Origin of the sequence: Bifidobacterium sp. MSK.13.1 (genome assembly GCF_019131435.1) — a bacterium.
GTDB classification, from domain to species: domain Bacteria; phylum Actinomycetota; class Actinomycetes; order Actinomycetales; family Bifidobacteriaceae; genus Bifidobacterium; species Bifidobacterium pseudocatenulatum.
Genome location: NZ_JAHOMM010000004.1, coordinates 57672 through 115342 on the forward strand (window position 1 = coordinate 57672; position 57671 = coordinate 115342).

General features: G+C 55.9%; 47 protein-coding genes, 2 pseudogenes and 1 riboswitch (2 of these 50 cut by a window edge). Of the genes and pseudogenes, 17 read left to right on the plus strand and 32 right to left on the minus strand.

The features are described 5' to 3' along the window. A protein-coding gene (lexA, locus tag KSY55_RS05890) for a transcriptional repressor LexA (RefSeq protein WP_004220644.1) crosses the window boundary here: on the plus strand, window positions 1–122 show its 3' portion. The gene continues 595 nt to the left of window position 1, outside the view; the window shows 122 of its 717 coding nt (coding positions 596–717); the start codon falls outside the window, past its left edge; the stop codon is at window positions 120–122. Between the two features lie 116 nt (window positions 123–238). On the opposite strand, the gene KSY55_RS05895 is transcribed toward lexA, so the two are convergent. The 3 genes from KSY55_RS05895 to hflX form a co-directional block, all read right to left on the minus strand. After that, a complete protein-coding gene (locus KSY55_RS05895; protein ID WP_004220645.1) occupies window positions 239–1174 on the minus strand; it encodes a cation diffusion facilitator family transporter in 936 nt (311 codons plus the stop codon). Window positions 1175–1379: 205 nt separating this feature from the next. Further along, complete coding sequence (locus KSY55_RS05900; protein WP_004220646.1) at window positions 1380–2342, minus strand: L-lactate dehydrogenase; 963 nt, start codon at window positions 2340–2342, stop codon at window positions 1380–1382. A gap of 200 nt (window positions 2343–2542) precedes the next feature. Beyond that, window positions 2543–4003, minus strand: coding sequence for a GTPase HflX (gene hflX, locus KSY55_RS05905; RefSeq protein WP_095279809.1), 1461 nt, complete (start codon window positions 4001–4003; stop codon window positions 2543–2545). Between the two features lie 161 nt (window positions 4004–4164). Here hflX and KSY55_RS05910 point away from each other — a divergent pair, with 161 nt between their 5' ends. Beyond that, window positions 4165–4776, plus strand: a complete 612-nt coding sequence (locus tag KSY55_RS05910) for a class I SAM-dependent methyltransferase (RefSeq protein WP_080789447.1) — start codon at window positions 4165–4167, stop codon at window positions 4774–4776. Then, window positions 4773–8873 (plus strand): DUF3418 domain-containing protein, encoded by a 4101-nt coding sequence (locus KSY55_RS05915; protein ID WP_118268996.1) that lies wholly within the window; start codon window positions 4773–4775, stop codon window positions 8871–8873. Before KSY55_RS05910 ends, KSY55_RS05915 begins: the two co-directional genes overlap by 4 nt. Window positions 8874–8982: 109 nt before the next feature. On the opposite strand, the gene KSY55_RS05920 is transcribed toward KSY55_RS05915, so the two are convergent. The 3 genes from KSY55_RS05920 to KSY55_RS05930 form a co-directional block, all read right to left on the minus strand. Continuing rightward, window positions 8983–10059 carry a hypothetical protein gene (locus KSY55_RS05920; RefSeq protein WP_217749607.1) on the minus strand — a complete coding sequence of 359 codons (1077 nt, stop codon included), beginning with the start codon at window positions 10057–10059 and terminating at the stop codon, window positions 8983–8985. Between the two features lie 6 nt (window positions 10060–10065). After that, complete coding sequence (locus KSY55_RS05925) at window positions 10066–11094, minus strand: hypothetical protein (RefSeq protein ID WP_259318757.1); 1029 nt, start codon at window positions 11092–11094, stop codon at window positions 10066–10068. Between the two features lie 143 nt (window positions 11095–11237). Further along, window positions 11238–11774, minus strand: coding sequence for a hypothetical protein (locus KSY55_RS05930; RefSeq protein ID WP_033524074.1), 537 nt, complete (start codon window positions 11772–11774; stop codon window positions 11238–11240). 904 nt (window positions 11775–12678) lie between these two features. On the opposite strand from KSY55_RS05930, the gene KSY55_RS05935 reads away from it, so the two are divergent. From KSY55_RS05935 to KSY55_RS05945, 3 genes are all read left to right on the plus strand, one after another. Continuing rightward, window positions 12679–13326 (plus strand): response regulator transcription factor, encoded by a 648-nt coding sequence (locus KSY55_RS05935; protein WP_065439108.1) that lies wholly within the window; start codon window positions 12679–12681, stop codon window positions 13324–13326. Then, window positions 13319–14497 (plus strand): hypothetical protein, encoded by a 1179-nt coding sequence (locus tag KSY55_RS05940; RefSeq protein ID WP_117501676.1) that lies wholly within the window; start codon window positions 13319–13321, stop codon window positions 14495–14497. Before KSY55_RS05935 ends, KSY55_RS05940 begins: the two co-directional genes overlap by 8 nt. 178 nt (window positions 14498–14675) lie before the next feature. Further along, entirely contained in the window at window positions 14676–15326 is a 651-nt protein-coding gene (locus KSY55_RS05945; RefSeq protein WP_095279814.1) for an ABC transporter ATP-binding protein, read from the plus strand. A 90-nt stretch (window positions 15327–15416) separates the two neighbouring features. Here KSY55_RS05945 and KSY55_RS05950 read toward each other — a convergent pair whose 3' ends face one another. Next, window positions 15417–16643 (minus strand): MFS transporter, encoded by a 1227-nt coding sequence (locus KSY55_RS05950; protein WP_118249886.1) that lies wholly within the window; start codon window positions 16641–16643, stop codon window positions 15417–15419. Between the two features lie 135 nt (window positions 16644–16778). Here KSY55_RS05950 and KSY55_RS05955 point away from each other — a divergent pair, with 135 nt between their 5' ends. From KSY55_RS05955 to KSY55_RS09260, 3 genes and pseudogenes are all read left to right on the plus strand, one after another. Then, window positions 16779–17708, plus strand: coding sequence for a hypothetical protein (locus KSY55_RS05955; RefSeq protein WP_004220668.1), 930 nt, complete (start codon window positions 16779–16781; stop codon window positions 17706–17708). 49 nt (window positions 17709–17757) lie between these two features. Next, window positions 17758–18963 (plus strand): DUF5067 domain-containing protein, encoded by a 1206-nt coding sequence (locus KSY55_RS05960; RefSeq protein ID WP_217749606.1) that lies wholly within the window; start codon window positions 17758–17760, stop codon window positions 18961–18963. A 21-nt stretch (window positions 18964–18984) separates the two neighbouring features. Next, a pseudogene (locus KSY55_RS09260) lies at window positions 18985–19230 on the plus strand (DUF5067 domain-containing protein); the annotation flags it as partial. A 123-nt stretch (window positions 19231–19353) separates the two neighbouring features. On the opposite strand, the gene glnA reads toward KSY55_RS09260, so the two are convergent. The 25 genes from glnA to KSY55_RS06090 all read right to left on the minus strand — a co-directional run bounded on the left by glnA (window position 19354) and on the right by KSY55_RS06090 (window position 48312). Next, the gene (glnA, locus tag KSY55_RS05970; protein ID WP_022244698.1) at window positions 19354–20691 is read right to left on the minus strand and encodes a type I glutamate--ammonia ligase; all 1338 of its coding nucleotides are present in this window, start codon (window positions 20689–20691) and stop codon (window positions 19354–19356) included. A 110-nt stretch (window positions 20692–20801) separates the two neighbouring features. Then, window positions 20802–21527, minus strand: coding sequence for a bifunctional 1-(5-phosphoribosyl)-5-((5-phosphoribosylamino)methylideneamino)imidazole-4-carboxamide isomerase/phosphoribosylanthranilate isomerase PriA (gene priA, locus KSY55_RS05975; protein WP_117612136.1), 726 nt, complete (start codon window positions 21525–21527; stop codon window positions 20802–20804). Window positions 21528–21653: 126 nt separating this feature from the next. After that, window positions 21654–22301, minus strand: a complete 648-nt coding sequence (gene hisH / locus KSY55_RS05980) for an imidazole glycerol phosphate synthase subunit HisH (protein WP_004220674.1) — start codon at window positions 22299–22301, stop codon at window positions 21654–21656. 96 nt (window positions 22302–22397) lie between these two features. Further along, window positions 22398–23096 (minus strand): hypothetical protein, encoded by a 699-nt coding sequence (locus KSY55_RS05985; RefSeq protein ID WP_162012986.1) that lies wholly within the window; start codon window positions 23094–23096, stop codon window positions 22398–22400. Window positions 23097–23179: 83 nt separating this feature from the next. Further along, window positions 23180–23779, minus strand: coding sequence for an imidazoleglycerol-phosphate dehydratase HisB (hisB, locus tag KSY55_RS05990; RefSeq protein ID WP_004220679.1), 600 nt, complete (start codon window positions 23777–23779; stop codon window positions 23180–23182). Window positions 23780–23838: 59 nt separating this feature from the next. After that, on the minus strand, window positions 23839–25014 hold the full coding sequence (locus KSY55_RS05995) for a histidinol-phosphate transaminase (RefSeq protein WP_004220680.1): 1176 nt from the start codon (window positions 25012–25014) through the stop codon (window positions 23839–23841). Then, window positions 25011–26411, minus strand: a complete 1401-nt coding sequence (gene hisD, locus KSY55_RS06000; protein WP_004220682.1) for a histidinol dehydrogenase — start codon at window positions 26409–26411, stop codon at window positions 25011–25013. The genes KSY55_RS05995 and hisD overlap by 4 nt, the downstream gene beginning before the upstream one ends. Window positions 26412–26517: 106 nt before the next feature. Continuing rightward, complete coding sequence (gene dnaE / locus KSY55_RS06005) at window positions 26518–30108, minus strand: DNA polymerase III subunit alpha (protein ID WP_065435191.1); 3591 nt, start codon at window positions 30106–30108, stop codon at window positions 26518–26520. Window positions 30109–30142: 34 nt separating this feature from the next. After that, the gene (locus KSY55_RS06010; RefSeq protein WP_004220686.1) at window positions 30143–31081 is read right to left on the minus strand and encodes an RluA family pseudouridine synthase; all 939 of its coding nucleotides are present in this window, start codon (window positions 31079–31081) and stop codon (window positions 30143–30145) included. Continuing rightward, the gene (locus KSY55_RS06015) at window positions 31078–31626 is read right to left on the minus strand and encodes a signal peptidase II (protein WP_004220687.1); all 549 of its coding nucleotides are present in this window, start codon (window positions 31624–31626) and stop codon (window positions 31078–31080) included. Before KSY55_RS06015 ends, KSY55_RS06010 begins: the two co-directional genes overlap by 4 nt. Before the next feature lie 21 nt (window positions 31627–31647). After that, window positions 31648–33306, minus strand: coding sequence for a DivIVA domain-containing protein (locus tag KSY55_RS06020; protein WP_118268993.1), 1659 nt, complete (start codon window positions 33304–33306; stop codon window positions 31648–31650). Between the two features lie 108 nt (window positions 33307–33414). After that, the gene (locus tag KSY55_RS06025) at window positions 33415–33696 is read right to left on the minus strand and encodes a YggT family protein (RefSeq protein WP_004220689.1); all 282 of its coding nucleotides are present in this window, start codon (window positions 33694–33696) and stop codon (window positions 33415–33417) included. Between the two features lie 93 nt (window positions 33697–33789). Then, window positions 33790–34269: a cell division protein SepF gene (locus KSY55_RS06030; protein ID WP_004220690.1), complete on the minus strand. Its 480-nt coding sequence runs from the start codon at window positions 34267–34269 to the stop codon at window positions 33790–33792. 30 nt (window positions 34270–34299) lie between these two features. Then, window positions 34300–35544 carry a cell division protein FtsZ gene (gene ftsZ / locus KSY55_RS06035; RefSeq protein WP_004220691.1) on the minus strand — a complete coding sequence of 415 codons (1245 nt, stop codon included), beginning with the start codon at window positions 35542–35544 and terminating at the stop codon, window positions 34300–34302. A 177-nt stretch (window positions 35545–35721) separates the two neighbouring features. Continuing rightward, window positions 35722–36951: a tRNA dihydrouridine synthase DusB gene (dusB, locus tag KSY55_RS06040; RefSeq protein ID WP_081019094.1), complete on the minus strand. Its 1230-nt coding sequence runs from the start codon at window positions 36949–36951 to the stop codon at window positions 35722–35724. Window positions 36952–36980: 29 nt separating this feature from the next. After that, the gene (locus KSY55_RS06045; RefSeq protein WP_004220693.1) at window positions 36981–38456 is read right to left on the minus strand and encodes a glycine--tRNA ligase; all 1476 of its coding nucleotides are present in this window, start codon (window positions 38454–38456) and stop codon (window positions 36981–36983) included. A gap of 81 nt (window positions 38457–38537) precedes the next feature. Next, window positions 38538–39149, minus strand: a complete 612-nt coding sequence (pilO, locus tag KSY55_RS06050) for a type 4a pilus biogenesis protein PilO (protein WP_004220695.1) — start codon at window positions 39147–39149, stop codon at window positions 38538–38540. 12 nt (window positions 39150–39161) lie between these two features. Then, on the minus strand, window positions 39162–40130 hold the full coding sequence (locus KSY55_RS06055) for a hypothetical protein (protein ID WP_004220697.1): 969 nt from the start codon (window positions 40128–40130) through the stop codon (window positions 39162–39164). 7 nt (window positions 40131–40137) lie between these two features. Beyond that, window positions 40138–41184: a type IV pilus assembly protein PilM gene (pilM, locus tag KSY55_RS06060; protein WP_117675392.1), complete on the minus strand. Its 1047-nt coding sequence runs from the start codon at window positions 41182–41184 to the stop codon at window positions 40138–40140. A gap of 46 nt (window positions 41185–41230) precedes the next feature. Continuing rightward, window positions 41231–42055, minus strand: a complete 825-nt coding sequence (locus KSY55_RS06065; protein WP_022244702.1) for an A24 family peptidase — start codon at window positions 42053–42055, stop codon at window positions 41231–41233. A 24-nt stretch (window positions 42056–42079) separates the two neighbouring features. Continuing rightward, window positions 42080–44455 (minus strand): hypothetical protein, encoded by a 2376-nt coding sequence (locus KSY55_RS06070; protein WP_254881863.1) that lies wholly within the window; start codon window positions 44453–44455, stop codon window positions 42080–42082. Between the two features lie 21 nt (window positions 44456–44476). After that, complete coding sequence (locus KSY55_RS06075; RefSeq protein ID WP_117501669.1) at window positions 44477–45751, minus strand: type II secretion system F family protein; 1275 nt, start codon at window positions 45749–45751, stop codon at window positions 44477–44479. A gap of 114 nt (window positions 45752–45865) precedes the next feature. Next, window positions 45866–46336, minus strand: coding sequence for a type IV pilin protein (locus KSY55_RS06080; protein ID WP_065441165.1), 471 nt, complete (start codon window positions 46334–46336; stop codon window positions 45866–45868). A gap of 515 nt (window positions 46337–46851) precedes the next feature. After that, complete coding sequence (locus tag KSY55_RS06085) at window positions 46852–47514, minus strand: type II secretion system protein J (RefSeq protein WP_226565329.1); 663 nt, start codon at window positions 47512–47514, stop codon at window positions 46852–46854. 12 nt (window positions 47515–47526) lie between these two features. Continuing rightward, window positions 47527–48312: a prepilin-type N-terminal cleavage/methylation domain-containing protein gene (locus KSY55_RS06090; protein WP_022244707.1), complete on the minus strand. Its 786-nt coding sequence runs from the start codon at window positions 48310–48312 to the stop codon at window positions 47527–47529. 336 nt (window positions 48313–48648) lie between these two features. Between KSY55_RS06090 and KSY55_RS06095 the strand changes: the two genes are divergently transcribed. The 8 genes and pseudogenes from KSY55_RS06095 to KSY55_RS06130 form a co-directional block, all read left to right on the plus strand. Beyond that, the gene (locus KSY55_RS06095) at window positions 48649–50406 is read left to right on the plus strand and encodes a GspE/PulE family protein (protein ID WP_254881862.1); all 1758 of its coding nucleotides are present in this window, start codon (window positions 48649–48651) and stop codon (window positions 50404–50406) included. 46 nt (window positions 50407–50452) lie between these two features. Beyond that, entirely contained in the window at window positions 50453–52393 is a 1941-nt protein-coding gene (locus tag KSY55_RS06100) for a PilT/PilU family type 4a pilus ATPase (RefSeq protein ID WP_229087060.1), read from the plus strand. 35 nt (window positions 52394–52428) lie between these two features. After that, entirely contained in the window at window positions 52429–54243 is a 1815-nt protein-coding gene (locus KSY55_RS06105; protein WP_118268991.1) for a hypothetical protein, read from the plus strand. A gap of 90 nt (window positions 54244–54333) precedes the next feature. Then, window positions 54334–54442: riboswitch (TPP riboswitch) on the plus strand. Next, window positions 54433–55302: a hydroxyethylthiazole kinase gene (locus tag KSY55_RS06110; RefSeq protein WP_004220724.1), complete on the plus strand. Its 870-nt coding sequence runs from the start codon at window positions 54433–54435 to the stop codon at window positions 55300–55302. (Overlaps the previous riboswitch by 10 nt.) 129 nt (window positions 55303–55431) lie before the next feature. Further along, window positions 55432–56169 (plus strand): annotated as a pseudogene (locus KSY55_RS06115) (thiamine phosphate synthase); the annotation flags it as partial. Window positions 56170–56252: 83 nt separating this feature from the next. Further along, entirely contained in the window at window positions 56253–57095 is an 843-nt protein-coding gene (thiD, locus tag KSY55_RS06120; protein ID WP_065441169.1) for a bifunctional hydroxymethylpyrimidine kinase/phosphomethylpyrimidine kinase, read from the plus strand. A 67-nt stretch (window positions 57096–57162) separates the two neighbouring features. Next, window positions 57163–57528, plus strand: coding sequence for a thiamine-binding protein (locus KSY55_RS06125; RefSeq protein WP_004220731.1), 366 nt, complete (start codon window positions 57163–57165; stop codon window positions 57526–57528). A gap of 100 nt (window positions 57529–57628) precedes the next feature. After that, on the plus strand, window positions 57629–57671 hold the 5' end (the start) of the coding sequence (locus KSY55_RS06130) for a LacI family DNA-binding transcriptional regulator (protein ID WP_217749604.1). The gene runs 1001 nt beyond the window's last position; the window shows 43 of its 1044 coding nt (coding positions 1–43); it begins with the start codon at window positions 57629–57631; its stop codon lies beyond the right edge, outside the window.

Consider the following 57671-nt stretch of genomic DNA (forward strand, 5'->3'; position numbering starts at 1 on the left):
AAACGTTCCGCAAGGATCATGGCCATGTCTGGCTCATTCCGCACAATCCCGCCTACTCCCCTATCGATGGCACGCATGCTGAGATCATGGGCAAGGTGGTCACCGTGCTCCGCAAAATCTGACGTTAGACTATTCAACGCCATTGAAATCGCGCCCACAAAGATGAAGCCATAAACAAAGACTCCATCTTTGTGGGCGCGATTCTTTTCCGGTAAACGCACCGGTCATTTAAGAATGTTTAGGAATGCATTTCGGATTTGCTGGTCGAACTGTATCCTTCCGGTTCGAGTTGGAAGGTGGTATGAGGTACGGATACGGGGAAATGTTCGCGCAGGCAATCTTGTAGTTGTGCGAGTATTTCCGCCGCTTCTTTCATGGTGAGTCCTTGTTCGACCACAACATGCGCCATGAAGATCGGCATGCCTGTGGATACGATGCTCGCGTGGATGTCGTGTACCGCCACAACATGCGGCACTTGTTCCAAGTGGGAACGCACTTCATCGAGATCAAGACCGTTGGGGGTTTCTTCGAGAAGCACGCGAACCGCGTTGCGCAACAGTTTGATGGCTCGCGGGATCATCATGAGTGCGATGATGCCGCCTGCCACAGCGTCGAATCCGGCCCAGCCGGTGCAGATGAGCACGCTTGCCGATACGATTACGGCAACGGACCCTAAAGCGTCATTCATGACTTCAAGGAATGCCGCTTTCATGTTCATGTTGTCTTCGCTTTGCGATGCGAGGATAAAGATTGATCCGATATTGGCCGCGAGGCCGAGTATGCCCATGAAGAGCAGCAATCGCACGTCGTTTACTTCGTCGGCAGATCCGCCGAAAAGTCTCATGCCGGCTTCCACAAGCGCATAGATACCTACGATGAGGAGGATGAGGGCTCCGACTGCCGCTGTTAGCACTTCGAGCCTTGCCCAGCCCCAGGTGCGTTTGTTGCTGGGCTTGCGTTGCATCAGTATTGCGGTGACGGTTGATGCGATGAGTACGGACATGTCGGTGAGCATGTGTCCGGCATCAACGAGCAGCGCCAACGATTCTGTGATGACCGCGCTGATGACTTCCGCTATGAATACCGTCGAGGTGAGACCGAGCGACATCATGAGCCGTTTTTGATGTTCCGCTCCTGTGTTCGCTATCGATCCGTGTGCGTGGTCATGTGCCATATGCTTAATCTTTCAGCCCGATTAAGAAACTTATTGAAATTGTTTCTCAATACCATTTTCATTGCTCTCAAAACGCAAGAAACCCCAGCCATAGGCCGGGGTTTCCTTTATTTCTTTTTGCAGTCTAACGACTGATCAATCGCCTGTCAATACCCAAGCAACCAAAAGCGGTAACGCAGCTGGCACTCCGTTACCGCGTTTTTTATCAGAAGCCGAACTGGGCAGCGGTTTCCTTCAGCGTCTCTGCGGAACGCGTAAGGGCTGCAAGCTCGCGGTCGGACACCGGGGTGTTGATGGCGGTGTTGACGCCGGAACGGTTGAGGAGGGTCGGCACGGACATGCAGACGTCGGAGATGCCGTGGAAGTCGTGGAGCATGGAGCTCACCGGCAGGATGCGGTTGGAGTCGCGCATGACGGCTTCGATGATGTCAACGCCGGACATGCCGATGGCGTAGTTGGTTGCGCCCTTGCCGTTGATGATCTTGTAGGCGGCGTTCTTGACGTCCTGGTGAATCTGCTCACGAACTTCGGCGTCGAGCGGAGCGTGACCCGGCAGCGGGGTCCAGTCGCACATCGGGACGCCACCGATGGTGGCGGAGGCCCACAGCGGCACTTCGGAGTCGCCGTGTTCGCCAGCAATGTAGGCGTGCACGTTCTTGACGTTGACGCCGGTCTGCTGGGCGATCAGGAAGCGCAGACGTGCGGAGTCAAGGTTGGTACCGGAGCCGAAGACCTGGTTTGCCGGCAGGCCGGAGATCTTCTGGGCAACATGGGTTGCGATATCAACCGGGTTGGTGATGAGCATGTAGATGGCGTTCGGAGCGACCTTCACGAGGCCAGGAATGATGGCCTTGAGAATGTTGATGGTGGCACCGACCAGTTCGAGACGGGACTGACCCGGCTTCTGACGCGGACCTGCGGTGATGACGATCATGTCGGCGTCGCGGCAGATTTCCGGATCATCGGAGCCTGCGATGGACACGGTCGGGAAGAAGCTGGAGCCGTGCTGCATGTCGAGTACTTCGGCTTCGACGCGTTCCTTGGCAATGTCTTCGAGCACGATCTCACGTGCGACGCCACGCTGAGCGGCAGCGAAAGCGAGAGTGGAGCCGACTGCACCGGCACCGATGATAGCGAGCTTTGTGGGCTTGATTGGTGAATCCACCATGTGCTTACCTCTCTTATAAGAAAGAATGTCCCGCTGGTAGCAGGTTTTCTCTTAGAATTTCATCTTTACTTTATCCACACAGCATGACGTTTCAAGGCGTTATAACACGACTTGCAAATAATGAAAAGTGATATGCATCACAAAAGATGTGAGCGCTCACAAACGCTGTGTCCGTTGCGTTGCACTGCTTTGCAAGGTTTTCAGCCGATTGACTGTTCCACGATTTGCGCAGCCAAATGATCGTCCACTTCCGCTTCGAGCATCATACCGTCGTCACGGTATTCGACGTTGATCACTTTGCCGTATTCACGTACGCGCGACACCAGCGAACCGGCAGTGTATGGCAGCAACGCCTCGACATGCACGTTCGGCGTCGGCAGCATGGATTCCACCTGCATACGCAGCTCGTCGACGCCTTCGCCGGAAAACGCCGATACGATGTACGCTTCCGGCATCAACGCCTCGATACGCTCGCGTGTGGCCTCATCCATACGGTCGGCCTTGTTGAACACGATAATCGTGGGAATGGTTTCGACGCCGTCGATGTCGGAAAGCACATCGTCGACCGCGTCGATTTGCGAGAACGGGTCCGGATGCGATCCGTCCACCACATGCACGATCAGATCGGCTTCGGAAACCTCCTCCAGCGTGGATTTGAACGCTTCAATCAGCTGCGTAGGCAGTCGACGCACGAACCCGACGGTATCGACGTACGCATATTGACGTCCATCTTTGGCACGCGCCCTGCGCACTGCGGTGTCCAATGTGGCGAATAGCGCGTTCTCCACCAATTCCGCTGATCCGGTCAACCGATTCGTCAACGACGATTTGCCCGCGTTCGTATATCCAACCACAGCAACGGTCGGCAATCCGAAACGACGGCGAGCGCCACGTTTGACGTCACGCGCGGGAGCCATCTGTTCGATCTGTTTGCGGAGTTTGGCGATGCGGCTTCGGATCACACGGCGGTCCATTTCGATTTTCGTTTCGCCAGGTCCTCGCGAGCCGATGCCCGCGTCTCCTGCGGCGCGGCCACCTGCCTGTCGCGACAGTGATCCGCCCCAGCCTCGCAGTCGTGGCAGCATGTACTGGAGTTGTGCCAGTTCCACTTGGGCTTTGCCTTCGCGTGAGGTCGCATGTTGGGCGAAAATGTCGAGGATCACGGCAGTGCGATCCACGACCTTCACTTTGGTGGCGTCTTCCAAGGCGCGGCGTTGGCTTGGCGGCAGGTCGTCGTCCACAACGATGGTGTCGGCTTCCTCTTGCGCCACGATTCCGGCGAGTTCGCGGGCTTTGCCGGAGCCAACGTATGTAGCTGCGTCCGGCTTGATACGATGCTGCAGCAGGCCGTCGCATACCACGGCGCCGGCGGTTTCGGCAAGCGCGGCAAGTTCTCTCAATGATTCTTCGGCCTGTGCCTGTGTGGTTTCACGGCTGGACCACACGCCGACGAGCACAACGCGTTCGAGGCGGACTTTTCGGTATTCGACTTCGGTGACGTCTTGCATTTCGCCGAGTCCGGACACATGCTTCAACGCATTGCGGGATTCGCGTTCCTGCCATTGTTCGTCATGGGATTCGTTGAAATGGTTCTCGCCGTTGGTATCAAGCAGCACCTCGGACTGGTCGGCGAGCACGCCTGACACGTCGTTGGCGCTCATGCTATGCTCGATGTCGTTTTCTTGGCTCAATGGCACCTCTCACGGTTAAACTATGGTGTCTTTATTATCATCATTCTCTAGAGACATGGGTATCGGGCATTCGCCACGTGGATGAGCGTGGCTTGCGTGATGCCGGAGGCGAGCGTTTGCAAGGAGTGGGTATGGCACAGGCCGAACAGTATTTCGCGGCTGATCCGCAGTCGAAGGATGTACGTAAGAGGCTGCATGTTGTGTTGCGAGGCAATGAGGCCGATGTTGAGGTTTCCAATGGCGTGTTTTCCGGCAATCGCGTGGATTTGGGAACGTCCGTGCTGCTTCGTCAGGCTCCGGAGCCTCCTGAGGAGGGTACGTTCCTTGATCTGGGTTGCGGTTGGGGTCCGATTGCGTTGACACTTGGTTTTGCTTCGCCGAAGGCTGATATTTGGGCGTTGGACGTGAATGAACGCGCGTTGGATCTGACGCGTCGCAATGCCGAGCTCAATGGTGTGAGGAACGTTCATGCGGTCACCGCCGATGAGATCCCTTCGGATGTGACGTTTGATCTGATTTGGTCGAATCCGCCGATTCGTGTTGGCAAGGATGTGCTGCATGAGTTGTTGATGACGTGGCTGCCGCGTTTGAATGCGGGTGGTACCGCCTATTTGGTGGTGCAGAAGAATCTGGGGTCGGATTCGTTGATTCCGTGGCTTGCCACGCAGCTTGGCGATGGTTATGAGGTAAGTAAGTACGCGAGTTCGAAGGGCTTCCGCGTTATCGAGGTTATGAAGGCATGAAATTCGAATATCCTTCCCAACTGCCGGTTTCCGCTGCACGTAGCGATATTGCCGAGGCGGTGAAGTCGAGCCAAGTGGTGATTGTGTCTGGTCAGACGGGTTCCGGTAAGACCACGCAGCTGCCGAAGATTCTGTTGGAATTGGGCCGTGGATCGCATGGCAGGCAGATTGTGCACACGCAGCCGCGTAGGCTGGCCGCTCGTACCGTGGCCGAACGTATCGCCGCGGAGATGGGCGTGCGTTTGGGCGACGAGGTCGGCTATCAGGTGCGTTTCACCGATGAGAGCTCACCGAAGACCCGTCTCCGCGTGGTGACCGACGGTATTCTGTTGGCGCAGATTCAACGCGATCCGAAACTGATGCAATACGATACGATCGTTATCGACGAGGCGCACGAACGTAGTCTCAATATTGACTTTCTGCTCGGTTATTTGACTGCGCTATTGCCGAAACGACGTGACCTGAAATTGGTAATCACGTCGGCGACGATTGATTCGGTGAAGTTCCAGGAGCATTTCGAGCACGCTTTGCATACGAAAGTGCCGGTTATCGAGGTTTCGGGACGAACCTACCCCGTGCAGGTCGTGTATGAGCCGCTGGGCACCGCTCCGGCGTTGATGCGTTCCGTACCCGGTTTTGAAACGGGCGCGATGCCGGGCGATGCCGACTATGAAACGTTGTCGGCCGCTCCCGACGCGAAGGATTCCCATGAGCCGAACGTTGACATGCCGACGGCGGTGGCGCGCGCCTGTGCCGAGTTGGTGATTCATTCGAGTCATGACCGTGGCCCGCGCGATATTCTCGTGTTCGCTTCGGGCGAGCGCGACATTCATGATTTTGAGAATGCGCTGCGCCATCATTATGGTCCGCGTGCCATTGATATGCGTCGTCCTGATGCGATTGAGATCGTGCCGTTGTTCGCGCGGTTGTCCTCCAAGGAGCAGCATCGCGTGTTTGAGCCGCATGACCATCAGCGTATTGTGATCGCTACGAATGTGGCCGAAACGTCGTTGACGGTGCCGGGCATTCGTTATGTGGTCGACCCTGGCACCGCTCGTATTTCACGTTATTCGAAGAGCGCGAAAGTGCAACGGCTTCCGATTGAACCGATCAGTCAGGCGAGCGCGAACCAACGTTCGGGTCGTTGCGGCCGTATTGCCGATGGTATTGCGATTCGCTTGTATTCTCGCGAGGATTTCGAGACGCGCCCGGAATTCACGGAGCCTGAGATTCTGCGCACGTCGTTGGGTGCGGTCGTATTGCATATGCTGTCGGTGGGTGTGGCTCGTACCGCGCAGGATGTTACGGATTTCGGCTTTATCGATCCGCCTGATATGAAGGCGGTGTCTGATGGTTTCAATGAGTTGACCGAGTTGAAGGCCGTGGCGCGCAAGCATGGCGAGGTTGTGCTGACGCATACAGGTCGCATGCTTGCACGCATTCCGATCGACGTGCGTTTGGGCCGTATGATCATCGAGGCTGCGAAGTCGACCACGCCGAACACGTTGGCCGCAGTGCTGGTGGTGGTCGCGTTCCTAAGTTTGCAGGATCCCCGCGAACGTCCGGATGAGAATCGTGAGGAGGCCGACCGCATTCATAACCGGTATGCCGATCCGTCCAGTGATTTTCTGACCGCGTTGAACTTGTGGGATCGCGTGTTCCAAGCTGATGGCGAGCCGAGCAATTCCGCGCTTCGTAGGATTTGCAAGACTGAGTATTTGAGTTGGCTGCGCATCCGTCAGTGGAAGGATCTGGTCACGCAGTTGCGTGAGATGTGCAAGGAATTCAAGTTCAAGGTTGGCGATCCGATTCCGGCTTCGCGTCCGCCGCTTGAGATTCGTCAGCTTCCGTCGAATCAGCAGGCTGCGCATTCGTTGTGTTGTTCGTGGGATGCGCAGGGTATTCATACGTCGATGCTTTCGGGCTTGTTGTCGATGATGGGCATGCAGATCGTGCGTGAACCGAAGGCATCTGATTTCGCTGGCTTGAAGGGCGCTGCCCGTGCGCGTGCCATGAAGCGTGCGCAGAAGATGGCGAAGAATGATTATCAGGGTGCGCGTGGCACGCATTTCGCATTGTTCCCGGCTTCCGCGGTTGCCAAGTCGACACCGCAATGGGTGATGAGCACGGAGTTGGTGGAAACGAGCCGCTTGTGGGCGCGATATTCCGCCCAGATCGATCCTGCTTGGGCTGAACCGTTGGCGGGTTCGTTGACGCGAACCACGTATGCGGATCCGCATTGGTCTGGTTCGCGTGGCTCCGCGGTGGCGAGCGCGAAGGTACTGTTGTATGGTTTGCCAATCGTACAGGATCGTACGGTGCAGTGGGGTCGTATCAATCCGCTGGAGGCCCGTGATTTTCTGATTCGTCAGGGTTTGGTCGAGGGTGATATTCAGCAGCGGTTCTCGTATGACGATTTCATTGCGAAGAATCGCGATGTGTTGGAGGATGCCGCCGACGATGCGAGTCGCACACGTCAGATGGCGCAGGCGGTCAGTGATGAGGATCTGTTCGATTTTTATAATTCGGTGATTCCCAATACTGTCACGTCGGTTGCGGATCTTGCGAAATGGTGGAAGTCAAAGCATGATGAGCAGCCGGATTTGTTGGATTTTGATCCGGAGAAGGTGGAGCGTCTTGCTGATGCCGAGTCAGTGTCGTTGGCTGATTATCCGGATCATTGGCATACGTTGGGTACGGACGGCTCCCCTATCGATTTGCGGTTGAGTTATGTGTATGATCCGCATGATCCAAACGATGGCGTGACCGTGCATGTGCCGTTGAAGGTGTTGTCTCGTTTGACACCGGAACAGTTCACGTGGAATGTTCCCGGATTGCTGGATGAGTTGATTGTCGGCATGATCAAGTCGTTGCCGAAGACGTTGCGCGTGCAGTTTGTTCCCGCTCCTGATACGGCTCATAAGATTCGTGCGTGGATTGATGAGAGGTATCCGGATCTGCCTGGTTCCGGTAACCAGCAGAAGCCGAATCTTGCTCCTACCAATGCGGAGGGTGTGGCCGCGTGGCCGGATTTGCCTCATACGTTCACGCAGGCGGCAATCAGCATCGTTGGCGCGCAGATTCACCCTGAAGTGTTGACTGGTGAATTGTGGAGCAAACTCACGCCGTATTTGCGCGTGACGTTCTCTGTGGAGCAGCAGTTGCCTCCGAGTCGCAAGAGTCAGCATGGCAGGCGTCATGCGCGGGGCCCTGTCAAGGTGCTTGGCTCGGGCAAATCGTTGGTGGAGTTGCAGCGCAAGTTTGCGGAGCAAGCCGAGGCTTCCGCACGGCAGATGGTAAAGAAGCAGGCGGAAAACGCTGGAAATCAGGGCAAGCTTGTGGAGCAGGCCAATCTGCTGCATAAGGCTGGTGCCACTACCGAAGCTCGTTCCACCATGCTGTGGCGCGGTGCACTTGATGTTTTGCGTATGCCGAGCGAGCGTATTTCGTCGCGTTGGTTGGGTGCGGAGGCGTTGATGTTGGCGTCCGCACCATATCAGTCCACGAAGGATCTTACTGAGGATCTGCAGTTGGCTGCGGTGAAGCGTTTGCTGCCGAATGTTGACGAATTGCCGGATGATGAGGCGTTGGCGAATGCGGTGCTTGATGTGCGTGAAGTGTTCGAAGATACCGTGTATGCGGTCGCGCAGGATGTGATCGCTATTTTGAAGCGGTATGCGGAGGTTGATAAAGCCGTGTCAGGCAAGGCCGATCTGCCGATGTTGAGCGTTTTGCAGTCGATTCGTGAGCATATCGCCACGCTGGTGTATCCGGGATTCATTGGTAAGACTCCTCCGGATGCGTTGGCGTCGATTGAACGGTATCTGCATGCTGACGTGCTTCGTTTAGGTAAGGCGAAGAACGACAAGAATCGTGATGTGCGTTGGGCTTGGGAGGCTGATGAGGCCAAGCAGTTGGCCGACAAGGCCATGGCGAAGGCCGAACGTGAGCCTGCAGGTCCGCGTCATGAGGCGTTGATGAAGCAGGCGGTCACCGCACGTTGGATGCTTGAGGAATTCTACGTATCATTGTGGGCGCAGGAACTCGGCACGCCGAAGCCGATCAGCCTGCAGCGCATCAAGAAAGCGTTGAGCTAACGCATCATCATCTTTCGCATTCCATTGCCGTCGATACTGGCGGTTTTCCAGTATCGACGGCAATGGGACCTAATGAAATCATCCTCAGCCGAACCATGGTTAGCACACTCTAGCGTTGCTTGAAGAAACGGAACAACTGCGTTTCATGTATCGTCATACCGACGAGCACGCTTGATACCATCACTCCAGCGAATATCGCACATGGCGCGCGCATCGCACCCAACCATACGGTCATTGAATCGGCGATGCTCATGCGAACGCAATACGCACCCAACAGCGCGGCCGAAGAGGCACACGCCAAGCCGCTCCAAATCAACGTTTCCACAGCGATTTCCAGCAATTGCGCACCTTTGGACTGCCCTGAATGCAATGCGCCAGCATATTCCAATCTACGACGACGCACGCCGAACGCGCCGAGCACCAGCCCCACAGCCAATCCCAGCCACGGCATCCAACGGGTCATGCGCTGCCCGTACGAAGCTTGCGCATCGTAATGCGAATCGAAACTCTTATTCACCTGCGTCACGCCGGCATTGGATGACGAACCCGACGCAACCAGCGTGGAAAACAACACATCCTCCGTCTGCCCGCTTTGCGGCCACTGTCTGACCCAACATTCGTCGAACGTGCCATTCGACGCGGATACGGGCACAAGGAACGCGTAGGCGAATCGCGTGTCACGACCATCGTTCGGCCAATCAAACACGCCTGCGACGCTCATCGTTCCCTGTTCGGTCTGCATTACGCTGCCTTTGGTGAGACCAAAATCCTTGGACACGTCGGTAGATACCCACACGCCGGACACATCGGTTTTCGCGCTCCCGGCGATCATCCTGATCATGCCGGGCGTTACTTCATACGACGATATATCCTTGCCGGGCGTGGCAAGCGGCACAATCTGTTGACCGGCACGCATCGCACCGGCCAAGGTGCTCATCACACCGCCGCCAGCGTCGGCGAGCCTGTCACATGCGGCTCCGTCCACCGTTCCCCCAACGATGGTGCCAACGTCGGCATAGGCGTTGATGCGTTGCACCGCCTCGGTTTCGAGCCCCACCACATTGGCGGCCTCATATCCGCCGAGCAATGTAGACGCGAACAATACCGCTGCAAACATAAGCAGCGCATGACTCACTCCCGCGCCAATATTGCGCAACGCTTCGGAAAGCACCGATCGTAATCGCATAATCGCCTACTCGCAGGTGAGATTGTTAAGTCCGCTGCCGATTTCCACATTGGAGATCGAAGCGATGTCTTCGCTGTCGGCTTGCACGAGGCTCACGCCCAGTTCGCCTCCCACGATCGACACTTTCACGGGAGTGCTGCCATGATTGTTGGATGTGGGCACGATGCAGCCGGTTGAACCGTTGATGCCGAATACCGCACCGGCTGGAACGCGCAGCACTCGCATCCGTTCGCTCAAGGCCAGAGTGGCGTCCAATCCCGCTTTTCTGGATTCCACGTCCACGGATTGGTAGCTGTCGTTCGCTTCGACTTGTTGCAGGAACCCGGCATCCGTGATTTCAGTGGTATTGGCTGGCAATGTTCCCGTAATGCCGAATATCGTCAACGAACGTTCCTGCGCGGATGCAGTGCCGTTTTTGATGGTGAGTTTCGTCAATGATCCGGGGATTTTGCCGATTGCGGTGCCGCCCGTCACCATGGATCCGGCGGTTGCGTTCCACTCGTCAACGGCGACTTCGTGTTCGGGAATCCACAATGTGTCGGCCAATGACAATGATCCGTCCGACGTATTGCCGTTGTCGGCCATCAACTGCTTCCACCCGTCCGATGTGGCCCACCCGTAGGTATCCGATCCGGGAACGCTGTTGTAGCCAAGTAAGTTGAGTTCATTATTCAGGGCGAGCACATCGCCGCCGGTGTCTCCGGTCTTCAGATCGCGATACAAGGGGGTTGCGGTGTTCAACGCCACTACCGTGCGATCGTTCACCTGGTAGGCACCTTTGCCTGAGGTCAGGCCGTTGCCGGACCAGTCCGCGGTGACCAGGCCACTCGCATTGCCGAAAAGATCACGGTCACTGGAAATGGTGGGCACCACGGTAACTTGTTGCGTACCCGCGTATTCCTGTACGCTGGCGGGAACCACAGTCCTCTCCCCCGCCGAACTGAGCAATGTCGGAGTGCGGTCAGGCAGCCACAATGCGCAGGATCCGACCGCAATACAGGCTGCCGTGACAGCCGCCAGCAAAGTCCAAGTCACAGCAGTGCACTTCGAACGCTTCCCTCCCGTCCTTTGCTTCATTCCGAATCGTCGCGTCATACTCACATATACCCCTTCAATCACGACCAACAAGCACCATCAGCGAATACATCACCATGATTCCCCTGGAATCACTTACCTTCTCACCACAACTGTTCCGTATCGTCGGTCGCATATCCCACGTTGTAGCCGTTCGACACAAGGCAACTGCGCACTTGCAGGTTCTGCATGTCAAACGAAGTATTGCCATCCGTTCCGGAAAACTCCTTGTTGAACCGGCTTACGGTATAGTCCTTCGGCACGAGCGAGTCTCTATGCAAACAATCGACCACGGCCTGCGCTTGATCGGCATACAGATTCGGATTGCCTACGATAATACCGTACACATCTTGCACATCTGCAACATACTCATCGCCGCATTCCGTGGAATCATCGGAATATCGGGATTCCTGAATGGTCGTCCCCTGTTTGTGTCCAGCTTCGGCATAGAGTCCGCTCGGATATTTGATGAGTTTGATTTCCTTATATCCTTTGTCGATCATGCACTGCCGGTAATCGGACCAGGCTTTCTCATAATCCGACGTCGAAATCTCACCCGTACTTTTGGCTTTGTCCAATATCGTTTTCTGCGATTCAGCGATATTACCTTGCGATTCCCGCTGTTCGATCCATTCGCTCAAAGACGCCGCCAATTTCTGTCCGCTGGTTGACCCCTGCTGTGCAGCTCCCGACTGCGCAGCAGAAGACGAAGCTTCAACTTCCTCACCTTTTTGTCCATCTACGATAGACGCGCAAGACATCAATGACAACGTCAAGCCAACTACGCTAATTAGAGGAATAATCCGAAATCGATGCGGCATCTGCCATCAGCCCCACACTCTGGCGCTATCAGTATGATTGCTCGCGCTACCGTATGCTACAGCAGTCGTTGATTGTATACGTTGCGTCGTATGTCCGGTGAAGCAAACACCGTCTTGGCACGCCTGCGCATACCCTGTATATGCAGGTTTCCTCGCCCATACACTCGCAGTAGATTTTGTCCACGAATAATTCCAAGATCCATTGATTCTTGCGTTATCTATGTTGCCCGCAGCCGCTTGGGCCATAGGGGCCCCCAAACTGAACACCATGGCAAAAGCCACACATCCAGAAAGCATAGAAAGCGTTTCCTTTTTCATTTTTCTTCCTTCCTTTAAGAATGACCGAGGACAATATAGCGAGGAATGCTGCTCAAAGAAAAACTGACGATACTCAAATTGAGTATTTTTCCCAATAAAAAATTTTTTTCATCATTTTGCGCATAAAAGATACACATATTGCGTATGACTCACTTCATACATTTCATCATCCTGATGTACGGTGAAGCATGACGTCTTAGGAAGGTAAATATGAATGACATCCTTATCGGGACAATAGTTGTAATATTACTTGTTCCAGTATCAGTCCCATACCGCTCTTCAACTAATACCGCTTTGCTATCGTCAAATCCTCAGATCACTTTGTCTTCGAGTTGCCCCCATCCTCTCGTAAAGTGGTGCCAGTGAATACGTTTTCGCTGCGTTTCATCAAGCAAGGAGTGTGTAGATGAGTCACATCGTTGTTCATCCGCGTATTCTCATGGTCGACAATGACAAGCGGGCCATCGAAGCGCTCACTGCACTGCTCAGCAAAGCACTCCCCAACGCCTACGTCGCCGACGACGTCACCGACGGCACGAAAGCTCTGTCACTGTGCAGAGCGTACGGAAACCAATACGACATCATATTGCTCGACATGTCGCTCGAGGGCTTGCAAGGACCAGACATCTGCAAACGTATACGCCTCATCAACAATAGCACGCCCATTCTGGCCATGACCAGTTTCAGCCTCAACCGATACCGAAACAGTGCCATCGAATCTGGAGCGCAAGGACTTGTTGACAAAAGCAGCAGCGAACAATTCACCCAATGCATTCCGCGCATCGTCCGAGGGCAGACCATGGACGGTTTCGAAACCCCGCTCGTCGCCCATATACAGCTCAAAAACCGGTCTGCGCTCAAGCCGACCCTCACCGTCACACAGGAAACCATCATGCACTTGTGCGCCGAAGAATACTTGACCGACGACGAAATCGCCGACCGACTTCATATAGCAAAAGCAACCGTCCGCAAACATATGCAGAATATCGTTCAACGTCTGCACTGCAATACCCAACGGCAGGCAATCGCCATTTGGATGAACAATCATGAGTAGAACACCAATCACGTCGGTACAGTCGTTTCTTGCGAAATTCAAGCTTTTCCAGCATCCTTTCCGTCTTCTTCTCGTGCTCGTATGGGAATATCTGCTGATTTGGACGACACTGAGCTACCAGCAACCAACGTCAGCACAGGTAGTGAACGTAATACATGCCGTACTTGCATTGCTCACGCTCTTCTACCCGCGAGCATGCCCGCTTATCTGTTTTGTGCTTCTGCAGGTGACGGATTACGTTTTCGGGGGATACGATAATGAGTGCGGCCTCTACGGCGTGCTGTTTTCGCTTGGCATACTGTCTTACGAGACCAATGATCTTTACGCTTTGGGTCTGGCTCTTGAAATATCCCTCAGCCAAGCAGCGGAGACAACGCTTTTCAACGGACCCGGATATAATTTCCGCGCTTATCCGGTGTTCGTCATCATGTTCATGTTGGTCGCGATGTTCGGCACCGCATTACGAAAGCACGGGGAGAAAGCTCAGGCGCAATGGGCCGCTGAACGCGCGCAATACGACAACGCACGGTTGAAACGCGACGCCGAAATCGTCAGCCAAATGCATGATGCGGTGACGTCGGATTTGTCCCTCGCTTCCCTGCAGGCACAGCAGCAGATGCTCGATGAAAACAATCCCGACGCCGCGCAGTGGAAGCAGACCAACGACCATATCGTTTCCGCATTACAGAACGTCCATCATGTGATCGACTACATCAAAGGGGGTGATCATGCGGATCAGGTTGCACAGTCCGGGCAGGACGCCGACCTCGTATGTCGTATCCGACAGGAGATGGAGCGTAATGGCAAGGCACTTGAATCTATGCGTTTCAAGGGAACAAGCCAAGTAAGCGTTTTGGAATCTCCCGCAGATGTCGACGCCGATTTGTCTGCCATCATCATTCGGCTGATCAAAGAGGTTTACGCGAATATTTCCCGTCATGCGACATGTGATGACGAATACAATGTTTCCGTACTGGTCAAACGTGCTTCGATTGAAATCACAGAAGTCAATGATCATCATGCCGAAACACAGGAAAATTTGCCGGGAGGCCATGGTCTGAGCCAACTGTCCGACGAACTTGCCGCATATGGAGGTCAAATCTACACCACGCAGGAGCATGGACGGTGGGAGTTCTATGCGTTCGTTCCTCTTACACGGGCTGGTTTGTAACGTCAGGAATGCTTGTTGCCGATTAACCGTTTTCATACCTCATCGCGTACTGCATTGAACATTACATTCCACATATACACAAATGAGGTAGGGTGAGTGTTGCGTGGCTGCAATTAGGGGACTACAAATGATTGGCAAGGGTGCGTCGGTAAGGTGATTGCCTCGTGAAAGGTTGGCTATGCGCGTTGCGGTTGAGGGGTTGGCTCATCGATTTGAGGGAACCGATCTGCTGTTCGAGAATTTGAGTTTCGTGGCCGAACCTGGTGTGACCATTGCGATATGCGGTCCGTCGGGATGCGGCAAGTCAACATTGCTGTCGATTCTTGCAGGATGGGAGCAGCCTTACGCTGGCACGGTGACGCGAGAAGGTGTGGATCGTGTTGGATGGGTGTTTCAGAATCCGTATGGTGTTGCGGAACGCACGGCGCTCGACCATGTGGTGTTTCCACTGCTCGCCAAGGGAATGAGCCGCCGCGAAGCGGAACCAAAGGCTTTGGAAGCGATGGAACTGTTCGATCTGGCGTATGCGGCGGACAGGCGTTTCTGCGATTTGTCTGGAGGCGAGGCGCAGCGTCTTATGCTCGCGCGTGCGGTATGTTCCAGGCCGAACATGCTGCTGGTTGATGAGCCGACCGCCCAGTTGGATACGCGTACATCGCATTCCGTAAGCCATGTGCTCGGCAATCTGGCCGGTCAAGGCATGATCGTGCTGGTGGCAACCCATGATCCGGACACGCGGGACGCCTGCGATCGCGTAATCGATCTAGCCGACTACGCTCCGCAAGTCGGCGGATCTACTGCCCAGTCCGCCAACATCGCAGTCCACTAATCGCTTTCCGCAATCTCAACGAATTACAGATAAAACTTCTATAACTTTGCCGCTTTCAGAAACCGCTCGTTCAAACCCGACCAAATGCCATCAGGCTTGCTGTTTGGTGTAGAAATCGCGTTCTCGAGCTACGAACGGGCGCAGCAGTGTTGTGGTGCCAACCGCACACAGCAGGAAGATCGCGCCCACAGGGCCAAGCCACATCAGTCCCAAATGGGCGTTGACCAGTCCACCAACCGCGGAGCCGACCGCGATGCCGATGTTGAACGACATGGAATTGAGCGATGCGGCCAGATTCAGCGATCCCGGATGCGACTGAGAGGCAACATCCATATATAGCACCTGCGAGGCGGAATTCTGCAGATACATGAACATGCCAAGCACCACCAGCAGCAACGCACCATACACCGGCACCCAATGCGTTACGATCAGCGATGCCATGAGCACGGCGTGCGCGCAGTAGATCGGACGAATATGCGTCAGTGGTTCCACTCCCCTGCCACGGTCGGCAAGCTTGCCGCCATACAGGTTGCTCCACAGGCAGGCCGCGCCGAAAATCACCAGGCCGACGCTTAAATACTGTTCGGGAACATGCACTTCGTCTCGCATGATCGGCGTCAGATACGTATAGAACACGTAAGTTGCCGCCGCGCCAAACACCACGGCAAGCACGCCCAACTGAATACGACGGTCGAAAAACAGGCGGAACTGCGGCAGAAAACCAATCTTCACAATACGGCTGTTGCGCGGCAACACCATCACCATGAGCACAATAAGCACCACTGTGAGCACGTTCACCAAATGGAACGCCCAACGCCAGCCGAACGTGTTCGCAACCCACGTGCCAACCGGCACACCCACCACGGATGCGATGGAGAAGCCGGAAAACACCCATGCGATGAACTTCGTGCGGTACTGTTCAGTTGTTACATCGGGCGCGTACGTCATGGCAATGGCCACCAGCGTGCCGGACACCAGCGCGATGAGAATTCGCGCCACCACGAGCACGCCATAATTCGACGCGAACGCGCACAGCACGTTGCCGATAAGAAACACCCCAACCAGCGTCAGATGCGTGGCAAAACGCGGAAAACGAGCCGACAGCGCCGATCCGAGCGGCGTGACCGGCGCATACACGAACGCGAACAGCGACACAAGATTGCCGACCGTCACCTCCGACACCTTCAAGCCAGCCGCGATATCCGGCAGAACGCCAACGACAATGAACTCGCTCATGCCCAGCATGAAACTCAGCGAGATCAGCACAATCACAGGCAGATTGAAAAACCGTTCCTTCGCCACATCACTCTTCGCCATACACTTCTCCTCCATAGCCCCTCGAACTCCCCACGCCTCGCCAAACTCGCATTGTCATTAAAGCTTCTCACGTCAATCGATTGACGAATCAATCGTCAAACAAACGATAAGCCAAACGCGATACAATGACGCGCGATGACACGCAAAACAACCACCACAGCAAAAAACAACCGCAAACCCAAGAAAAACAAGCAGCCAAGCCTCACCAAACTCCGTAACGCCTGGAAAAAAGCAAACACCCCAAAACGCATCCTCATAGTCGGCGAAACACTGATAGCCAGTATCGTCGCGCTCGCGTTGATCGTTGGATTGGTGCGATTCGTCGGTTGGCGTGTGCAAGTGGATGAAGCGGTCGCATCGCAGGAACAATTGCAGACGCAATACGATTTCAATCCGGGCAACATCATTTCAGATGGTCTGTTCTTCAACGGGAACGCGTTGAGCGAGCAGCAGGTGAACGCCATCATCGAAAAACAGGGTGCCGCATGCAGCGGCGAGAAATGCTTGAAATCCATGACGTTTAGCACCGAATCGCAACCCGCCAACGAATACTGCGAAGCATATGAGGGAGAGCCGAACGAAAGCGCCGCGGCGATCATCTACAAGTCGGGAAAGGCGTGCGACATCAGTCAAAAAGTGCTGCTCACCGTGCTGCAAAAGGAGCAGCATCTGCTTACCGCCACCGATCCAAGCGACTTCCAATTCAAGTCGGCCATGGGATTGAGCTGCCCGGACGACGCGAACTGTGACCCGGAATATGCAGGTTTTTTCAAACAGGTGTATGGCGCGGCGAAACGCTACCAGTATTACGTGCAACATGAGGATCGCTATGGATACCATGCGGGCACGCTCAACTATATTCAATACAATCCGGACGCCAGCTGCGGTGGCAGCAACGTGTACATCGAAAACAAGGCGACAGCACTGCTGTACATTTACACGCCTTATCAGCCGAATGCAGCCGCATTGGATGCGGGAGTCGGCGAAGGCGACGCCTGTTCGACTTACGGCAATCGTAATTTCGCAATCATCTACAATTCGATGTTCGGCTCTCCTCGAGGCTGATTTTTCGATACAATTGCTCATGGAAGGGACTGACCAGAAGGAGCCTTTCATGGGCCTACTCAACAACAACGACTATATCGACCCATTCAAGGGTTCCGATTACATCGATCCCAGCAGCAACGCCGAACGCCTGTCTAATCAGGTGAACCGTGACCATGCACGGCGTGAATCCTATGTCCAGCGGCGATATGTGAAACCCGCGCAGAGCGATCAGGCATCGCGCGACAGGCAGGCCCCACAAAACACCCGATCCAAGCAAGACGGTAGATCTCAACAGGCGCAAGGCGATCAGTCCACACGAGGAGACACGCTCCAAACCATGTTGAACGACTGGTCCACGCAAACCATGCGGTATGCCCAGTCCATGCAGCAAAGCTTGCAACAGGCGTTGCGGCAAAATCAGCAAAACCCGCAGAACCCGCAAGGACGCCCATCGCAGCCCTATAATCCGCCGCGCATACAAACGGAACGAGCCACACGCGAGTTCCAATCCACTTCCGACAAGAAGCAACGCCGCCATAAAAACGGCTTCGTCACCGTTTTGGAGATCGTTATCATCATCGCTGTAATAGCGTCGATTGGCGGAATGCTTTCTGACAGCATGTCAAACATCATCTCCGATTTCGATGGATCCACAAGCCAGTTCGAGGAGCTGTCCACACAGGAAACCGTCAGCGAAGACGTTGGAAAGCTCTACTCCACCGGAGGAAAAGCATTGGAAGTGAACATCGAAGGCGTGCAGACAGGTCCGGAGGATTTGAACGGCGACGCCACGCTCACGGTTTTGCTCACCTGCACGAACATCGGCAAGAAAACGATGTATCCTCATGCCGTCGCAGATCTGATGGTCATGCAAAACGGCATCGAGCTTGCCCCTGCATTCACTTCCAACGAGGATTCCGACCGCACGGAGTTCTCCGGCGCCGAAATGAAACCGAAGAAAAGCTCGCAGACCACCAGCAGTTTCGTTCTTACGGACACCAATTCACCAGTTGTGGTTCAGCTGATGAATTATTCGCAGCATAATGTTGTTCGCGCCGCGTTTTCCTTTGACGAAGTCGACATAGAAGGGTCCTTGAAACATATTGATTATGCGGCCGTCCCTCAGCCCGAGCAAGTGGACGCTTCGAATTTCGACGAAGACGGATCCGTAACCGATTATGACGAAAGCACCCTGCATTTCCGCGTAGACTCCATTGAGAAGACAAGCCCCTCATATGCCGATCATGACATAGCGTTCGCACGCATATCCTGATATGTCGAAAATGGAAGCAAATACCGGGCTTTCCTGAACTATATGGATGTTTCCGCGACCCAAGACAGCACTGAGTTGCACAGCACGTATCTTGACGATGATAGCTATTCCACAACACGCAAGGTCACTCCCGGCGTGAAAATGACGACGACAGTCGCTTTTGAAACGCAAAGCAACTCGCCTGTGACATTCATATTTTCTGACTATGGTGATGAGATTCTTCGCAAAACCGTTAATTTACGGTCAATTGAGTCATTGGAACTTTAATCCGATACTTGCAGAAACATCAAAAGAAGATTCAAATAATCATTCGGAAAGCAAAAGACCGTTGTTGCAATCAGTTTTCTCATGATTGCAACAACGGTCTTTGATGAAACGATTGCGGTTCGCTTACAGCTTCGGCAGGTACTTCTTCAGTTCGAAAGGAGTGACCTGCTTGCGGTATTCCTCCCATTCCTGACGCTTGTTGCGCAGGAAGTATTCGAAGGCATGCTCGCCGAGCACTCCGGCCACGAAGTCGGACTTCTCCATAACCTTCAACGCCTCGTCAAGAGACTCCGGCAATGGCTGGATGCCCATGGCCTGACGTTCCGCATCGGTAAGCTCCCACACGTCGTCGCTGGTCGGCTCGCCCAACTGCATCTGCTTGTCGATGCCGTCAAGGCCTGCTGCCAAGAGCACCGAATATGCGAGGTATGGGTTGGCGACCGGGTCGAGCGCACGGAATTCCATGCGGGCGGAATTGCCCTTGCCTGGCTTGTACTGCGGAATGCGCAGCAGCGCGGAACGGTTGTTGTGGCCCCAGCAGATGTAGCTCGGAGCCTCGTTGCCGCCCCACAGGCGCTTGTAGGAGTTGACGTACTGGTCAGTGACCGCGCAGATTTCAGCCGCGTGGTACAGAATGCCGGCCGCGAACTGGCGTGCGGTGACGGACATGTTGAATTCCTGGCCCGCCTCGTAGAACGCGTTGGCGTCGCCTTCGAACAGGCTCAAGTGGGTATGCATGCCGGAACCTGGAGCGTCGGAAAGCGGCTTCGGCATGAAGCTGGCGTGAATGCCGCGCTCCAGCGAAATCTCTTTGACGACGGTACGGAAGGTCATGATGTTGTCGGCCGTGGTGAGCGCGTCCGCATAACGCAGATCGATCTCGTTCTGGCCTGGACCCGCCTCATGATGCGAGTATTCCACCGAAATGCCCATCTGTTCGAGCATGTTGACGGTGGCGCGGCGGAAGTCCATGCCTGGGCTGCGCGGCACATGGTCGAAATAGCCGCCCTCATCGATTGGGGTTGGCGTCTGGGACCAATCATCCTGTCTTTCGAACAGATAGAATTCGATTTCCGGATGCACGTAGAAGGTGAAGCCTTTTTCCTTGGCTTTCGACAGAGCCTGCTTCAGCACATGACGCGGATCGCCCAACGACGGCTCGCCATCAGGGGTAAGCACGTCGCAGAACATGCGCGCGGTGCCTTGCGGGCCTCCACGCCACGGCAGAATCTGGAATGTCGACGGGTCGGGCTTGACGATCATATCGTCTTCGGACACACGGGTGAGGCCTTCCACTGCGGAACCGTCGAATCCGAGCCCTTCCTCGAACGCAGCTTCCAATTCAGCCGGTGCGATAGCCACGGACTTCAGCGTTCCCAACACATCCGTGAACCACAAACGAATGAAGCGCACGTCGCGTTCTTCGACTGTGCGCAAAGCAAACTCTTGCTGTTTATCCATAGTGCCCCATCGTTCCATGCGCATGTTACGAAAGTCGTTAACACGCGCCGAATATGACGAGACCGTCCACGTTGTGGACGGCCGTATCGTCATGGGTTTGCGAACAATGCTCAACGTGCGACTTCAAGCGCCTCTTCCAAAGTGAAGGCGCGCGCATACAGCGATTTGCCGAGAATCGCGGAATCCACGCCCAGATCGGCAAGTTCCTTGATGGCGCGCAGGTCATCGAGCTTGGAAATGCCACCGGACGCGGTGACCTTCGCATCAGTGCGTTCCGCAACCTCACGCAGCAGATCGATGTTCGGACCGCTCATCATGCCGTCGCGAGCCACGTCGGTGACCACGTAACGAGAGCAGCCAACGGAATCCAGGAACGCCATGGTTTCGAACAGATCGCCGCCTTCCTTCACCCATCCGCGGGCTGCGAGGGTGTGGCCGCGCACGTCAAGGCCAACGGCCACGCGATCGCCGTACTTCTTGATGACGGAAGCGGTCCAATCCGGATTCTCAAGCGCTGCCGTGCCAATGTTCACACGGGCGGCGCCTGCTTCCAAAGCTACGTCGAGGGATGCGTCGTCGCGCACGCCACCGGACATTTCGATATTGACCTTGTCGCCAAGCTCCTTGACGATGGCGCGCAGCTGGTCACGGTTGTTGCCCGTGCCGAATGCCGCGTCAAGGTCGACCAGATGAATCCATTCCGCACCGGACTCGACCCACGTGCGGGCAGCCTCCAGCGGCGAACCGTAATCGGTTTCCGAACCGGATTCGCCTTGGCGCAAGCGAACGGCCTTGCCATCACGAACATCGACTGCGGGAAGCAATGTCAAAGACATGTCTGTACCTCTCTGTGATCAACCGACCGCCACTAAACGGCAATCGCAAATAAATGTACCAAGTGGTCGTTTTAAAAGCGTATATGTCAAAGCATCGTCGAAACAATCATCGGCGATCTCGCACCATCAGAACGTCGCAATCCAATTGCGCAGCAGCTGCGAGCCCGCTTCGGCGGATTTTTCAGGGTGGAACTGCGTGGCGAACAGCGGACCACGCTCGTAGGCCGCCACGAAACGGCTACGTCCGTACGTGCACCAGGTCACGCGCTCCTCGGCGTCACCGAAATCAAGCTGGTCGCCGGACGTGTCGGCGGGAGCGGCACTCATCGCGGCGAAGGAATGTACGAAATAGAAACGTTCACCTTCCACACCCTTCATGAGCACGGAACCTTCCGGCGCCTCGACGGTGTCCCATCCCATGTGAGGCACCACATCGGCGTCAAGCAGTTCCACGTCGCCCTTGATCAGGCCAAGGCCCGGAGTGCCGGTGCCGTGTTCCATACCGCGTTCGAACATGATCTGCTCGCCCACACACACGCCGAGCACCGGTCGCCCGGCACGCAGACGATCCTTGATCACGGTGTCTCCGCCCACCGACTTGAGTCCTTCCATGCATGCGCCGAAAGCGCCCACGCCGGGCACTACCAGACCGTTGGCTTCCAAGGCCTGCCGATGGTCGGAAGTGAGGGTCACGTCAAGGTCGAGATCAGCCAGTGCACGAACCATGGAACGCACGTTGCCGAAACCATAATCGAAAACCACCACGGAAGTCATGGGCGTTCTCCTTCTTGTGTCATTCGTTGTTCTGTGGCGCGAGTCGTCTTGTGTCGCATAACGCATGTTCGGCAGGATGACTCGCGTTTACCGTCGCTAACTGATGCTTGATGTGCCGCGTCCGAACCGCGTATGCTCGGCGATAATGCTCATCGCCGCATCCCGATCGAGGTCAGCGGAATCGAAAATGGTCATATCCGCCTGTTCCAGCGCGTTCATATCGGTGATGCCCAGCATGAGATCCTCAACGAACGGCGCGGTGGAGGTGAATAGCACCGGCGGAGCGAAGGTTTTGCCCGCTCTGCCTTCCACGTACATCGTCGCTTCGAGCTTGTCCGCACGGTTGACGGCAAGAATCGCGGGCATGCCGGCAACGACGATCGTCATGTCTTTGACCGCCGCTTCCGGACCGTCTCCGTCGAGATTGCGCAGCACCGCGACAGCACCTTGCGCCGATCCGATGCATTGCGCGGAAATGTCGGACAATTCACAGAATGCCGACAGCAATCGTGGCGAGGTCAGTCTGGTGATGATCACCGCCACTTTCGCGCGATTGCCAAGCAGTCCCTGCAGCTCGTCTTCGAATTTCAACGAATCCTCAGCCGCGTTGAGCATGTCGTCGACTTCCGAGGATTCGGAGGATTCGGAGGATTCCGCGTTATCGGAAGCTTCGGAGGAATCGAAAGCTTCAGATGGCGGATTGTCCGCCCGCTCATGCTTGGACGCTTCGGCATCCTTGAATTCCTGCTCGAAGCCGGCCATGGCCGCTTCCAGTTCCTCTTCGCTGAAATGCATGCCGTCGGCGTTGAGGTCGCCGAAATCGTTTGATCCATCGAATCCTTGGAAATCGTCGAAATCGTTATTTCGATCGTCGCTCATCACAGAGCGCCCTTCGTGCTCGGAATACCGTCGACACGCGGATCCGACTCGATGGCGAAACGAAGCGCACGTGCCAAGGCCTTGAACTCGGCTTCGGCGATGTGGTGCGGATCACGGCCGGAGATCACCTGCAGATGCAGGCAGATTCCGGCATGCATGGCGATGGATTCCATAACGTGACGCACGAGGGAGCCGGTGAAATGGCCGCCGATCATGCAGTATTCGAAGCCTTCCGGCTCGCCGGTGCACACGCAGTACGGACGCCCGGAAATATCGACCACGGCCTTGGCAAGCGCCTCGTCCAACGGCACGGTCGCATCAGCGAAGCGACGGATGCCGCGCTTGTTCCCCAGCGCCTGCTTCAACGCCTCACCGAACACGATGGCGATGTCTTCGACGGTATGGTGCGCGTCGATGTCGGTGTCACCCGTGGCCTTGATGGTCAGGTCAATCAGCGAATGCTTGCCGAGCGCCGTCATCATATGGTTGTAGAACGGCACCGACGTGTCGATGTCAGTTTTGCCGGTGCCGTCGAGATTCAGGCTCAGTTCGACCTTGGATTCGCTGGTTTCACGAACGATGGTTGCGGTACGCGCCATGTTGCGACTCCTTTTGGAAAATGTTCGGTCCTGTTGTGTTGGTTCAGTCCCGTATGTGCTCAGTCTTGTTCCACAATACGCAACACTTCGACCAAGGCTTCACGGAAACGCGCCATTTCCTCGTCGGTTCCCATGCATACGCGCATCCAGCCGTCAGGGCCGACGGTGCGGATGAGCACACCACGCTTGAGCAGTTCGTCGAAGATGCGGTCGCGATCGTCGAAATGACCGCCGAACAGAATGAAGTTGGACTGCGTCTCGGCCACTTCGAGCGGCTGGCCCTTGTAGGTTTGTTCCTTGAGCCATGCCGCGGTCTGATTGCGGGTGTCACGCAGATGCGCCACACGGCTGAGCTGTTCGTCGGTATGTTCGAACGCGGCAAGCGCGGCTGCCTGGGTGACGGCCGACAGGTGGTACGGCATACGCACGATGCGCACACAGTCGATAATGCCCTTGTTGGCGGCCAGATAGCCGACTCGCGCGCCTGCGAAGGCGAACGCCTTGCTCATGGTTCGGCTCACGGCGAGATTCTCATACTCGCCGATGAGTTCGAGCGCGGTGGGCGTGCCCGGATCACGGAATTCGATGTAGGCTTCGTCCACCACGACCACCGGATGCACGCCTTCGGCGGCACCGGCCACTTCAGCGGTTTCGGCGGCGCCGAGCACGCGCTTGAGATCGTCCATCTTCAGCGGTGTGCCGGTCGGATTGTTCGGGCTGGTGAGCACGATCATGGCCGGCTTGACGTCTTCGATGGCCTTGATGGTGGCGTCGACGTTCAGCGAGAAATCCTCGTTGCGGTGCGCAAGCTTCCATGTGGTGAACGTGTCGCGGGCGTATTCCGGATACATCGAATACGTCGGATCGCAGCCGAGCGCAATGCGTCCTGGACCGCCGAAAGCTTGGAACAGCTGCAGCATGATCTCGTTGGATCCGTTGGCACCCCACAACTGGTCGACTTCCAGCTTGACGCCGGACTCGCGTTCGAGATAGTCGCAGAATGCCTGACGCAACGCGATATGCTCACGATCCGGGTAACGGTTGAGCGTCAGAGCGATTTCCTTGACTCGCTGCGCGATGGTTTCGACCACTGCCGGTTCCGGCGCATACGGATTCTCGTTGACGTTGAGGCATACCGGCACGTCCAATTGCGGCGCACCGTACGGCTCCTCACCGATCAGATCGTTGCGCAGCGGAAGATATGCCGGAATGGCGTTGCTGGAAGTCTCACTCATCGAAGGCCTGCCTGCTCTTCCTGTTCCTTGATGGTTTCCTTGTTGTACGGATCGTCGATGAAACGGCTCAGCACGCTTTCACCGTGTGCCGGCAGATCTTCGGAAACGGCGAAGGCGTTCACACGAGCAGCGAGGGTCTTCAATCCCTGCTCGTCGTATTCGATGACTTCGACCGGCTTCATGAAGGTGTGCACGCCCAGACCGGAGGCGAAGCGTGCAGTGCCGGAAGTCGGCAGCACGTGGTTGGAGCCGGACATGTAGTCGCCCAGCGGCACCGGAGAGTACGGGCCACGGAAGATGGCACCGGCGTTGCGAATCTTGGCGATCACGGCATCCGGGTCGGCGGTCTGGACCTCAAGGTGTTCGGCGGCATACGCATTGGCCGCGTCAATGGACTGCTCGATGCCATCGGTGAGGATGATGCCGGACTGGCGTCCGCGTAGCGACGTGTTCACACGCTCGGAGTGCTCGGTGCGCGGCACACGGTACTTGAGGTTCTCCTGCACCTGTTCGGCAATCTCTTCGCTGTCGGTGATGAGCACGGAACCGGCGAGTTCGTCATGCTCGGCCTGACCGATCAGATCGGCGGCCAGCCAGCTCGGGTTGGCACCCTTGTCTGCGATGATGGCGATTTCGGTCGGTCCTGCCACGGCGTCGATGCCGACGATGCCGGACACCATGCGCTTGGCGGTAGCGACGAAGATGTTACCCGGACCGGTGATCTTGTCGACCGGATCGCACAGGATTTCGCCGTCCTGCGGTTCGGAACCCTTGGCGCCGTAAGCGAACATGGCCACGGCCTGAGCGCCGCCGACCGCATACACTTCGTCAACGCCGAGAATGGCGCAGGTGGCGAGAATGGTCTTGTCAGGCAGACCGTCGGCATTGTTACGGCTCGGCGGGGTTGCGATGGCGAGGGATTCCACGCCGGCGGCCTGTGCCGGGACCACGTTCATGATGACGGAGCTCGGGTAGACGGCCTTGCCACCCGGCACATACAGGCCGACACGCTGCACCGGAATCCAACGCTCGGAAACGCGCGCGCCTTCAGCCAGATCGGTGTGGAACGGCGCCGGCACCTGGGAAGCGGACACGGCGCGGGAGCGGCGCACGGATTCTTCGATGGCGGCACGCACTTCCGGATCCAACTCGTCGACGGCGGTCTTCATGGCTTCCACCGGCACGCGCAGGTTCTCCGGACGAATATGGTCGAATTTCTCCGCGAAGTCACGCAGGGCCGCAGCACCGCGGGCCTTCACATCGTCAAGGATGGGCTGCACGAGATCGGTGGCCTCGTTGGTGCCCATCTCGGCGCGAGGCATAGCCTCCAGCATTTCAGCTCGGGTCAGCTTCTTGCCACGCAGGTCAATGATTCGCATATAGTTTTCTTCGCTCATAACGCCCCATGGTAACAACGTGATGTCACGAGAACGCCCGCGCGTCTCAAGTTCAGCCGCATAGTGAGATATTCGGCTGAACTTTCGGCATCATCCCCACGACCGGTCAGCCCAAAGGCAGAGAACTGGGACCGAAAAGGATTTTGATTTCGGCGAACAGACTCGTGTCGCGGCGTACGCGGAAACGGTCGCCGAACGTCAGTACCTTGGCGTTGCCCTTATCGTCCATCAAGGCGAGCTTCACTTCGCAGGGTCCAGGATGATTTGAAAGAATCTGCCCCAACTGCTGCACATGCGATTGGTCAAGCGCAATCGGCGGCAGCATAATCGTCACCGGCTTCTCATCCTGCGCTTCCAACGTCGGCACGTTGAATTCCGTGGCACGCATGCTTACCGTCTCATCGCGTTTCTCAACCTGTCCGCGAATCTGCACCACCGTGTCGACCGCCAGTTCGGGAGCGGCGGCCTCATACACTTTGCCGAAGAACATGCACTGGATGGAGCTTTCCAAATCCTCGATGGTCACAATCGCCCAAGGATTGCCCTTCTTCGACATACGACGGTCCACGTTCGTGATCAAACCCGCCACCGTCACCTGCTGGCCGTCAGGCATATTCGCCGCGCGATCGATCAGATGCGCGATCGACATTTCACGCAACGACACCAGAATCGACTGCATACCGCTCAACGGATGGTCGGACACATACAAGCCAAGCATTTCACGTTCGAAATTCAGCTTGGTTTTCTTATCCCACTCCTCCACATCGGGCACATTCACCATGGCATCGCCCATGCCCGCATCGTCTTCGCCGGCATCTTCCAAATCGGAGAACAAATCAAACTGGCCTTCGGCCTGCTTGCGTTTCAAACCGACCACCGAATTAATCGCAGCCTCATGAATCGTAAACAAGGCACGACGGTTCGGATCGATCGAATCAAACGCACCGGCCTTGATCAACGATTCAACCAATCGACGATTCAACGCCTCCATCGGCACACGCCTGATGAAATCAGGGAAATTCACATACTTGCCATGATCGTTCTCACGTTCCTTGACAATCGCATCAACCGCAGCCTTGCCAACGTTACGGATGGCGCCAAGGCCGAAACGCACCACATCGCCGACAGCGGAATACTCGTACACCGACTCGTTCACGTCAGGAGACAACACCTGGATGCCCATGCGACGAGCCTCGCCCAAATACAACGCGGTCTTGTCTTTGTTCGTACTCGCACCCTGCAGCAACGCGGCCATGAATTCCACCGGATAATGCGTTTTCAGATATGCAGTCCAATATGAAATCAAACCGTATGCGGCCGAATGCGCCTTGTTGAACGCATAGCCCGAAAACGGCACAAGAATATCCCACACGGCCTGCGCCGCCTCCTGGGAATACCCATGCTCCTTCATGCCCGCGAAGAACGGCACCTTCTCCTTGGCCAGCACCTCGGGCTTCTTCTTGCCCATTGCTCGACGCAACACGTCTGCCTTGCCCAACGAATAACCCGCCAGAATACGCGCGGCCGACTGCACCTGCTCCTGATACACGATCAGACCATACGTTTCGTCAAGCACTTCCTTCAACGGCTCGGCCACTTCAGGATGAATCGGCGTGATCTTCTGCAAACCATTCTTACGCTTCGCATAATTCGTATGCGAATCCATATCCATCGGACCAGGACGATACAACGCGATCAATGCGGAAATATCGTTGAAGTTATTCGGCTTCAACGTTTTCAGCAACGAACGCATACCATCAGAATCCAACTGGAACACGCCAAGCGTGTCACCTCGCGACAACAGATCGTACGTGGCACGATCGTCCAATGGAATCTTCGTATGGTCGATACGCGTCTTGCCATTCGCCTCGATATTGTTCAACGTATCGCGAATAACCGTCAAGTTGGAAAGACCAAGGAAGTCCATCTTGACTAAACCAAGCGTTTCACACGTATGATACTCCAACGTGGTCGTAACCGTACCATCGGTACGTTCCAGCAGCGGCGACGTATTCGAAATCGGCTCGCTACCCATGATCGTGGCGCACGCATGCACACCGGTCTGACGGATCAAGCCTTCGATACCCATCGCCTCATCCGTGACGCGCTTCACATCCGGATCGGAATCATAAAGCTCACGGAATTCGCGGGCCTCCGCATAACGCTTCGAACTCGGCTCGAAAATATCATGCAGCGGAATATCCTTGCCACCCGTCTGCGCCGGCGGCAACGCCTTGGTGATGCGCTCGCCCATGGAGAATTCGTAGCCCATGATTCGTGCGGAATCCTTCAGCGCCTGTTTGGTTTTGATGGTGCCGTAGATCACGCATTGCGCGACCTTGTCTCGCCCGTACTTGTCTCCGACATAGTCAAGCACGCGACCGCGGCCGTCCGGATCGAAATCGACGTCGATATCAGGCAGCGACACACGTTCCGGGTTAAGGAATCGTTCGAAGATCAAGCCGTGCTTGATTGGATCGAGTTCGGTGATGCCCATGGCATACGCCACCATGGCGCCTGCCGCGGAGCCACGGCCAGGCCCGACCATCACACCATGCGATTTGGCCCAGTTGATGTAGTCGGCCACCACAAGGAAGTATCCGCAGAACTGCATCTGACAGATCACACCGCATTCGTAATCGGCCTGCTTGAGCACTTCGATCGGCGGATGCCCGTCATAACGCCGTTCCAAGCCTTCCTCGACTTTTTTCAGGAACAGCGACGTCTCATCCCAACCTTCCGGGCAGTCGAATTGGGGCATGAACGCGCCATCTTCATGATCGTCGAACATGACATTGCAGCGTTCGGCGATTTCCAACGTATTGTCGCATGCTTCGGGAATGTCTTTGAACAGCTCACGCATTTCTTCGGCGGATTTCAGATAGTAGCCGGTGCCGTCAAATTTGAATCGTCCCGGCTCGTCAAGCGTGGATCCCGAATTGATGCACAGCATGGCATCCTGAGAGCCGGCGTCTTCGGCGCGCACGTAATGGGAATCGTTGGTGGCGAGCAGCGGCGCGTTCAGTTTTTTCGCAATGTCCAGCAGACCGTCGGTCACCTGTTTTTCGATTTTCAGACCGTGGTCCATGAATTCGATATAGAAATTGTCACGTCCGAAAATATCCTGCAATTCGCCTGCCGCACGTAATGCCTCGTCGAATTGGCCGAGCAGCAGTCGCGTTTGGATGATGCCCGACGGGCATCCGGAAGATGCGATAATGCCTTTCGAATATTTGGCAAGGATTTCCTTATCCATTCGGGGGTATCGCATGACACGTCCCTCGAGATTCGCGTCAGTGGACGCCTTCATCAGATTGACAAGGCCCTCATCGGTTTCCGCCCACATCGTAAGGTGGGTGATCAGGCCACCGCCGGATACGTCGTTGGGGTTGCGCCTGCGATGTTGCGGATCGATATCGGGATTCCAGTTGGTATCCCAGCTGACGCGGGTTTGATCTTGGCGTGCGGTTTCCGGCGTCACATACGCTTCAATGCCGATAATCGGTTTGACGCCTTCCTTGACCGCAGTGCTCCACATTTCGTATGCGCCATGCATGTTGCCGTGATCGGTGATGCCGACGGCCGGCATGTTGAGTTCTTTGGCGCGCTTGACCAGATCCGGAATCTTTGACGCCCCGTCAAGCAGTGAATAATGCGTGTGATTATGCAGTTGCACGAAATTTCCGGAAGTAGCCATACGTTCCAATCTACCGGTGATTGGTGACGTGCGATCACACTTCAGGCTTGTCTTGTGTGTCGTGCCTGCCGCGCATCACGTCGAGCGCATGCTGCAAATCAGCTGGATAATGCGATTTCACCGTGGTCCACACATGGGTTCGCGGATGGCGGAATTCAAGTTGCTTGGCGTGCAGCCACTGCCGTTCCAATCCCAATGCCTCACCCAACTGCGGATTGGCACCGTACATGGCGTCTCCCGCAAGCGGATGTCCGATGGACGAGAAATGCACGCGGATCTGATGGGTTCGACCGGTTTCCAGATTCACGGAAACCAACGTCGCCTCACCGAAACGTTCCATCACATCCCAATGGGTGATGGCTTCTTTGCCGGCGGGCGTAACGCAAAAACGAAAATCGGAGACTTTGGCACGTCCGATCGGCGCTTCGATCGTGGCCTTGTTTTCCTTGAGATTGCCTTGCACGAGCGCATGATAGGTTTTGACGACTTCATGTTCGGCGAACTGCCTGCGCATTTCCACGTAGGCGAGGTCAGATTTGCACACGAGCATCAATCCGGATGTGCCCACGTCGAGGCGGGATACGATACCCTGACGTCCCGCGGCGCCGTAGGAGGTGATGTGCACTCCCCTGTCAAGCAGACTGCCGAGCACCGTCGGACCGGTCCAACCGACGGAAGCGTGAGCAGCCACACCCACTGGCTTGTCGACCACTATGACGTCATCGTCTTCGTAGACCACTGCCATATCTCGTGCGATCGGTTCAGGCTCGGTCCGTTCCTCGACAATATCGAATTCGACGGTTTCGCCTGATTGCAGAGTCGATGATTTGGAAATGTCACGACCAAGCACGCGCGCCTGTCCACTTTCGATGAGTTCCGCGGCCTTGGCTCGGGAGATACCAAGCATCTTGGCCACGGCCACATCGAATCGTTTGCCGACAAGCGCGTCGGGTGCGGGAACAAGACGGCTCATGCGTTCTGGTCTCCGGTCGTCTGTTTCGTCTGTTCTGCGGCCTGTTCGTCAAGATCCTTCTGGCTGAAGGGCTCTCCGACAAACAGCAGTACGACGGCGGCGACGCCCGCCACCATCAGGAAAATATCCGCAACATTGCCGACCGACCATCCGTAATTGAGGAAATCGACGACCTTGCCATTAAGGAAACCTTCGGCATACATCACACGATCGATGAGATTGCCCAATGCTCCTGCGAAAGCAAGAGCGAACACCACCGTCCATTTCATGGAAATGGTACGGATTGCCAGTACGGCCAACGCCACGCACGCCACGATGGCAAGCAACGAAATCAACCAGGTCATGTTGGATCCCATGCCCAAGGACGCACCCGGATTATGCACCAGCGTGAATGAGAGGATGCCCGGAATCACACGTACCGTCTGCCCGTCGGCAAGCGCCGACTGCGCCCATGCCTTGCTGATCTGGTCGAGTACCAGTGCCACAACGGCGATACACGCAAAGACGGCCACGCGGGTGCGCAGCCGTCTTTGATCATTTGTCATGATGTCAGACACAGCCTAATCTCAGTCGTCCTGGGAGTCCTGATCATAGTTGTTCGTGTCGGACACCTGGGACACGAGCTGGCCGAGGAATTCGGTAAGACGTGCACGGTATTCGGTTTCGAACTGCTTGAGGCCCTGAATGTTGCCTTCGATGACCTTGGTCTGCGCTTCGAGATTGTCGCGGACCTGCTGGGCGTAGTCGTCGGCTGCGGTACGGGTCTTCGAATCGTAGTCGAAGGCGCGCTTCTGCACTTCGGACTCGTATTCGTCGGCTTCGTTGTGCTTCGTGGAGAAGTAGGTATCACCCTCCTGGGTCTTCTGAGCAAGGTAGGCGTCGCCTTCCTGAGTCTTCTGATCCAAGTAGGTATCACCCTCCTGCGTCTTCTGAGCAAGATAGGCGTCGCCTTCCTGAGTCTTCTGATCCAAGTAGGTATCACCCTCCTGCGTCTTCTGAGCAAGATAGGCGTTACCTTCCTGAGTCTTCTGATCCAAGTAAGCATTACCTTCCTGAGTGCGCTGCGCCAGATAGTCATCGCCTTCCTGAGCACGCTTGGTCAGATAGGCATCGCCTTCCTGAGTCTTCTGGTTCAAGTAGCCATCAGCCTTGGCACGAGTGTCAGCCGAATACTGATCGGCTTCGGAACGGGTGCCTTCGGAGTAGTTGTCGGCTTCGGTGCGAGTGCGGTTGGAGTAATCGTTGGCATTGCCGATGAGCTCATCGTACCTACGCTGGGACTCGTCGGTGATTTCCTTAGCCTTGGCTTTGCCCTTGTCGACGTACTGGTCGTGCAGCTGCATAGCCAGGGTCAGCATGGCGGTGGCACGCTCCGGCTCCGTGTTGGCGCTGGCTGCGGCTCCTGCAATCTTCTGCAGGCTTCCGGTTTCGGTACTCGGTTCGACCTTGGCGACCTGCTCGCGCAGCTGGGCTTCACGCTGCTGCGATTCCTGCAGCTGCTGTGCAAGCTGCTGAATCTGCGCGGCCTGCTGCTGGGCACGCTCATCCTGCTGCTGGGACTGTGCCGCATGCTGCTGCGTGAGCTGCTGAGCTTGGGCGACCTGCTCCTGAGCCTCTTCAAGCCTTGCATTGAGCTGCTGGATCTCAGCCGCCTGCTGCTGGGCCACCACAACCTGCTGCTGTGCGGAAGCCAGCTGACGGGACAGGTCTTCGGTCTGTGCACGGAATGCGTCGCGCTCATGCTGCATGGAGGTCAGCTGTTCGCCCAGATCCGCCTGGCCTGCAGCTTCAGCCGCCTGTGCGGTGAGCTGGTCGACCTGTGCGGACAGGCGATCCACCTGACCCTTGAGCTGTTCGTTCTGAGCCGACAGAGCACGGTTGCTTTCCTCAGCCTCGGTGAGCTTGGCTGCTGCGACCTGTGCGGCCTGAGCTGCCTGATCACCAGCGCCAGCTGCCTGCTCGGAGGCGGACTTCAATGTCGCGTTCTCCTGCTGCAGGGACTGAACCTGGGCGCTGAGCTCGGAAATCTTGGAGTTGAGCCCCGCAACATCCGGGCCGAGGGACTGAGTAGCCTGGCCGCTGGCAACCGCCTGCTTGCCAAGGGCCTCCACCGTCTCGGTTACCTGATCGAGAAAATCGTCGACTTCATCGACGTCATACCCCTCCTTGAACCTCACGGTCTGGAAGGTATGCTCTCTGATATCTTTCGGCGTCAACAGAGCCATAAATCTTACACCTCGCTTTGGGCTTGATGCCTTGCTGTTGTTGCTTTCATTGTTCGACTCTAGCACGGGACCACCGATTTTTTGCGAAAAATCGGCATTTGACATACATTAAATGAGGAAATCAATAGCAATGAGAATGAAATAAAGAACGATGAATGCCACATCGAAGTAGATGGGACCCAATGGAATAGGGCGGATATATTGGCGTAGCCAGCGCAGTGGGGGCTCCGTCAACTGGTAAACCGCGTCGATCAACGACGACACCAACCCCCGTGGACGCCATGCCGATGCCAACACAGCAACCCAATCGAGAATCATGCGAATGAACAGCACCAGAATGTAGGCATTCACCAAAAAGTGGACGATGCTACCGATCAAAGACAAAATCATGGGGCACCACCTTAGCAACAGAACATAACAAAGCCCCCATCACGGGTGACGGAGGCTTCATGCAGTCTGCTTTCGCAACGGCTTTCGTCTATATCAGTCGGCGAACAAATCGTGCGACGAGTTATTCGCCTGCGGTTCCTCAACCTTGATGTTCACCTGAGCTGGGCTCAGCAGGAACACGCGCGGAGTGACACGTTCGATGGAGCCACGCACGCCAAAAACCACACCCGCGGAAAAGTCCACAATGCGATATGCCACGGCCTCGGCCACACCGGTCAGGTTCAGCACCACCGGAACGCCGTCGCGAATGGCACGTCCGACCAGCTGAGCGTCCTCATAGGATTTCGGGTGAATCGTGGTGATACGGCTCACCCTTCCGCCTTGGAACGGGTTGGCTTTGGTCTGCTCGCGCGGTGCGGACGTCGCGGCAGGAGTCGAAGCCATCGGGGTCACGGAATGGTCGGAATCGAACGAGGTTTCGCTGCTCTCAGCCTCCTCGTTGAAATCCTCGTCACCTTCGGCAACGTCGGTCATGCCCAAATAGGACATCGCGCTTTTCATAAAACCTGCCATGAACGATCCTTTCGCGTCTTCGCGTTGCTTTTAGCGCAGGAAATCCGGAATATCCAAATCGCCGGCATCGTTCGAAGACACCACTTCATGCTCGGTGGTCTGGTCGAATGACGGAACGACGGGTTCCGGAGTGGACGGAATATAAGTGGACAGCGGCTGCACCTTCGGGGCTTCCGGAGTCTGAATAAGCTGAGGCTGGGGCTGCTGCGGAACCGCCGCTGCCCTCGGGGCTGCGGACAACGCCGACAGCGGCACCGTGCTTTCCGCAGGCTCTGCCTGCTTCTGGGCTTCAGCCTGAGCCGCCTTCTTGGAGTTGGCATCAAAGCCTGCGGCGATAACGGTGACACGCACTTCGTCGCCGTAAGCGTCGTCGAGGGAAAGACCCCAGATGATCTGTGCTTCCGGATGGATGGCCTTGCCCACCAGCTGGGTGGCGGCGGCCGCTTCCTGCAACTTCAGATCGGACGGGCCGGCGATATTGATCAGCGCGCCGTGGGCACCCTCGATGCTTTCTTCCAGCAGCGGCGAGCTGATGGCGATTTCAGCTGCCTGGGTGGCGCGATCCTCGCCTCGTGCGGAACCGATGCCGAACAGTGCGGTGCCCGCGCCACGCAGAATAGCGTTGACATCGTTGAAGTCGACGTGAATGTACGAGTTCGAAGAAATCAGGTCGGTGATGCCCTGCACGCCGGCCAGCAAGGCGGTGTCGGCGGTCTTGAACGCATCGACGATGCCGATGGTGCGATCGGAAAGCTCAAGCAGTCGATCGTTCGGAATCACGATCAGCGCATCGACTTCCTTGCGCAGATTCTCAATGCCAAGTGCTGCGGAAGCCGCACGCTGGGGACCTTCAAAGCTGAACGGGCGGGTAACCACCGCAATGGTCAGGGCACCCTGCTGATGCGCGGCGCGAGCCACGATCGGGCTTGCACCGGTACCGGTGCCACCACCCTCACCGCAGGTCACGAACACCATATCGGCGCCCTTGAGCGATTCCTCGATATCGGACTGATGATCCTGAGCGGCCTTGGCACCCTTCTCCGGGTCGGCACCTGCGCCAAGCCCGCGGCTGGTGGCATCGTTCAAGGAGATCTTGACATCGGCGTCGGAACGCATCAGGTCCTTCGCGTCAGTATTGATCGCAATGAATTCAACACTTTGAAGACCCTCGGCAATCATGCGATTGACGGCATTACCGCCAGCTCCACCAACACCGACAACCTTGATATTCGTTTTGTCGTTGAAATTGTCAGTCTGGGCAATCTCGCTCACCATAGTCTCCTGTCACTCGCGTTTACGCACAACTTTATCGCAGACACGCTGCAGTACGCGCACTTTTCGCCGTGTGTAACGGCGTTTTTTCACTTTTTTATTGCTAACGTGTTCATTTCGCCTGCGATTTACCCTCTTTCGGTGCCCCCACGACGATTTAACCACATCAGCATGTCATATTCAATAGCTGGCGTCCATAGGATCATCCCCAAACAACGCCTGACGTTCATCATGCGTTGTTTCCCGTGATTCCAACCATCCGTAAGGCAGATGCACTTTCTTTGCGAAGCGCACGCGCCCCCTTGGCTTGTCGACCACTCGCTCGGGAAAACAGATGTTGGGATCCAGCTTGCCTATTTCGGCTCTGACATCCTCAAGATTTTCACATTCCATGAACGCGCGACGGGTGGAGCCTCCAACGGGGAATCCCTTGAGATACCACGCGATATGCTTACGCAGATCATGCACGGCCATCTGCTCATCGCCATCATAGAATTCGGTCAACAGTTCCGCATGGCGTTCAACCACACGGCACACATCTCCTAACGTGGGGTCAACACGCTTGTCGCTGCCAGCGAACGCATTCTTGATATCGGCGAACAGCCATGGCCTGCCTTGGCAGCCGCGGCCAATCGCAACGCCGGCGCAACCGGTTTCGGCAACCATGGCAAGCGCATCGTTCGCACCCCAAATATCGCCGTTGCCGAACACTGGAATGTCAAGCGCTTCGACCAGCTCGCCAATCCGGCTCCAGTCGGAATGCCCGCCGTAATATTCGGCGGTGGTACGCGCGTGCAAGGTCACCGCCTTGCAGCCTTCCTCCTGCGCGATATGGCCCGCTTCCAAGAACGTTTCATGCTCATGGTCGATGCCGACGCGGATTTTAGCCGTCACCGGCACGTTGGCAGCATCGCAGACCTTGACCACACGCTGGATGATCTCGCGAAACAGATCCGTCTTCCACGGCAAAGCCGATCCGCCGCCGCGTCGGGTCACTTTCGGCACGGGGCATCCGAAGTTCAGATCGACATGGTCGGCCATGTTTTCGTCGATGACGATTTTCGCGGCCTGTTCCACGATCGCCGGGTTCACACCGTACAGTTGCAGCGAACGGATTTTCTCGCTCGGCGCGAAATGGCACAACCGCAACGCTTTGGGATTGCGTGCGACCAACGCGCGCGCGGTGATCATTTCGGCCACGTATAGACCGTCCGGTCCGTAGCTTTCGCAAATCACGCGGAACGGCCAGTTGGTAACGCCCGCCATAGGCGAAAGCACCACCGGGGTTTCAACGTGTACCGGCCCTAAATCAACAGGCTTCATAACCGGAGGAACCGACGGCCTCACCGCGTCGGTACGCGGGTCGAGCACGTCGGATTCCTCGTAAGCAGTCACAATGCTATCTGGCATAAGAACGCTATGGTAACCAGTATCCAGCTTTAATACAAGCCACCGGCTTCGGCGATCTTGACGGACTCAGGCCAAGCCTCGCCGCCCATCTCAACCGGCACCTGCGGGTAACGTACATGCTTCTCGCCAATACGTGCGGCCACATAATCAGCCACCTTGTCGAGTGCGACGCGCTCCTGCTGCATGGTATCACGTTCACGAATGGTGACGGCCTGATCGTCAAGCGTGTCGAAGTCGACGGTGATGCACAGCGGGGTGCCGATTTCGTCTTCACGGCGATAGCGACGACCGATCGCACCGGCCTCGTCATAGTCGATCATCCAGTCATGCTGACGCAAATCGGCGGCCAGATCGTGTGCCACGGTCTGCAATTCCGGCTTCTTGCTCAACGGCAGTACAGCGGCCTTGACCGGAGCCAGGCGCGGATCAAGACGAAGCACGGTGCGCTTGTCGACGCCGCCCTTGGTATTCGGGGCCTCGTCAACGTCGTAGGCGTCAACAAGGAAGGCCATGAGGGAACGGGTCAGGCCGGCGGCCGGTTCGATGACGTACGGCACGTATTTTTCGCCGGTGGCCTGGTTGAAGTAGCTCAGATCCTCGCCGGAATGCTTGGCATGCGCGGAAAGATCGAAGTCGGTACGGTTGGCGACGCCTTCAAGCTCGCCCCAATCGGAACCCTGGAAGCCGAACTTGTATTCGATGTCGACGGTACGCTTCGAATAGTGGGCCAGCTTCTCCTTCGGATGCTCATAATGGCGCAGGTTCTCCGGCTTCACACCAAGGTCGATGTACCACTGGGTACGCGCGTCGATCCAGTACTGGTGCCATTCCTCATCGGTGCCCGGAGCCACGAAGAATTCCATTTCCATCTGCTCGAACTCGCGGGTGCGGAAGATGAAGTTGCCCGGAGTGATCTCGTTACGGAAGGACTTGCCCATGTTGGCGATGCCGAACGGCGGCTTGGAACGCGAAGAAGTCATCACGTTCTTGAAGTCCACGAAAATGCCCTGTGCGGTTTCCGGACGCAGGTAGTGCAGCGAGTTCTCGTCTTCGACCGGTCCGAGGTGGGTGCGCAGCATCATGTTGAAGTCGCGCGGTTCGGTCCAGTTGCCACGGGTGCCGCAATCCGGGCACACAATGTCTTTCAGGCCGTTTTCCGGCAGCTTGTCGCCATGCTTTTCGGCATAGGATTCCTCAAGCTTGTCGGCGCGGTGGCGCTTGTGGCAGTTGAGGCATTCGATCAGCGGATCGTTGAACACGGACACGTGACCGGAAGCCACCCACACGGCCGGCGGAAGAATAATGGACGTGTCAACGCCCACCACGTCGCCACGGGTGACGACCATGGAACGCCACCATTCGCGCTTGATATTGTCTTTCAGCGCAACGCCGAGCGGACCGTAATCCCACGCGGAACGGGTTCCACCATAGATTTCACCGGCGGGAAAAACAAAGCCACGACGCTTGGCGAGGGATACGACTTCATCGAGTTTGGATACAGCCACAATGCACCTTCTGGTTTGAACGGTTTGGGGTCTTTACAAGCGCAAAGCCTACCTTTACGCGGTGACAGAACGCCACCCGCGTTACTGTTTCGTGGCGTTCTCGTCTTCAACCGTGTCGTTGTCGAGCAATAGCGACCAGATCTTGCAATCGATCACCACGGCATTTTTCGTTTCGTCACCGTTTCTGTCAAGTGTGTAGGTCACATTTTCCGGCACGGCGATACGGTTGATGTTCTGCACGGATGCCACGAAATTACGCATGGCATCATAGCTTCCCGTGGCGGTGATACTTACCGACACCTGCACCAGCTGACCGGCTTGAATGGTACCTTGCATTTCAGCTGGAATGTCGGCGTCGACCGCATCATCGAAATTCACCGATTTGATGGCGACGCCGGTTCCCGCAGCGGACGCATCCAACGAATTGATGAATTCCTGCTGGTTATAGCCGTCTGGAATCTGCCGCTGCAACTGGCGCAAACGGTCTTTCTGCAGGCCGATCGTTTCGCTGGCGATGCGTAATGTTTCGATTTCGTCGCGTGTTTCCTTATTGTTCTCATCGATTTGCGCAGTTTGCGCGTCGGATGATTTGATATGGCTGATTTGCGGGGAAACGCCGACCAGCCATGTCAGCATGATGACGAAGACAATACCTGCGGCCAATGCGATCCATGCGATTTTATGCTTGTTCATGATTGCTCCCGATCATTCATTGGATGTTTCGTCAGTTGCGGTCGCGCTGTCGGTAGTATCAGTCGACTCCCCTGCCGCGGCTTTGTTCAGACTGTCGCGTAGCTGCTGCTGCAATGCTCGGTTGGCTTCGTCAGCACCGGCCGCGTTGTCGCTTCGTGACGTGGTATTGGTATCCATCTTCAACGACACCGTTCCCGTGTATGTATAGGTGGTGCCGTTTTCATCGCTGTTTTCGGTAATGGAACTCACATAGCCTGTTTTATAGGTAGGAATTGCAGCAAAATTACCGATAAAATCTTTTGCAGATATGAAATCTGGAGAAAGAACGGTAAAATCAACGGAAATCACACCATTCCCAGACCATACTGAAGATGTAGCGCTATGCGAAGAAGCGTCAGACCCGCCAATCTGGAAGCTGCTCAACGACAGGTTCGTGTACTGGCCTCCGGCTGGCAGCGCGCCATTGAGCGAATCCACCACCTTCATCCAATCCATTTCGTCGTAGAGCGCGGCGATACGTGACCTTTGCGAATCGGACAGCGAGTTCAACGTGTCTTCCACGTCTTTGAATTCCGCCTTTTCCTTCTGCAACGACAGGGTTTTCGCCTGTGCCTCCTCCACGCGATGGTCGGCCCAGCTCACGCGCACCGCCATGCCCGCGCTGATGGCAATGGCCGCAACCACCACCACGATAAGCACGTATGACAGCAAGTATTTGATGGCACGATCACGGTTGAGCGTCACGATGGAACGTGGCAGCAGGTTGGCGCGCACATTCCATTCGGCGGGCAGATCAGCCTTTTTGGAGGTTTTCGAACTGCTCGCACGCAGCGCTTTGCCGATGTCGGAAATATTCATCGACAAAATCGAGGTTTTCTCGCCATCACTGGTTTCAGGATTCGGATTATCCTTGATTTTGCCGCGTCGACCGCGGTGGGAGCTGCCGATCTGCTTCATGCTTCCGTTGTTTTTTCTGCTCATCGTCCGTTCACCTCGGCTTCTTTCCGATTACCAGTCCAAGCACTGCGCCCAAATCGATCGCGTGCGCCATGATGTTCTGCCGTTCCACTTCTTTGGAAAGCCGGAAACGGATGAAGGGGTCGCCGATCCGCACCACTTTGTTGATGGAACTGGCCAATACCGGCGGCAGTCCGATCAGTCGTGCGCCGGTTCCGGTAAGCACCACGCCGCTGATGGTGCCGCCCGCATGGTCCACGTCGTACAGGTTGAGCGTATTGCGGATGCCGACGATCAGCTGCGCCGTGGTTTCGCGGATGACTTCCTCGGCTTTTTCGAGTCGTTCGTCGCCGGTCACGTTTTGCAGGCCGATCTGGTTTTTGATGCGTTCGGCGTCTTCGAATGAGATACTGAGCGCGTTGGCGATGGCGTCAGTCACGTCATCCGCGCCGGATGGCACGACGCGCATGTAGGCGGGCTGCCCGTTTTCGAGCACGATCACGTCGGTGCCGTTGCCGCTGATGTTGACCACCGCTTCGGTCTGCTGCTGGTTGGTGTCGGCGAACAGTCTGGCAAGCGCGAACGGGCCCGCATCGATCGATGTGATCACAAATCCCGCGTCTTCGGCTGTGCGCGCGGTTTTTTCCAGTCCGTTACGCAATGTCGCCACGAGTATGCCGTGCAACTGTTTGCCTTGTTCGCTGTCGATGACGTTCAATGGCACGAAGTCGAGCTCGGATTCCTCAATAGGCAGCGGAATCATGCCTTTGGCTTGGAAAGGCAAGGTGGATTTCAGATCGTTCAGCGACATGTAGGGAAAGTCCGCCTCGCGAAACACCATGCGTCGGCTGGAGTAGACGAGAGTCGTGTCCTCGCGGGGGAATTTGAATCGCTTCACCAGTGTGTTCAGCAGTCCGGCCACCACATCATGGTCGACCACTTCGCCATCCACTACGGCTCCGTTCGGCAACGGGATCGCCTGGAAATGCTTGATGGTGGGCAGATCCGAATACGGGTCTGCTATGACCGCCGCACGGATGGCGTCGTTCGCGATCGACAGCGCCGTTATTGATCTCATGCTCTCTCCTTATATATAACGTGTTGCAGGTTGGCTGGGGATTGGTTCAGGCGAGTCCCGTCACTTGCAAGTACAGTGTGGCGATCGGAGCCCCGACGAATATGCCAAGCCATATGCCGAGCAGCATGGACGGTCCGAACGGTATGCCTCCATGCATATCGACTTTTTTGCCGATAATCAGCACAAGACTTAAGAATCCTCCAATAAAGAAGGCTGCGAACGCCCCGATGATGAATTGCGACCATCCGAGCCAGCCCGTAATCAAGCCAAGTATGAACGCAAGTTTGATATCGCCATCGCCCATGCCACCTTTCCATATGATGGAAAGCAATAGGTAGAACGCGCCGAGCACTATCGCACATATCACAGCGCGACCGAGCCTGTTCCACTCATTCGTACCGAGTGATGCCAAAGCCAGCAGTGCCAGTGTTGCAATCAGCGTTGGCAATAGCACAACATTGAGGATCAGATGATGGTCGAGATCAATGTATGCGATCACGATCGAAACCGCTGCGAATACGTAGAGTTCCGGCAATATCCATGGCGAATACGCGCCGAATAGCGCCCCCAAGGTGACGGCGAGGAACGACAGTCCGCCCAACGCTTCCACAATCGGGTAGCGTACGGCGATCGGCTCTTTGCAATGCCGGCATTTCGCGCCGAGCACCAGCCAAGAAATGATGGGAATATTGTCATACCATGCGATCGGGGCTTCGCAGTTCGGGCAGAAACTGCGTTTCGGATTTACCAAGCTGATGTGGTTGGGCACGCGCCAAATCACCACGTTCAGAAACGATCCGAAAATGCAGCCGATTACCAGCGATGCCACGAGTAGCAGCACCACAGTTGGCGTATCGTTCACAATGCTCATGTTCACATCCATCTCGCGCAGCGCTCACCATGCGATAGTGGACGGGTTCAGTTCTTTGGATGTCACGTAGCCTTTGGTGGAGGATGGCTCCAATGTGGTAGAACTACCACCGCCATAAATCACGCCGCCGCCTGAGCCGCCTGTTCCGAGGTTAACCGAGGCATTCCACACCTGCGATTTGATTTCTCGGTTCAAAAAGTCTCGTGACGATCCGCATTTGGCCATAATCACGTCGGCATGCCCGTCGATACGTCCGGAGTATGAGGGATTGCCGTCGATTTTGTCTCCCGGATACACTTCCGTCAGGCATTGACCGTTGAGTTGGAACGTACCTTTACTGTGCTCGTCAGACGCTTTTTCGTTGTATCGGGTGAATGTTGGCGCAGCCGAGCATTCCATAAGTTGGAATTTGCCCGAACCGCCGAACCCATAGCAACGCTTCGGCCCGTTCACCATCGTCCAAATCTGCGTGTTCACGCCACTGCCGTCACTCGACGTGTCTTCAACATATTCGGCCTGATCGGTTTTACGCTTGGTGGAATCGGACACCCCGCAGTAGTCGATCTGATGCAGATCGGAAGATGATTGCGCCGGATTGCCATTGATGGTGTTGTGGTAGCAGTATGGGTTGAAATCACCGCCACCCACTCGGCAGGTTGACGTGTATGCGTCGAATCCGTCTTGCGATGACGAAATGCAGAATCCGGACGTTTCATTGACGATCTGCTTCGTGGCATAGCCGGCTTCTCCCGCCTGTCCGAACGATGCGGTGGCGTCTTCGAAATCACCGTTCACGTCGAACCAGGATTTCACGTCGGTGAGCGAATAATCCCACTTCGACACCATCAGGAAATGCGGAGTCAAATCGACAGCATCATCGACGTTGGACGCCCAGTGACCGCCGCTCAGATATTGAATAGTGGCGCCCACATTCGCCTTGTTGGAAACTTCCAGCACTTGGAAGCGCGTCTTCTTCTGCATTTGCACACCGCCAACGGCATAGCCTTGCGATTCCGGCAGAGACGCATCATACTTGTTCGCCTCATCGCGCACGCTATCTAGCTCGTTGTAGTAGCCCGCATTGATGAAACCGTTATAGAACGCCCACTTCTGGTATTTGTTGAGCAGGCTTGACGGATCGTTCTTTTCGTCTTGCTGCGCTTTCTTGTCAGGATCGGTGTAATAGTCGTTTTGGTAGTTGGGGCCGTACGACTCGCCGCATTTCTGCAATGTGGCGGCTCCTGCAGTGCCTCCGCCAACATGCGTAATGTCAGCTCCGGTAACGCACAATGTCAGATTGGATGCAGGGCGAATGGAATCATCCTTCCAATACACCCATGTGTTCAGGTCTTTGTAGGCGCCGTTGGCTTTGCACTGTTCCGTGTAATACAGGTCGTCGCTGCTGGAGTCTTTCTTATGCGCCTGCATAAGAATCACCAACGCCGATCCTTCCACCGGCTTGCCGTTCGGGTCAAGCATGGCGTCAAGCGTTTCGACCTTGTCTACAGGCTTGGTGGTGGCAAGCATGCAAGTTTGGTTTGCCGGATTCATAGTGATGGTATTGCTCATAGCGTCGGCCGCATTCTTGGAGCCAGGCTTGTTGACATAGTTCACCATGCCGGTCGGATCACCGTTCTCATCGACATCATATGAGGCGATTTCCTTCCAGGTCGGCTGGTTGGTACGGCGCTCGTTGTTTGGCGCTGCCGCGTAGAAGCCCATACCGAGACGTCCACCCTTGGTGGAAATCACGTAGCTGTCATCACCGCTCGCTGTCTCGAATTGGTAGATGGCGCTCATGGCTCGGCGCGCGCTGGTTTCCGTACCCGCGCTTCGCCCATTCGGATACCTGTTGATATACCCGTAGGAACGCACCCACGCATATTTCGCGTTCTTCAGCTCGCTTTCGGATGTGAGTCGTTTGGCCGGCGATGAGCTTGGATCGTCGTCATAATATCCGATTTGCACTCGGTACGAGATATCGTCTGGAGTGAACGAGCTCACGCCCGTTGCCGACACGTCGTTGCTGACTTCCGCATTGTTGAGCAGCACCGACCCGTCCGATGCTGTAGTGAAGGTCTCATCCAAGCTGGCATTGCCAGTGTTTGATGCGGTCGACGGTAGCAGTTTCTTATAGTCCTTGCTTGCTTCCGCTTCGCGCAGGAAACTCAATGCCACTTCGAGTCCAGATTCGGCGGCATACCCGACTTGCGCGTTCTCCTTATTATTCCTGTACGGCAATGCTTGCGAAAGCAGTATGGTCATTACCAGTGCCGACGTGGTGAGCACCACCATTACGAACAGTACCGCGAGCATCATGGCCGCGCCCCGCTCCCCCATGCGTTGGCATAATCTGGCACGATACCTGCGGTTGAGTCCGGCCCACAATCCGTTCTTCATGTTCAACCTTCCCGCTTTCGCTTACGCTTGCCCGTTGATGGCGTCGAACATGGAGAACATCGGCATGTACAATGCCACCACCATGAAGCCAACCACGCTACCGAGCACCAGAATCATCAACGGTTCCAGCAACGAAGTGAGCTGTTTGGCGATGGATTGCGCTTCTTCGTCATACGCTTTGCCCGCGCTGGCGAGCATCTGGTCGATGGCGCCGGAATCCTCACCGATCGCCGCCATCTGCACCATCATGTTCGGGAACACTTTTTCGGTACCCATACTGTCCGCCAGCCTATAGCCGCGTTCCACGAGTCGAGACACTCGTTTGGATGCTTCGTCGATTACATAATTGCCGGATGTGGATCCGACAATGTCAAGCGCCTGCAGAATGGGCACGCCCGAAGCGAGCATGGATGCGAAATTGTTGCAGAATCGCGCCAATGCCACATTGGTGGTCAGTTTGCCGAACACGGGCGCCTTCAACGTGAACGGATCCCACCAGGTACGAATGATGTCTTTGTTGCGATTGCGCTTCCAAAACATGACGAACGCCACCGCGCACACAATGATCACGGGAATGCCAACCGGTGCGGCCTTGCCCATATCAACCATGATCTGCGTGACCCATGGCAGTTCCGCGCCCATCGACGCATACATGCTGTCGAACATGGGCACGATGGTCAGCAGCATCACGCCCACCAGCAGCACAGCAATGCCGAGCACCACCACCGGGTAAGCCAGTGCGCCTTTGATCTGACCTTGCAAACGCACGTCCGCTTCAAAGCTGTCGGCCACGGTAATCAGGGATTTGTCAAGGAAGCCGCCGGTTTCGCCGGCCCGCACCATGTTGGTCATAATGGGCGGGAACAGATGGTCGGGATTATTGTCCATTGCTTCGGAAAACGATGATCCCGCCTCAACCTGCTGCATGCAGTCACGTACCGCATTGCGCAGTTTCACATTTCCGATTTGTTCAGTAACGATATTCAGTGCGCGAATCAGGGAGACGCCTGCCGCCACCATGGTGGCAAGCTGACGTGACATAACCGCGAAGTCTTTTTTGCTTGGATATTTTTCGAACGCTTTGATTTCAATATTGGTATTGAGACCGGTGCCTGCGTTCACGTCAACAAGTTCCGTTGGAATCAGACCGAGCTTATTCACGCGATCGATGGCCTGATCTCGCGTCTGCGCTTCGATAACGCCCTTCTGCTTGGTGCGGCCGTCAGCGGAAACACCCTTGTAACGCCACTTCTTGGTGCCGTTTTGAAATGCCACTTGCGCCTGTTCCCTGGCCATTACTCCCCCATGGAATGATTGACGAACAATAGAACGAATATGGATATGGAACAAGGTATCGGAGCGATACCTCATACGCTCCGATACCTTTAGATCCCATAGTCAGCGGGGCAATCAGTCTTGCTTCGCAACCAAATCCTTATGATCTGTACTGCTGACGGAACCATTTGCCGAATTATAGACATAGTTCTTGCAGCCCGTGTTGTTCGAGTTGGTGCCCTCGACCGTATAAGTTCCGGCACCCGCCGTCGCAGTAATCACGATAGTGACGCCATCGCTCACCGTAACTTCATTGCCATCATAGATGTCGCACTTGCTGTTAGTTGACGAACCGGTGCAAGAAGAAGCCTTCAGAGTCGGAACTTTCCCATTATTGTTAGTCATGATGGTTTCCATCACAAGGCTGGCGTTCTTGACGTCGGACTCGGTCTGGGAGTTCCAGGCCGACTTGCGCTGGTTCAGGTAGATCGGCACGGAGATGGCGGCGAGGATGCCGATGATGATGACCACCACGAGCAGCTCGACAAGGGTAAAGCCCTTTTCGCCCTTGGCGCGGCGGTTGAGTGCGTTGCGCACGCTCTTCATAATTGAATCCTTCTTTCCTTCGGGAAAGGTCGCCGCTCGCATCCCACGATGGAGCTTCGCGGCGTTCTTCTATCGATCGTCCCCTTGTGGGGGCTGCTGGCTCACATAACCAACAGTCCTAACTTTATCCGCATTGACATCGTTTGCAGAACCATTATTCCGGCGTCAATCGTTTTACGAGCGTTTCATTTTCGATTCATTTTCCCCTCATCCTTCATCCGCACAAAAGCGCTTTAGTTTACCCCACAACCCCCTTCACAACCATCAAGCAAATCACACTTTTTCAAGCGGACACAAAAGGTACAACACAAAACCAAAATCGTGCAACAAAAAATACAACACCACAAATAGCTTGTTTTTCAGTACAATCGCTCAGCAAATCTTTGCAGTCACGTTTTTTTGAAAAAACTGGAATAACCACCCTTTTCGGGCGTGTCGCAGGGTGCTGACGGGGCGACAAAAAACGGCTGGCTCCATAAGGAACCAGCCGTCTGCCGCAAGACCTAGCGGAACACTCAGCCACACGGAGTGAAATCGATTGCAGTTCCACCCGATTTCACATTGCGTGCGGTGAACGACGTGGACGTATTCGACGTGACCGGCTTGCCGCTCACATACGACCCCGTCACCGGCGAATAACGCACCACCCGATTGGTGCCATCCACCGTGAATAATCGCGAGGCGAACAGCGAATCATCAGACGTGCCTCCCGACTCGTTGTTCATTACCGACCCCAACACCGCGCGCGTGCTCCATGACGTGACGGACGCATCATACGGCTTCGTTTTTACCTTCACGCTGCCGTAATCGCTTACCGTACCGTTCTTCCACGTGGCGTCCTGGTACGTGATCACCACGCACTGCTTCGCACCAGAATCCCCCGGAGTGACCATGGTGAGCGTATGGTTCGTGGCGTCATACTCAACACCCTCCGCGTAGCGCACATACCGGTCGAGGCTTTGCACCGACGTGGCTATTTCCGTGGAAGACCTGCTTCGTATCGCATCCGCACTGGTGGAATGCAGGTATTGCACGATCGCCGTGGTGAACATGGTGGAGACGATGGCGAAGATGAACAGCGACACCATCATCTCCACCAAGGTGACGCCGCTTTCACCGCGCGCCATACGTTGCGCGACGGCGCGAATACGCAGTTTTCCGCTTGTTGTTCCGCTCATTGCAACCCCTCACTAGATGATGAGCTTGTTGTCGACGCCAATATCCAGCAGTTCCGACGTGGTGTACAGGCAGGTTTTGCCCTGATGCATGTTGTCGTCCCATGTGACGCCCACCACCACGCGGATCATGGGCATATACGTGTGCGCACCGAACGTGAACGCGCCCGATACCGTTTTGCCCGGATCCAGAATGTCGGCCGTGGCGCTTGTTGAGGTATTGGCCGTATAGCTCGTTGCGGAACTACGGGAAATGCCCAGCTGAGATGCGGTCTTGCACGAGATCTCGCCGCTGGCACGGAAACAGCGCTCCACCACCGTGTTCACCGTATATTCGGTATGCTTGGCGTCCTTGCCCGCAGTGGCACGAACCGGCTGAATATACTTGCTCTTGTCTGGATCAGGCGAACTGGTATAGCTCAGATCCGCCAATTGCGACGCGATGGCGCCAACGTCGGAAAGATTCTTCTGCGCGGCGGTGACGGACGTTTCCCCCATGCCTTTGATGAGTTCATCGAGATATTGGTTGGCGTCTACATTGGCGATCTGCGCACGCATTCTTTCCATGCCGTCGTCGCCCAGCGACACGGCGGTGGACCGCTGCTGCTGCGCATATGACGTGCGAATGGCCGTAATGGCGAACTGTGCGGCGGCAAGTCCCGTAATGCTCAACACCACGATCGCCACCAGCACTTCCACCAACGTGAAGCCGGACTCGCCACGTTTTGGCAATCGATTGACGCGACTCGCCGCAACCCCTGAATCGGGGGCGTCTCCCGCTGTGCGCAAGCTGTACTCCATGAGCAGCTCCTTCACAAGATGCCACCCCATCATTGGAAGCGGCAGGAATTCGGCACGCAACCAAACGCGGTGCCATAAACATGAGTTACTGTATCACGATATTCTGCCAACGTTTTCACAGCAACATATTTCTCAAAAAACTTTGCCCCGATTAGCTTTTACCTGTTTTTGCGGCTACAATGCTGATTTAGCAGTACACAATACTGCAATCGTTGTAGCTCACATGACTTCGAACAACTGAACATCAGCCACCCCACAAATGCTGCCGTTTGCTTGGGGTTTCATGTTATGCCGTATGACAGGCGCATAAGCGCGCATGCGGTGCAGGAGGTCATTATGAGCGACGCCGGTTCGGGAGGCCGTTTCCCCTTCCTCAGGCGAAACAAAAACAGCGACACGCCGAACGCTTTCCCGCAAAGTATGGATCCGATCGCGCCGACAACCGGCGAGATCCATCAGGTGTTCACGCCGAGCACACCACGCCATGCGGCAACGACAAGCGACGTCACCGGAGATTTTCCCGCCATGCCAACGTCCACCGAAGGCATGGACGAACAGACCGAACGCCAATATGCCATGGCGTTGGCGCAAGGCATGAGCCTGCCGTTCGTGGACCTCAACGAATACCAGATCGACAAAGAAGTCATCAGCATGGTTCCCGACGATCTGTGCCGACGCAACCAGCTTCTGCCGCTTTCCATCGTCAACGGGCGCATCGCCGTAGCCATGGCGAATCCGAAAAATTTCGCCGCGGTAGACGATGTTTCCGCAACAACCGGCATGCCCGTCATCGCCATGGTCGCCATGCCATCGCAGGTACGCGACTGCATCAACCGGTTCCTGCGCGCCAATGCGGAGTTGACCGAACTATCGCACGAGATCGCCGCGACCGCGAAAAAAGAAGTCGACCTTGAACAAGACGACAGCAAAGACGCCTCCCCCGTGGCACGCTTCGTAAGTCTGCTCATCAACCAGGCCATCGACGACCACTGCTCCGATATCCATATCGAACCGCAGGAAGACGGTCTGCTCGTACGCTACCGCATCGACGGCGTGTTGCATATCTTCCAAAAAGCGCCACGCGCCATGACCCAAGGTGTGATCAGCCGCATTAAGGTCATGGCCGAAATGGATATCGGCGAGCGCCGCAAGCCGCAGGATGGCCGTATTACCGTACGTCACAACGGTCAGAAGGTTGATCTTCGCGTGGCGGCATTGCCTACGGTGTGGGGCGAGAAAATCGTCATGCGTATTTTGAGCACGCCTTCGGGCAATCTCAAAGTGGAGGATCTGAATTTCAGCGAACGCAATTTCGATGTGTTTTCCAAAGCGTACAACCGCCCGTACGGCATGGTGTTGGTGACTGGTCCGACCGGTTCGGGTAAGTCGACCACGTTGTATGCGACGTTGGGCGATGTGGCCCGCCCGGAAATCAACATCATCACGGTTGAAGACCCTGTGGAATTCCGCATGAAGGGCATCAATCAGGTGCAGGTGAACAATAAGGCGGGTATGACCTTCGCCGCCGCGTTGCGTTCGATTCTTCGTGCCGACCCTGATGTGGTGCTGATCGGTGAGATTCGAGACGAGGAGACGGCGACCATTGCGATCGAGGCTTCGCTGACGGGCCATTTGGTGCTGTCCACGTTGCACACCAATGATGCTCCGAGTGCGGTGACGCGTTTGACGGAAATGGGCGTGGAACCGTTTTTGGTGAGCTCGTCGCTGGCTGCGGTGATGGCGCAGCGTCTGGCGAGGCGCCTGTGCAAGAAATGCCGGAAGGCCGATACGGCCACTCCCGTGGAGTTGAAGATGATGGGTGTGCCATATACGCCCGGCTCTCCGTTGCCGACCGTGTACCGTGCGATGGGTTGCCGTGAATGTTCCAACACCGGATATCACGGGCGTGTGGCCATTCAGCAGGTAATGGGCGTGGACACGCAGATGGAGGATTTGATCGCGCGTGGCGCCACGTCGCTGGAAATCGAGCAGGCGGCCAAGTCGAAAGGCATGACGTCGCTTCGTGAGGATGGCTGGCAGAAGGTTCTGCAAGGCATTACTTCCGTGGATGAAGTGCTTCGCGTGACCGTGTAGTTGTGTAATCGTGTGACCGCGTTTTCAACATATGTAAAGGACAATGATGACCGATATTGAACAGCAACCCGAGCTGAAAACCGAAATGAACACCGCGACGGATCCCGATGCGCAGCCGACTTGGGATACGAACACCGATTTGTCTGGTTTGAAAGGTGTGACCATTCCCAGTACCGCTCCTTCATTCAACGAGGATCCGCGTAGGGGACGCCATTGGTCGCCCGACAATGCGATTCAGGCTGACGATGACAGTTTACGCAATATTTTCGCGTCGCTTGACGCCATGCCCGCGTTGCGGCATGGTTCCGGTACCGTTCCCGACCCCATGCCTAAGGCCGCGGTCGAGCAACAGCCGGCGGCCGAGCCTCAACAGAGCGCACAGCGGCAGCCTATGCAACAGTCAGCTGCCCCGCAAGCCGTTGCATCACAATCTGTAGCGGAACCGCAACCCGCTCCGACACGGCCTGCGGAAACACCGCTCATTGCAGAACAACAGGAACTCTCCTACGACACCGCTTTTCCGGAAACCCCGGAAAACGAAGCCGTGGATCAACAGAATCTGCAATTCGACGATGACGTGACGGAAGTCACCCCTGCATTCGAGTATCATGGACCGATCCAGCAAATCGACGGCGATCCGCCATCATTCATTCCAGGCGGCACGCCGTTCGCGCAACAGCCGGACGACTATGCGGCGTACGAGGAGAACACGCAGACCATGCAGCCTTCCGCCATCAACCATATTGCGCAGCCTGCGCCCGCTGCCAGACCGCAACCCAATATGAACAACAGGCTAATCGTGGATTTCATAGTGCCCGAAACCAATGATTCCGACGAGGACGCTGTTCCCGGACAACGCAGAATCAAAGCGCAACAGGTCAAAGAAACATTGCATGCCGAACATCCCGATGCGGATCCGGAATTCGTGGCTGCCATATGCCAGCTGGTGGAATTGAACGCGTCCGATCTTCATCTGGTGGTCAACGATCCGCCAATGCTGCGCGTGGATGGCAAGCTGCGCCCCGCCAAAGGGCTGAGCGTGTGGAACAAGGACCGCACGTATGAAGCCATCAAAGTGATGACCAACGAGCTGGAGATGGAACGGTTCAAAGACGATTTGGAACTTGATATTTCATTCTCCATCGGCGATCTGCTGCGATTCCGCGTCAACGTATACCGCGACCGTTTGGGCGTGTGCGCGGCATTACGAACCATTCCCACGGAAATCAAAACCGCGCAGGAGCTTGGTCTCGACCCGCATATCGCCGATCTGGCGTTACTGCCGCGTGGACTCGTGCTCGTATGCGGTCCGACCGGCTCCGGCAAATCCACCACGCTCGCCGCGATTGTCGACAGAGCGAATGCCGAACGCGCCGACCATATCATCACCATTGAAGACCCGATCGAATTCGTGCATCAACACAAGCGTTGCGTGATGAGCCAGCGTGAAGTGGGAACCGACACCAAAAGTTTCGCGGAAGCGCTTAAGCGCGCGCTTCGTGAAGATCCCGACATTATCGAAGTGGGCGAGCTTCGAGACCTCGAAACCATTTCCACCGCGTTGACCGCCGTGGAAACCGGCCACTTGGTGTTCGCCACCCTGCACACGCAGGACGCCGGTTCGACCGTGGACCGTCTGATCGACGTGTACCCGGAAAATCAGCAGCAGCAGATTCGCGTGCAGGTGGCCTCCACTCTGCGCGCGGTGGTCGTGCAAACCCTGATTCCACGTGCCAGCGGGCATGGCCGCGCTCCTGCCACCGAAGTGATGATCAACACTCCGGCCGTGGCCGCGTTGATTCGCGGAGGCAAGGCGCATCAGATTCGTACCGTGCTGCAATCCGGCGAAAAGGAAGGCATGCATACGCTTGACCAAGATCTGGCGAGACTCGTCAACAAGGGCGTCATCACCTTCGAAGACGCTCTTGCCAAGGTGCAGGTCCTCGAGGAATTCGAAAAACTCTGCGGCGCCCGCTCCTCCTTCTAACCTCGCCGTACCCATACACCATCTTTACACCTATCATGAGCAACACAGCAGAAACACCAACCATCATCCAGCCTGACGTTTCGGCGAACCGCGCGACGAACCTTCGAAAAAGACTCTTCACCTGGTTCGCCGAACAACGGCTGCACTGCATTGTCTTCATCGCCTACGTGACAGTGACCGTCACCGTGTCGTGTTTTCACGAACCATGGTTTGATGAGGCGCAAGCTTGGCTGATCGCACGTGATTGCTCATGGAAGGAACTGCTTACCGTACGCACCCATTACGAAGGACACCCACCTCTTTGGTGGATGCTGCTTGCCATTCCCGCCAAACTTGGCATGCCTTACGAAATAGGATTGAAATCCCTCAATCCTATGTGCGCCGCGCTGATGATCTGGCTTTTGGAATTCAAAACGAAACTACCCGAATTACTAAAGGTAATACTGCCATTTTCCTATTTTCTTTGCTACCAGTATGGCGTAACTTCCAGACCATATGCGCTTATGATCGCCGCAATGCTGCTCATAGCCATCAATTGGAACAACCGCAACACCAAGCCATGGCCAGTCATACTCAGCATGATGCTGCTATGCGCCACGAGCTCTTACGGATTGGCAATCGCCGGCATGCTTGCCTTGAATTGGACGATTCAATTTCTCTGCGGCGAACGCTCGCTTATAAAAAACAAGCAGCGTTTCGCAGGACTTGTTCTGCTACTGGTATTCGCCATTATACTGCTCCTCAACGTACTCCCCGCACCCGGCACATACCACGGTGACTTTGACATACATGGCACTGCAACAACATCACCCGCATGGGTTTCCGTATTCAACACCTGGCTGGTAATGCCTTCCGAGACGTTGTTCACTTCAACCCTGTCGGATGGCAATATGCAGTTCATCGCTCTCACGCCAAGCGAGCTGTTTATGCCGTGCGTAATGTCATGCCTGATGTGGTGTTTTCTTATTCAGATTTGCCTACGCCGGAAAACCGCATCATTGCTGCTCACCACATACTTGGGTATAAGCGTTGCGTTCACCGCGCATCTTTCCATGCATCATGCGGGAATCATCTTGGGATTCTTCATCGCCATTCTCGCCATCGATTGCGATATCGAAAAAATCAATTCCAACGATTGGCCTCAGTGGATCCGTAATCTCAACAACCGTGTTATGACTCTTCTTGGACCGAAGAAAACGGAACGGTATCTCCGTTTCTTCAAAATCCTCGGTCTTATCTTCATGCTTGTCAGCGTGTATTGGACGGCAAGCGCCAGTATTTGCGATATTCGGTACGACTATTCGTCTTCCCGGGCGGTAGCGTCTTTTATCAAAACCAACCATTTGGAGCAATACCGTTGGATGGCAGGCTGGACACGCGTCAGCAAGAACGACACCGCTTCCAATCCAGAAATCAACAAAATCATCGACAAAGGCGGATATTGCGGCGGCACCGACTGCATCGACTACACTTCTTGGTACGGCAGCACCCTTATCGATTCAGCCCCTTACTTCGACCATACGCTTCTTGCCAATGCATACAAGGGACGAAGCTATTCGTCGTGGGAATGGTGCGTTGACCCCTATGCGGGAAAGAAAGACATCGAAACATGGAAATCGTGGGGCGAACCCGAATTCTACGACACTCTGTATCAGCCATTTTTCTTCTCCGACCTTGGTTACGACAGAAACCATTACACGAAAATCAAAATCGCCGAAACCAAGACACCTTGGAAAAGCACATGGTCGGAAGGCGCCTGCGAAATTTACGTGCGCAACGACATTTACGAGAACGTATTGCATTCGCCCGATCCTGGAATCGACTGGCCCGACGGCGCAACGCGCAGATAACAGGTGGACCGGCATCCAACTGGAACGTGTCGATTGTTCGTTTATGCAAAACGTGCCACTGTCAGCACCTTTGTATAGGTTAGGTATGTTATGTACATGCAGGGGGGCTTCCGGCGAAAGCGGAAGCTGAGATAGGCAAATGCCTGACCCTTTGAACCTGTTGGTTAGGACCAACGTAGGGAGCAGACAATGGGCGATGACTCATATGCAGCTGCATTGCGTGAACAGATTGCGCAGGCAGTAAACGACGTACGCGAAACCACACCTTTGGCACAGTCGTTCACCAATTTCGTAACGATGAATCTTGTGGCCAACGCGCAGCTGGCCGCCGGCGGCACCGCAGCCATGAGCTTCCTGCCTGACGACGTGATCGACACCGCGGAAATCGCCGGATCGAACTACATCAATGTGGGCACACTCCTGCCGTTCTTCAAGGACGCGCTACCGGAAATCGCCTACAAACTGCACAAGAACGGCAAGACGTGGGTACTTGATCCGGTCGCCGCGGGCATCGGCAAAACCCGTACCGCCATTCTCGAATCGTTCCGCACATACCCGCCGACCATTGTGCGCGGCAATGCGAGCGAAATCATCGCGCTCGATGCGATGTGGGGTTTGGCACAGCATGATTCCACCGTTCCCGGCACTCGCCCGGCAGGCGTGGAAGCCGTCGACGAAGTCGATTCCGCCGTTGACGCGGCCAAACGAGTGGCTCGTCATCTTGCGAAATACTCCCCTGTTGGAGCCGGCGCGGTGGCCGTTTCCGGAGCAGTCGATCTGGTGACTGACGGCGAGCGCGTGTTCCGTTTGCCCGGCGGCAGCGCGATGATGACGAAGATCACCGGCGCCGGCTGTTCGCTCGGCGGCGTTACCGCAACGTATCTGGCCGTGGCCGAACCGCTTGTCGCCGCGATTTCGGCATCATTGCTGTATAACAGGGCTTCCGAAATCGCCGAAGCGAAATCGTCCGGTCCCGGATCTTTCCAAGTGGCGCTGCTTGACGCGCTTTGGAACGTCACCGCCGAGGAAGTCGCCGCTTCCGAAATCATCATCGACTAGGCTTTGCCGAACCCTGCATGGTATTCGGCATATCATGCAGGGTTCGGCAATTGCGTATGTGGAAAATATGGACGATTGCCGGTTCACATTGTAGGTTTTCTGAATCACTTACCGAGAAGGGTTGATTATATGAACAATTATTCATATGCATCGATGCGCGATACATTCGATATGAGCGCCTACTTTGTGGTCGGCCCGCAGGATTGCAAGAGCCGCACTATTACCGGTGTGATTGAGGATGCGTTGCGCGGGGGTGCAACGTTCATCCAGCTGCGAGCCAAGAACACCGACGCGAAAGACATCACCAGCATGGCACGCGATATCGCGCAGGTTATCGAGAACAACGGCAAATCCGATTCCGTGGCGTTTGTGATCGACGATCGCGTGGATGTAGTTTGGCAGGCACGTCACAAGGGCATCAAAGTTGACGGCGTGCATATTGGGCAAACCGACTTGGAACCGCAGGAAGCCCGCGCGTTGCTTGGGGAAGATGCCATTGTGGGCTTGTCTGCCGAAACGGAAAGCCTGGTGAAGCTGATCAACGAGCTGCCTGCCGGCTGCATCGACTACATCGGGGCCGGCCCGTTGCACGTGTCCACTACCAAGCCGGAAGCTTCCGTTGGTGGCAACGATGGTTCCGGGCATACGCTCGACGAGGCGCAGATCAATGCGATCTGCGATGCGAGTGATTTTCCGGTTGTGGTCGGCGGTGGAGTGACCGCCAACGATATGGAGATGCTCGCACATTCGAAGGCGGCCGGCTGGTTTGTGGTGTCGGCCATTGCCGGCGCAAGCGATCCGGAAGAGGCGACCCGCAATATGGTTTCGCGATGGAAGGCAGTGCGCGGTGATGCAAAGCATGGGCACGTACTGCGCAAATAGCAATCACGGATCACGAATATTTCAGAACTTCGCATCATAAGCAAGCAAAAGCAAGTAAGGAGTCATTCATGACCAGCACTTTGGCACCGGTATTGAGCATCGCGGGATCGGATTCCTCCGGCGGTGCCGGCATTCAGGCGGATTTGAAAACCATGCTTGCCAATGGCGTGTTCGGTATGACCGCCATCGCGGCGCTGACCGCGCAGAACACCACAGGCGTGACCATGGTCACGAACACTCCTCCGGAAATGCTCGCCGCGCAAATCGACGCAGTATTTGAAGATATTCCGCCGGTCGCGGTGAAGATCGGCATGGTGTCGAGCGTGGAGCTCATCAACGTGATCGCCGACCGTCTGATTGCGCATGGTGCCACGAATATCGTGCTTGATCCGGTGATGGTGGCAACGTCCGGCGCGAAGCTTATCGAAGATGACGCGATTGCGGCACTGACTTCCAAGCTGTTCCCGCTGGCCACCGTCATCACGCCGAATATGCCGGAAACCCAGGCGCTGTGCGAGTTGGCCGTCGAGCAGGGTGCCGACGCGATCGACTACGAGAATGGCGAGAGCATCTCCAGTGAGAACGACATGGTGACGGCAGGCCATATGCTCGCCGGCCATTTCGGCTGCGCGGTGCTCGTCAAAGGTGGTCATGGCACGCAGGATGCCAGCGATGTGCTCGTTGAACCGAGCGGCAAAGTCACTTGGTTCCGCGCGCGTCGTATCAATAATCCGAACACGCATGGCACCGGATGCACGCTGTCTTCGGCGATCGCATCGCATCTGGCGCTTGGCGAGACATTGCCGGAAGCCGTCGATAGTGCAAAACTGTATCTGACGGGCGCCTTGGAGGCGCAGCTTGACCTCGGTCACGGATCCGGACCGATGGATCACGCTTGGAAATGGCGCTGACAGCCAAATCCGCACCAACCAATCCAAGTCGTATCAGGCCGATAGGAACGCAACGAAAGGAACGAACATGACCCTTGATCGCAATGCGGAAAAGCAGGAAGTGCCGATCAACCCGGAAACCGGCAAACCGTATATCAACACGCTTGCCGCAGTCGCCATCTCCCCCGCCGGCGCAAGCCCTGAAAAGTCCACGTACGTGGCGCAGGCGGTCGACGTGATCCGTCAATCCGGATTGCCGAGTGAAACCAACGCCATGTTCACCAACATCGAAGGCGACATCGACGACGTGCTCAAGGTGATTCGCGACGCCACCATGAAGCTGGCTGGCCAGGGCTATCGCACCGACGTGGTGATCCGTCTCGACATTCGCCCGGGTTTCGAAGGTCAGATCCACGCCAAGCAGGCACTTGTGGACGAAATCCTGTCGGAATAAATCAGGCAATAAACTGTTAGATCGTCAGAAAAATCGAAAAGCGCGCTATTTATAAGGAATGGCGCGCTTTTCTTATTGATTTGGGTATAGTGTAGCGAATATGACTACGATGAAGGAAATTGCCGAAGCGACAGGGGTGTCCA

What these genes read in the sequence shown, in the direction of transcription:
- KSY55_RS06080 (WP_065441165.1), bottom strand. Translation starts at nt 46,336, where the DNA reads ATGAAGAGCGTGCGCAACGCACTCAACCGCCGCGCCAAGGGCGAAAAG.
- KSY55_RS05960 (WP_217749606.1), top strand. Translation starts at nt 17,758, where the DNA reads ATGGGCCTACTCAACAACAACGACTATATCGACCCATTCAAGGGTTCC.
- KSY55_RS06110 (WP_004220724.1), top strand. Translation starts at nt 54,433, where the DNA reads ATGGGCGATGACTCATATGCAGCTGCATTGCGTGAACAGATTGCGCAG.
- KSY55_RS06015 (WP_004220687.1), bottom strand. Translation starts at nt 31,626, where the DNA reads ATGACAAATGATCAAAGACGGCTGCGCACCCGCGTGGCCGTCTTTGCG.
- pilM (WP_117675392.1), bottom strand. Translation starts at nt 41,184, where the DNA reads ATGAGATCAATAACGGCGCTGTCGATCGCGAACGACGCCATCCGTGCG.
- hisD (WP_004220682.1), bottom strand. Translation starts at nt 26,411, where the DNA reads ATGAGCGAAGAAAACTATATGCGAATCATTGACCTGCGTGGCAAGAAG.
- KSY55_RS06030 (WP_004220690.1), bottom strand. Translation starts at nt 34,269, where the DNA reads ATGGCAGGTTTTATGAAAAGCGCGATGTCCTATTTGGGCATGACCGAC.
- glnA (WP_022244698.1), bottom strand. Translation starts at nt 20,691, where the DNA reads ATGGATAAACAGCAAGAGTTTGCTTTGCGCACAGTCGAAGAACGCGAC.
- KSY55_RS05910 (WP_080789447.1), top strand. Translation starts at nt 4,165, where the DNA reads ATGGCACAGGCCGAACAGTATTTCGCGGCTGATCCGCAGTCGAAGGAT.
- KSY55_RS06125 (WP_004220731.1), top strand. Translation starts at nt 57,163, where the DNA reads ATGACCCTTGATCGCAATGCGGAAAAGCAGGAAGTGCCGATCAACCCG.
- KSY55_RS06025 (WP_004220689.1), bottom strand. Translation starts at nt 33,696, where the DNA reads ATGATTTTGTCTTTGATCGGTAGCATCGTCCACTTTTTGGTGAATGCC.
- KSY55_RS05950 (WP_118249886.1), bottom strand. Translation starts at nt 16,643, where the DNA reads ATGGCGAAGAGTGATGTGGCGAAGGAACGGTTTTTCAATCTGCCTGTG.
- KSY55_RS05895 (WP_004220645.1), bottom strand. Translation starts at nt 1,174, where the DNA reads ATGGCACATGACCACGCACACGGATCGATAGCGAACACAGGAGCGGAA.
- thiD (WP_065441169.1), top strand. Translation starts at nt 56,253, where the DNA reads ATGACCAGCACTTTGGCACCGGTATTGAGCATCGCGGGATCGGATTCC.
- KSY55_RS06065 (WP_022244702.1), bottom strand. Translation starts at nt 42,055, where the DNA reads ATGAGCATTGTGAACGATACGCCAACTGTGGTGCTGCTACTCGTGGCA.
- KSY55_RS05995 (WP_004220680.1), bottom strand. Translation starts at nt 25,014, where the DNA reads ATGAGTGAGACTTCCAGCAACGCCATTCCGGCATATCTTCCGCTGCGC.
- KSY55_RS06020 (WP_118268993.1), bottom strand. Translation starts at nt 33,306, where the DNA reads ATGGCTCTGTTGACGCCGAAAGATATCAGAGAGCATACCTTCCAGACC.
- KSY55_RS06010 (WP_004220686.1), bottom strand. Translation starts at nt 31,081, where the DNA reads ATGAGCCGTCTTGTTCCCGCACCCGACGCGCTTGTCGGCAAACGATTC.
- KSY55_RS05985 (WP_162012986.1), bottom strand. Translation starts at nt 23,096, where the DNA reads ATGCATTTCAGCGAAGAGGAACTGGAAGCGGCCATGGCCGGCTTCGAG.
- KSY55_RS06085 (WP_226565329.1), bottom strand. Translation starts at nt 47,514, where the DNA reads ATGAGCGGAACAACAAGCGGAAAACTGCGTATTCGCGCCGTCGCGCAA.
- hisB (WP_004220679.1), bottom strand. Translation starts at nt 23,779, where the DNA reads ATGGCGCGTACCGCAACCATCGTTCGTGAAACCAGCGAATCCAAGGTC.
- KSY55_RS06070 (WP_254881863.1), bottom strand. Translation starts at nt 44,455, where the DNA reads ATGAAGAACGGATTGTGGGCCGGACTCAACCGCAGGTATCGTGCCAGA.
- hisH (WP_004220674.1), bottom strand. Translation starts at nt 22,301, where the DNA reads ATGACTTCCGTGGTGGTTTTCGATTATGGTTTCGGCAACGTGCGTTCC.
- priA (WP_117612136.1), bottom strand. Translation starts at nt 21,527, where the DNA reads ATGTCTTTGACATTGCTTCCCGCAGTCGATGTTCGTGATGGCAAGGCC.
- KSY55_RS05915 (WP_118268996.1), top strand. Translation starts at nt 4,773, where the DNA reads ATGAAATTCGAATATCCTTCCCAACTGCCGGTTTCCGCTGCACGTAGC.
- dusB (WP_081019094.1), bottom strand. Translation starts at nt 36,951, where the DNA reads ATGCCAGATAGCATTGTGACTGCTTACGAGGAATCCGACGTGCTCGAC.
- dnaE (WP_065435191.1), bottom strand. Translation starts at nt 30,108, where the DNA reads ATGGCTACTTCCGGAAATTTCGTGCAACTGCATAATCACACGCATTAT.
- KSY55_RS05945 (WP_095279814.1), top strand. Translation starts at nt 14,676, where the DNA reads ATGCGCGTTGCGGTTGAGGGGTTGGCTCATCGATTTGAGGGAACCGAT.
- KSY55_RS06075 (WP_117501669.1), bottom strand. Translation starts at nt 45,751, where the DNA reads ATGGCCAGGGAACAGGCGCAAGTGGCATTTCAAAACGGCACCAAGAAG.
- KSY55_RS06095 (WP_254881862.1), top strand. Translation starts at nt 48,649, where the DNA reads ATGAGCGACGCCGGTTCGGGAGGCCGTTTCCCCTTCCTCAGGCGAAAC.
- KSY55_RS05940 (WP_117501676.1), top strand. Translation starts at nt 13,319, where the DNA reads ATGAGTAGAACACCAATCACGTCGGTACAGTCGTTTCTTGCGAAATTC.
- KSY55_RS05935 (WP_065439108.1), top strand. Translation starts at nt 12,679, where the DNA reads ATGAGTCACATCGTTGTTCATCCGCGTATTCTCATGGTCGACAATGAC.
- KSY55_RS06100 (WP_229087060.1), top strand. Translation starts at nt 50,453, where the DNA reads ATGACCGATATTGAACAGCAACCCGAGCTGAAAACCGAAATGAACACC.
- KSY55_RS05955 (WP_004220668.1), top strand. Translation starts at nt 16,779, where the DNA reads ATGACACGCAAAACAACCACCACAGCAAAAAACAACCGCAAACCCAAG.
- KSY55_RS05900 (WP_004220646.1), bottom strand. Translation starts at nt 2,342, where the DNA reads ATGGTGGATTCACCAATCAAGCCCACAAAGCTCGCTATCATCGGTGCC.
- KSY55_RS05920 (WP_217749607.1), bottom strand. Translation starts at nt 10,059, where the DNA reads ATGCGATTACGATCGGTGCTTTCCGAAGCGTTGCGCAATATTGGCGCG.
- KSY55_RS06055 (WP_004220697.1), bottom strand. Translation starts at nt 40,130, where the DNA reads ATGAGCAGAAAAAACAACGGAAGCATGAAGCAGATCGGCAGCTCCCAC.
- ftsZ (WP_004220691.1), bottom strand. Translation starts at nt 35,544, where the DNA reads ATGGTGAGCGAGATTGCCCAGACTGACAATTTCAACGACAAAACGAAT.
- pilO (WP_004220695.1), bottom strand. Translation starts at nt 39,149, where the DNA reads ATGAACAAGCATAAAATCGCATGGATCGCATTGGCCGCAGGTATTGTC.
- hflX (WP_095279809.1), bottom strand. Translation starts at nt 4,003, where the DNA reads ATGAGCGCCAACGACGTGTCAGGCGTGCTCGCCGACCAGTCCGAGGTG.
- KSY55_RS06090 (WP_022244707.1), bottom strand. Translation starts at nt 48,312, where the DNA reads ATGGAGTACAGCTTGCGCACAGCGGGAGACGCCCCCGATTCAGGGGTT.
- KSY55_RS06105 (WP_118268991.1), top strand. Translation starts at nt 52,429, where the DNA reads ATGAGCAACACAGCAGAAACACCAACCATCATCCAGCCTGACGTTTCG.